This window comes from Thermodesulfobacteriota bacterium, assembly GCA_034189135.1.
GTDB lineage: Bacteria > Desulfobacterota > Desulfobacteria > Desulfobacterales > JAUWMJ01 > JAUWMJ01.
The window spans coordinates 32,501-82,307 of sequence record JAXHVO010000086.1 but is presented as its reverse complement, the minus strand read 5'-3'; the positions used below and the strand labels follow the sequence as shown (position 1 = coordinate 82,307).

Genomic DNA, 49,807 nt, shown 5'->3' with positions numbered 1-49,807 from the left:
GTTGGGTGACAGCCCTTACCGGATGGGTTTTGAACCCATTAGACTCCTTCAGCGAATTTCAAATGTGGCTCTTTCGCCACCTATTCCAACGCTCCAGACTTCGCCTGGCGCTACGATATTCGATATTCAAAACACCTTTCTCCCGCACCACGTACCCCGCAACCCGTACCTCGCAACCCGCAACGCGTAGCTTACCACTTAATTCCAAGCATCAGGCAGTTCAACCCACTGCCGATTCCTAAAAAACCGACCAGATCATTTTTAGCTAAAAATTCACGCTCTGAGGCAATGGCAGCGGTAATCGGAAGAGATACGGTTCCTATGTTTCCCAGATACTTAAAGGTGGTGAAATCCTTTTTTTTATCAATTCCAATAGACTCAAGGATGGTATTTTGATGGGTGGCGCCTACCTGATGGCAGATGATTTTATCCGGTTTGTTATTCGGCCATGAAAGCTCATTTCTAAAAGCGTTAAACGTTTCTATGCCCAGCTTAACGCCGTTTTGCAAAACACCCACAGAATCCGTCTCCATAATCTGGGGGCTGTTTGAAGGAATACCGGTATTCGGCCCCCAGCGACATAGCTTATAGTGCTCTGAAGCACTCCTTATCACCCCACCAAGTAGACGGTGTCCTTTATCGGAAAGCAGTTTATCGGTAAGCACCACCGCCACCGCACCTGACCCTCCTGTAAGTGTGGCCACGGTTTTTTTAAACATTTCCATATCTTTTGCGGCAAGGAGGCGATCAATGGTGATGTCCACGATTTGGCGGGCAGATTCACAGGATACAACCACCCCTGCTTTCATATGTCCGAGTTCAATGGCATTGGCAATCTGGACCATTCCGTTTAAAATACCCAGACAGGCATTGGAAACATCATAAACCTGGGTATCCGACCCCAGGCCCAGCCCGTGAGCTACTGAACAGGCAGTGGCAGGCTCCAGGTTGTCTCGGCATACCCCGCCATAGATAAGCATTCCGATAGATTCAGGGGCAATACCTGAATTCTCAATGGCTTTTTTCCCCGCTTTTACTGCACCTTCATACATCTTGTAGCCAGGATTCCAGAACCGGCGCTCTCGGATTCCGGTTAACGCCTCTAGTTGACCTTTTTGAAAATGAAGCGCCTCATAAAGTGGTTCAAGCCGCTTTTCAAGATCATCCGATGTGACCACGTTGGGGGCCAGTTCATAGCCGAAAGCATCAATATAAACTTTGGAGTAAAGCATAACACCTTAAAGCCGGAATATCTGAATTCGGCTCTTTAATATCAGTGAATAAAAATTGCTGGATCAATGGTTCCTGTTGCGGATTCCGTGTTGCGGGTTATAAAAAAAGATTGTTTTCGATTAGCAACTCGCAACTCGCAACTCGTGACATCATCTTTTAACTTAAAAACTGCCAGCTGAGAGCAACAACAAATTGTTTATATGATATCTCTAAACACCTACTTTACCGGAACCAGTCTAAAACCGAAGTTGTCCATCTTATATATATAAAGTCCATCAACTTTCAAGTATCCATTTGCAATAATTTCAGGATTCGGTTTGTCGGACATTTGAGTGACCACAGCTTCAACCTCAATTTTTTTATTTTGCGGAAGAATCTGGCCACGATAAATCCAGTTGTGAGGAGTTTGTGTTAACAGCTCCAAACGATGGCTGTTTTCAAGGTGTTTGAATCGATTTATGGCAATGAACCTGATCAGTTGCAGAAAAGATTCTATTCCGAGGGAACCGGGGCATACGGGGTCCTGGAAAAAGTGTGCCTGGAAAAACCATTCATCCGGGTTCACTTTTTTTATTCCGCGGATAAAGCCGAGGCCATATGGCCCGCCGTCAGGAACGTACATGTCTATTTGGTCGAGCATGAGAATAGCCTTGGCAGGCATTGAGAAAAAATGTGCTCGATCAATTTTATCATCGTCTTGATCGTCAGGAGTCAATGGCGGTTCGTGTTTAATAGCAAATGATTCGGCCTTTTCTATTTTTCCGGCTCCCGGTTCATAAGTCTGTTGGTCCTTACCATGAATGCCCTTTTGTACAGCCAGCGCTTCTCTGGTGAAGAAGCCGAAGCTGGTGTCACCCTGGTAGATTTTTAAGCCGGATTGAAAAACCTGAATATCAAACTCTTCAATAACCATATCGCCGGCCTTAGAAACCTGTGTCAATCTGGCACGAGAAGTCAGGGTATTTTTATCGGGCGGAATGTTTTGATATAAGGTCGTATTTCCTCCAAGGTTTCTGAATTTAAGGTCTTTTTGACTTTTAAGGGCTGATCCCATGTATGCGGCCAGCCATCCGCACGTTTGGAGCGCTATTTCGTTTATGATACAATAGGGCATAAAAGGGGCTCTGTTGGCTTTAAAGTACCAGGCATCAGGGCTTACGTCGTATTCCGCTTCGACCCATCCGTCGGGTTCCAGGAGCCACTGTTCAGGCTCGATGGATACAATTCGGTCGATAAAGGAATATGGGGGTGCGGGAAGTCTGGCGATGAATCTTTCACTGTCAAACGGCTGATACAAATCGCCGAATGCTTTTGACGGCTTTCCAGTGGTAAATTCTAAAATGTGGTTGCGATCAAATATGGCGGGTTGCGGGCTGCGGGTTGCGGGTTGCGGATCGCGGCTTACGGGCTGCGAGTTTAGAGTTGCCGGTCGCTTTTTAGATATTAAGTTTGATTTGTTTTCCCAGAATGATTCGATTTCTTCCCGTGTTATCCCTGTCATTTTCATGGACATGTCTTTAAATCTTACAATATGGTGGCCGTCTGCATACATGTCTGCATCGGCAATCACGTAAGGTTCGGGCGCGTACCCCAGCTCTTTGATATCCACTTGGTAAATAACCTGCTTGGTTTTCGGAGTCACAGGCCCGCGGCATTTAAGAACACTTTCAACGCCTGTGACCGGCTCGTAGCATACGTCCGGTTTGTCCGTTACCCAGCCGATCCGCTGGATAAATATTCTGAGGGTATGGGCGCAGCATTCATACATAAGGGTACCGGGCATGACCATGTCGTCTTTAAAATGGCAGGTCAAAAACCAGTCGTCCGGATGAATATCCGCCTGCCCCTTAATAGAACCGAGTCCGTATCGACCACCTGCAGGATCGAAAGAAAGAATACGGTCGATCAGTTTCATGCGGCCACCCGGGAGTCTCAGAGCCTCGGAAAGATTCATTCCGTTAAACAGCGGGCCGAAGCACTTTGACAGGTCACCCTTTCTAAGTGCTTCCACCGCATCATCGTCATAGCTTTCAGGATATAACCCAACCAGATTGTTCCAGTCATCCATTATTTTGCCCTTTAATGGCCGGGTATCTTCATCGGTAAGGATAATTCCCCCTGAACGTATCACCTCATCTTCGGTAAAAAAACCGGCACATCCGTTTGACATGCTGATTAGTAAATTGTGATTGATTCGTCCTTCAAAGTTGAAAAAGAAGAGATAGGTATCCCCTTGCCGCACAAATTTTTCTATTTCAATTTCATAGCGAATGATATCACCGGGCTGTGGCAATCCTGCGTGGAAGATGACATTTGCATCAAGAAGCCGGTATGTTCTTTTGCCCTTAACCACAAGGTCTATACCCAGATAGGCGCATAAAAAAAGATCTGCCTGCCCGGCTTCCACCGAGATACATACCGGAGCGTGACCACCGTCCAGATACCAGGCATCGGGAAGTACGTCATGCTCGGTCACCACTCGGCCATGACTCATGGAGCCTTTTTCACCTTCTACTGAAATGATCCTGTCAACCAGCATCAACGGCTCATCCGGAAGGCGCACTCTTGCCTTGTAGGTATCGACGACGGCGAATTCAGGGCCGAGTACTTTGGCAACAGAGCCGGTGGCAAATTCCATACACATCTCACGGGAAAAGGCCGGTTCCGGGAAAATGCGATGTGGTGAATCTTCGCCTTCAGGGGCGTATCCTTCGTCTTTGATAACAGTTTCAATCAGCTTTGTTTGAAGGGAAAATGTTTTTGCAAAATTTTTTGTTAAGTTGTTTGAAAAGTCCAAAAATTTTTGATGCGCTTTTGAGGTGGCTTCAATATTTTCAGACATGGTTTTGATAAGGTCTTGATGTCGGGTTCTCGTTTCCTTCTGCCCCGCTTTCAGCGGGATTTCCGCTTCGCTCCAACTGGCTTTGCTGTATGCTCCGCTTTTAGCAAGATTTTCTCTTTGCTCCAACTGGCTCTGTTGGTTGCTGGCTTGCCGGGCGTAGCCGAAAGCGAAGCCTGGTTTTTGTTTTCTACTTTTTAAAGGAGGTACGGCAAGGGAAGGAGATTTTCCTCCGACAATAATGCTTACCCGACCGGTAATTTTGTCCTTATCCTTTAAGGCAACTGTCGGAGGATAAAAATCATTTCCGTATAGTTTATCCAGGTTGACCGAAGCACGTTCCGCTGAAAGGGCGCTTAGCACATTTAATATCGTAATATAGTCGTCTTCACCATTCACACATGCGCTGGCAGCTAGATGTGGTTTGCTTTTAAGGATTTTATTGATCATTCTGGTGCAGGACGAGCCAGGTCCCATTTCCAGAAAGATGCGGATGCCGTCTCTATATGCCTGCTTTATGACAGCAGGAAAATCGAAGCCGGCAATGGCCTGCTGTAAAATTGAATCGGCCGTACTCTTACTGGTGAGATCGTATGATTTTCCTAGGGCACAGCTGTAAAATTTTAAATTGCCCGGCTGACTGGTGGGAAAAATATGCAGGGCCTTGTATGCCTCTGCCACAGGTATTGCCGCATCGCAGTGGACGGTAATCACACCGTCTAAAAAAAGTGCCGTACAACCCAGCATATTTATGGCGGCTTTTACATGGATCTCCCTGCCGCCAATCACACACTCATCCGGAGTATTGATGATCAGAAGCCGTGTGGTCGGCCATTTTTTAATCACTTTGCGAACAGTATCTGCAGAGCGATTAACCACGGCAACACACCAGTTAACCTCTTCATTAGCGGAAAGCCCCCAGGCTTTTCGAGCAGCGTGACACGGCCCGGCGAGTGAATTGGAAAAAAGGTCCGTGCGTTGCATGCGCTTCAGCATTTGACCGCGATCAGGCCATGCACCCATTGCAAAAAGCCCTGCCGACTCACCCAGACTGTATCCAATCACTGCGGAAGGTTTCAACTCAAAGTAATTCATGAGGCTGGAAACCACACCGCCATGTGCAACCTGGCCAAAAATCATATGAAGCGGATCGGATATAATTTTTTCCATGGCGTCTTTCTCCCATCCCGGCGACCACGAAATTCTCTGCGGAAGAAAGCAACCTGGGAGAAGCTGGGTTTTTAACTGAAGGGTCTTTGCATCCATCCCCCGTAAGATATCGGGCCACTGTACACCAATACCTCTGCCCATTGAGATATAATGGTTCCCGGAGCCGGGAAAGACGAGTGCGGTTTCACCTGTCAGACCCAGACGGTTTATAGAATAATGAATTCCACCCGACCCGTTTGCTCTTTGAGGTGTATCGGATAACACGGCACTTTTTGCCTGGGCAACTAAATTTTCAAGCCGGGAAATATTCTCTGCTGTAATTGAAACCGCATATTTTTGGTGTGGATGTGATTTGTTTTCCCGATACCAGCTGCGCGCCAGGTGCTCAATATTTTCCCGTGTGGACAAAGACTTTTTTTTGCTATGAATTAAAAGAGATTCCAGGCCTTGTATTAAAGAATTCTTGCTGTCTCCTTCAACGACAAACATTCCGTAAGGACTGACTCCCAATGGCCTTTTTCTTTCCTGTAAAACCTTTTTTTGTGTCTGCCCGGATAGATCTTCGGCCGATAAATACTCAAAACCTTCAAGAACGACATGCATGGTTGTTCCGTCGGGGGTCATGGATGCGACACATGCCCTGCGGGGGCCGTCTTGTCTATCTCTAAGCCAGAACTGTGGGAAAACAGGGATATGGAAAGCTGTGTTTTGCCGGAGGGTTTCAACCGGCTCAATAAAATTATTTAACGGGGGAATTATTTCCTGGTACAGGCTGAGACTTGTTTTAACCAGTGACGCAAGTCCTGCAACAGCACCGGTATGCCCGACATTTGGTTTCACGGAACCCAGTGCACAGGGTCTGTCATTACGGTTCGGATTTTTGGAAAAATAGTCGCAAAGTGCCTCTGATTCTACAGCGTCTTGCCGTCTGTCTCCGCTTCCGTGGGTTTCAACATAACTGACAGAAGATGGAGGTATATCGGCATCCTGAAAACAACGCCTTAATGAAAGCATATATGAGCTTTTTGACGGCACACTTTCTTTAATACCTCCCCCGCTTGCGCTTCCGATTCCTTTGATTACGGAATAAATTCTGTCACCGTCTTCAATAGCAGTATCCAGCCTCTTAAGTATAAGTGCGGCGGCTCCTTCCCCCGGCAGGGTACCGTCTGCAGATATGTCAAAGGGGCGAATGTGATCCTGTTTAGAAAATGGAATAATCATGTTAGAGGTAATGACGCTGCGTACGTCACCGAAAAGATCAATCGCACCCACCAGCATGCTGTTTGTTTCGCCCTGCTGAAGAAATCGGACGCCTGTTTCAAGCGCCCGCAACCCGGACGATTCTCCGCAGGAAACAATAAAACTGGGCCCGCCAAAACGAAATTCCCTGGCAATCCGGCTGGCAACAATTCCACCCAAAGCGCCAAGTGTTCGGGTATGAGAAAGGGGGTGACCGGATTCTTTCTTTAGCGATTGAAGCCAGGCTTGTGCCTGACTTTCATTCAACTCAAGCTGATATTTTTTTTCCCAGTTTTCAACCGAATTGGATAAATTCCAACGATGGTGAAAATTGGTTGCTTCAAAATCGAATTCAAGACCGATGATCACTCCCATTTGAGGGCGTTCTTTTCTTAATGGAAGATTTGCATCGGCCATGGCGCCTGCTGCAACCTTAAGCATTAGCAAATGCTGGGGGAGTATGTCATAAACTTCGATTGGCGGTATGCGGAAATCTCCCATGTCGATTGAAATTTCATCGATAAAGCCACCGTAAAAAGCCTGTCGGCCCAAGTGCCTGTTAGCGATATGGTCACAACCCACCCACCTGTCTTTTGGCTTTTTAATGATATTTGATTTGCCGCCTAAGACAACTTTCTGAAAATCTCTCAATGAATCTAAAGATCCGAAGATAGTTTCCATGCCGACAATGGCGATGGGGACATGTTGTTTGGTGGTGGGTACTGCAGGCGGGTCGGGACGAAGTGGAGATTCCTGTTTATGGGGAATACTGGCTGCTGGATGCCTTGTTTTTACCAGGGATTTACCGGTTTCTGAGACCCACTGTTCGAAAAGGAGATGACCGTTTATTCCGCCAAAGCCGAATGCACTGACCGCGGCGCGGCGGGGAAGATCGGCATTTCTTTTTTTCCATTTTTCGGCAGATGTCTGCACGCGAAAGGGGCTGTTTCGCAGAGGACTTTTCTCCGAAGCTTTTGAAAAATTTAGTGATGGTGGAAGGATCCTGTGTTTAAAGGCCAACAGGGTCTTAATCATGCCTGCTGCACCGGCACCTGTCAAAAGGTGACCGATCATCGACTTGATTGACCCGATTGGACATTGTTTGGAGGACCAGCCGGATTCGCCCCAGAGGCTTCTAAGGCTGTGCAACTCAGTGGTATCTCCCACCGGTGTGCCTGCGCCGTGGCATTCGATAAGATCAACATCGTGGGGTAACCAGCCGGCAGATCGATAAGCGTTTTTCATGGCACGAACCTGGCCTTTGCTTTCAGGAGCAAGAAGATTTCCCCTCATGTCATTGGAAAGACCGATGCCTTTTATGAGACCGTAGATTCTGTCTTTCTCGTGAATGGCATCTTCAAGTCTCTTTAACACAAGAATACCGGCACCTTCTCCCACCACAAGGCCGTCCGCACTTTCGTCAAAAGGAGCACAGCGACCTGAAGGAGATAAAGCCTGAAGCTGACTGAAACCGACCTGAGTATAAAGGCATTCCGGCCTTGATACGCCGCCGGCCAGCATTGCATCGGCACGGTGAGACAAAAGCTCATCACAGGCCAGTTTAACCGCATAAATAGATGAGGCGCAGGCAGCATCCAGGGTATAACTTCCGCCGCTAAGGCCAAAGCCTTTGGCAAGTACAGCTCCCGGAAGGCTTGTCACCCTGGAGGAAAGGGACTGATTCCTGGTAACAGGATGAATCGTGCGACTGCCAAACAGCTTTTCTTCCAGGGATGACCCCAATATCTCTCTGGTGATGGCCGAAGACGCATCTGTGGGCAGTGCAATTGCCGCCAGAACCACACCCGTGCGATTTTTTGAATGAAGTGGGACCTGGCAATCTGCAATGGCAGCCCTGCCTGTATGGAGAACTAGGTGGTACAAAGGATCGAGCTCTTTCAATATATCATGATCAATGTCAATTCCTTGCGGATCAAATTGAAAATCATTAATCAGGCAGCATCGACTGGAAAGCGCTTTATCGGGCATTGGGTCAGGATGAACCATCAGTTCAGGATCGACGATCCACCTGTTTTTGGGCACCTCACGGGATGCTTGTGCTTTATTTATGATATTCTGCCAGAATGTATCAAGGTCGGGGGCATCCGGGAATAACCCTGCCATCCCTACCACGGCAATAGATGAATTGTTATTCATTTTCTAAAATGTTGAACAAAGGTTTTCTATATGTTTTCTGCATTCAAGGGATGTGTTTATAGCTGAATCGTGCCTTTATAGCAAGCATCAATAGTCAAATTTTGTATTGCAATTTTTTCGGTAAAAATAGTATTAATATTTTCATATGGACGAATATCAAAAAGAGCAACTTGATGCCATACTGATGGTAAAGGAGTACCTTGCCGGTATTCCAACGCCTGAAAGGATGAAGCTCAGCAACGCTCTGACCGATTACCTCTTATTTCGCGATAAAGTAAACACTTTCCTTGCCAAGCACTTTACCCAGATTTGCAGCCAACAATGTTACCAGAGCAAACGAAGTGCCTGTTGTTCCAAAGAAGGCATTGTTACCTTTTTTGCTGATGTGGTTGTCAATATGATGACTTCGAAAACAAAAGAAATAGAGGATTTATGCACCATACTTCAGCAACCCAATAGCGGTTTCAAGTGCATCTATCTGGGCAAACATGGATGCATGTGGCGGGTGAAACCGATTGTATGTGAAATGTTTCTTTGTGACCAGGCAATAAAAGCTGTGTTTGATGGGAAACCGCGATTGCGCCAAGAATGGAAATCTCTTGAGCAGGAAAGAAAGCTTTTTACCTGGCCGGATCGTCCCGTTCTATTTGATAAACTGGAGCGCATTTTTATAGATGCCGGGTATCATTCATCCCTGATGTACATGCACAACAGCCCGGGTCTTTTGCGCGTAAAGAAACTGGCACAAAAACAAATGTACCACAGAGATCACGGAGCTCACGGAGGTAAATAATTAACTCAAGTTTGGCACCCCGGTTTGGCGGAAAGTAATACCCTGACGGCACGCAACATATAAAATCAGCTGTGAATCGAAACGGTTATATTTTTTTCTGTAAGGGGATATGTGGGTCATCTATTCCCCCTTTTCGCAGTGTCCGTATATTTGGGATAGACCGTCCCTGTTATATTGTTTAGCAACGGATAGACGTTATCCCAAATATCCGGACACGCTGCAACCGATTCAATTCATATCCCCTGGAAGAAAATCATATAACGGTCTCGATTCACACCTTCAAGGTGAATCGACGTTTTAAAAATTCCGCCTCCACCGTTGTAAATGGGTGCGAAACTTGAGTAATTAATAAAAAAGATATTCTCTGTGAGCTCAGTGGTGAACAAAGAACTTTCTTCGGCGCCATCAGAATAGCGCTTTGATATAAAAGAAAGCGACAATACCGGCAAAAGCAAGCTTAATTCCTATAGCTGCTATGTTTCCGATAAAGCTGCCCCAGCCTGCTCGCAGCGCTTTTTTACTGTCCTTTCCGGCAAATAATTCTCCGGCCAAGGCACCGAAAAATGCACCGATGAAAATTCCCAAAGGCGGGAAAAAAACAAACCCCACCAGCATGCCGATTATAGATCCCCAGACGCCGAATTTTGAAGCGCCGAATTTTTTTGCGCCAAATACTGGAACGGCATAGTCCAAAATCGACAGCAAAAGAGTCAGCACACCCATTGTTACCAGAAAAGCGGTGCTAAACGCCTGCCAGTTTTTGGCATACGATAAGATAATCAAAGACACAAAACTGAGCGCAGGTCCTGGAATCACCGGAAGGATGCAACCGACGATGCCGCCAATGGCACAAAGAATTCCAAGGGTAATTAAGGTGATCGTCAAAAGATATCTCCTATAAAGGTTGGTTATGGATAACTATTGCTAAGTTGAATTCTTGTCAAGAAAATACCAGTGTAAAAAAAGATCAAACATATCTGGAGATAAAATTCCAAATGGGTTTGCACTGAAGGCGAGGATTTAGCTGATTGACTATTAGGGTTAAAAAAGACTATAATAGAATCAAAAAAGATAGAGGAGCAATAATATTGCCATATATATAGGCCTCCAAAGTGGAGCCCATGGAGAATAACGCAGACTTGAACCCGTACGGTTACTAAATATGAAAGGAATTTTTGATGCATATCATACGTTTTATCGATGAAAACGATTCGGTTTGTTTTGGGCAACAATACGCAGATAATACTGCCGTTTTGCTTGATGGTCCTTTGTATGACGGTATTAAACCAACGAAACACAAGACAGGCGTAAAAAAATTGCTGGCACCGGTTGACCCGGCTGCCATTCTTTGCATTGGCCTGAACTATCACCAGCATGCACAGGAGACAGGCGCCAAGCTTCCCAGGCATCCCGTACTATTTATGAAAAATCCGGCAGCGCTCAACCATCCGGGCGATCCGATAATCATACCTTCTTTGTGTCTTGATCCTTTGGAGGTTGATTATGAGGTTGAGCTGGCTGTGGTTATGGGAAAGGTAGCCAAGAACGTTCCTGCAGATAAGGCCCTGGATTTTGTTCTGGGATACACAATTGCAAACGATGTTTCTGCCAGGCGATGGCAAAAAAAGGCCGGCGGAGGGCAATGGGTTTTAGGTAAAAGCTTTGATACCTTCTGTCCTTTGGGGCCTAAACTGGTTACCGCAGATGAAATTCCTGACCCCCAAACCCTGCAAATAAAATGTGTTTTAAATGGAAAGGTCATGCAGAATACAAACACTGCGGATATGATTTTTTCAGTGGCCGAAATTATTGAGTTTTTATCATCTGTCATGACACTTTTGCCGGGAACGGTGATATTGACCGGCACACCCAGCGGCGTCGGATTTGTTCGCAACCCCCCGGTTTTTCTAAAGCCCGGCGATACGGTTAAACTGACTATTGATAAAATAGGCACCCTATCCAATCCGGTAGCATGATCCTTGAACGTAATTTTTTATCATTTCAAAAAAAATTCTCGAGAATATAGGTCTTTATGATTACAGGTATAACCCGATTTAATTAAAGAAATATTTTTATTTTCTTTCGCTGTTACCCCCCTGTTTTTAAACCGCGTCATATTCTTTTAGAAAACACACCCTGTTAAGATCACTGGCAAACATTGGAACAAAACCCCTCAGCATTTTCATGTAAATCTTGATTGGCAATTAGAAACTAATCATCCCGTCTCAATAAAAAGTTAAGTTTTCCATTTTTATGCCGATAGTAACTACAGAACATTGTGATGGCGGTTAGATCTTCAAACCGTTGAATATTTATACTGCAAACCAATTACTATAAAAGGGAGGATTACCAGATGAAAGTAGCAATTTTAGTTCTATCAATTGTTGGTGTCGTTATGTCCTTTGCAGTTGGGGCGTGCACCGGAATGTGTATGAGTGGACTTGGCGAATTATCTTCCGAGCTGGGTGATGCGGCCACAGCAACAGAAGCCAATGAAATGGGCGCTTCTATGTTTTTATGGGCCATATTACAAGCTGCCATGGGTTTAGTTGGAGGCATTATCGGTTTCAGAAATTTTGAAATAAAGAAAAAAGCCAGGCTTTCCGGTATTCTTCTCATAATTGCTGCATTGATTTCTCTGCATAACACCATGCAATTTTTTACCAGTGGGCTGCTTTTTTTAATTCCTGCTATTATGGTACTCGTTTCCGGAGGAAAAGGTGACGCACCGGTAAATCAACCTGCTGAATAGACATCATATCGTTTATTCAAATTTTACACCCCTGATCTCCGTTGCTGTCAAGACGATAAGCGGTAAATTGAAAGGTGGAAAACTTGAGTTAATATTAAGGTGCAATTATGATTCAAGTTGCAATATAATTGCACCTTTTTAAAATGGTTGAATAAAAATAAATGTGCCCCATAGTATATATATCGGTTGTTTCTAATTATACCGTACAAATTCCAATATACAATTTATGGATAGGGATCGGATTGATTGCCGGTTTTTGGGGATTTGACCTGTACACAAAAAATGAAAACAAACACTATATTGATCATGTATTTTATTATTTAGCAGCTTCAATCCTTATCGGCTTTATTTTAAGTAACCGGGTGGATGAGATATTATTAACCAGAAAAATTTCCAGTGCTTTTGACTTTAGTCGATTTACCGGTATTACGGTAATGCCTGGATTAATGTTTGGAGTTATAACCTTACTTGCTTTATTGAAAATAAACAACTACCCGTTACTGTATACACTCAATCTGATCTGTCCTTTTGTATGTCTGGCACATGGTTTCGGTAGAATCGGTTGTTTTTTTGCAGGCTGTTGTTTCGGCACCCCTACAGCCTTGCCCATTGGTATCCTATTCCCCTCAGACAGCCCGGCATCATTAAAGCTCGGGCCGAATACCCCTGTACACCCGACACAAATATACTCTTCTATCTTCTTGTTTATCTTGTTTTTTATATTGATTATTTATATTCGAGTTAACTACAGATTATGTTTTTATTTATATGCGTATGGAATTTTCAGGTTTTTTATTGAATATCTTAGAGGTGATTACCGAGGAGAATTCTCGGGTTTAGATTATTTTTCACCTGCCCAAATATTTTCAGTTGTGTTTGTTATAATCGCAATCATTTTATATCTGAAAACAAAACAACCCTTTCAGTCAAATCTTAAAGAAACCCAATGCCTTGCTCAAGGTCACCCTGAGCAAAGGTGAGGTTAAATGTCCTGATGAAAATCCACCGCCATATCCATTCCCTGATTTAAATTGATTTTTTCGGTCATCCGTGTCATTTTCGTCCCGGTTTCTCCATGTGTTACAAAATCATATGAAAAATGATATGAAATGTGTGTGATTATAATCCAATGTAACGGAGATTCCACCTTTTTAGTTTAACTAATATGGTGTCCAACAGGGCGCTTCTCTTTGCTTGTGGCTTTATTACCTAAAAACCCTATTAAAAAACACTGAGGATTGGTGCGATGAAACAGGTTTCGACTGTATGCGCTCGGGACTGTTATGACACTTGTTCATTAAAAATCACCCTTGGAAAGGCAGAACAGATTTTATCCATAACAGGTGACCCGACGAATCCAATCACACAGGGTTTTACCTGCCCCAGGGGGGCCAAGGATCATATCCGGCTTCATCACAATAGAGTTGAAAATCCTTCCCTTCGTAACGGAGATCACTTTGAGAAGGATAGCTGGGAACAAGCTCTGGATGTAGTATCGCAGAAACTCCGTGAAACCATTGAAAGATATGGTTCGGAGTCTGTGTTATATCTGGATTACGCTGGAAACATGGGGTTGTTAACCACAATATTCCCTAAAAGACTGTGGAATAGTATTGGCGCTACGCAAACGAATTGGGCTTTATGCAGCAAATCCGGACATGATGCACTGTCTTTGCACTATGGCGACAGCTATGGCATAAAGCCTATCGAGATCCTCAACATGAATCTTGTCGTGTTCTGGGGCTTTAACGCCGCCGTGAGTTCACCGCACATGTGGGCCCTGGCAAAAAAGGCCCGCAAAGAACGGGGCGCTCAAATTATTGTTATTGATCCAAGAGAAAGCAAAACTGCCAAAAGCGCCGATCTTTGGATTCAACCGATGCCTGGAACTGACGTTGCCTTGGCCTATGGAGTCATGAATCATTTGATCCAAAACGGCTACATGGATCGAAAGTTTATTAAGGAATGGACTCATGGTTTTGAACATTTAACAGCGGAAGCCGGCAAGTGGACTCCGGACAGGGTACAACAAATCACTGGAGTTTCCTGGAGGTATATTGAGCAGTTGGGCGACGCATATGGCAGTTTGACACCCAGCACAACCATGATAGGTATCGGTTTGCAAAAATGCGACCAGGGCGCCGACCAAGTTCGGGCTGTATCATTCATTCCAGCGCTTCTCGGTTTACACCGGGGATTTTTTTACAGCAATGAAAGTTCCTTTTCAGTTGATGAACCACTCATTTCCGGTCAAGCTCTCGCCGCTAAAACCTCTAAAATTGTAAGCCAAGTCGCTCTTGCCGATCTGGTAAAAAGTGGCAAGTTCAAGTTTATATATATCAGTTGCATGAATCCAGCCATAACGCTTCCCAATCAGCATGCCTTCAGAGAAGGAATATCACGACCAGATATTTTTACTGTTGTTCACGAAACGCATTGGACAAAAACGACGCAATACGCAGACGTTGTTCTCCCCGCATCAACCTATTTAGAAAAAGAAGACCTGACCATTCCTTACGGACATAACTACGTCCAATATTCATCAAGAGTCGTCCGCCCGATCACCAACAGCCGAAGCGAAGTATGGGTCATGCGAAAAATTGCTGAGCGACTTGGTTTGAAGGAAGAATGGCTGTATGAAGAGCCCTGGGTTTCTGTGGAGTCGGCTCTTGAGAGTGCTTTGGAGGAAGGGACTTTCCAACCCCTAAAATCCGGAAAGATGCTAACACTCAAGACGAAACCAAAGAATAATTATTCGACTCCATCAGGAAAGATTGAGTTGTATTCTTCAATCGCTGCGGAAAATGGTTTGAATCCCCTGCCCATACAAACTCCGCTGTGTATTGAGAAGGGCAAGTTCATCATGCTGAACAGCGCCACAGCAAAATATACCAGTACACAGTTTCAAGAGGTTTATGGTGCAATCCCTGCCAGGGTGGTAATAAACTCCAAAGATGCGAAGCGGCAAGGTATAAAGGAGGGCCATATCGTTACCATCGCAAATGAACGGGGGCAAGTTCAGGCAAAAGCGACTGTTTCTGACACCCTTCCTGAGAGGGTGGTGTGGTGCCCGAGGCAATTAGAAGGATTGACGGGAAAGCCACTGAACGGTTTGATTGGCAGCACCCCTCAAGAAATTGGTGGCGGGCCAAGATTTAATTCAACAATTGTTACTGTTACCGGGCATTAACTTATGGGTTGCCCATTACCAACATTGGATTCTACCCGGTTACTCGCTCGAGCAGCATTAAGATTTTCAACTGAGAAAGGATAGCATTTTATTTATTTTTTACCACAGGAGGTAACATGGAACAAAAAACAAAAATTGGAATCATCATCTGTGACCGTTATCGCAGGTGTGCAGGGGGAAAATGTTTAAGATCATTGCGAAACAGAGAAGGTGCGTTTAGCAGGTATAAGGGTATAGAAGTTGAACTTGTGGGGTACACCACTTGCGACGGCTGCCCTGGCGGCAATGTTGAATATGCAGTGGAAGAGATGAAGGGAAACGGAGCCCAGGCGATACATCTTGCTACCGGACTGGTGGTGGGGTATCCCCCATGTCCCCATATCACCTATTTTAGTAACTTCATCATTAAAAAATACGGCCTCGAAGTGGTTTACGGTACCCATCCCATTCCTCAAAAATACCTCAATATGCATGATCAGCTGGGAACGTGGGATGATGCCGAATGGCAAAAAATTATTCAACCCACCTTAGGGGATAAAGAAACTCGATTGGCTTATAATTAAAATGTTCATGCAAAAGAAGTGCCAGAAGGTCTAATCAGGGGAGATGGCACAGGGCATGTGTGGTTATGTCATAATGATCCTAAATGCCCGGCAAAAAGCCACGACATTACGCAATGCGATTCCGTCATAAAAATTGAAAAACGTGCTTGGTAACTTTGTCAAGTCGGCTACCATGGAGTAAATTAGGGATATGGCATTCACCGAACCCGACCAGGGTCCCCTTGCGGCTTACCTCGACTGTGATGCGACAAGATAAAGGAAAAAATAATGCCCCATATCATTGTGAAACTCTATCCGGGGAGATCAGAGCAACAAAAAAAACAACTCACAGATGTAATCGTCAAGGATGTGGTCACCATCGCAAAGTGCGAGGAAAAATCGGTGTCTGTGGCTTTCGAGGAAATCGAACCCGACGACTGGACTGAAAAGGTTTATCAACCAGACATTCTTGATAACCATGACAGGTTATATAAGAAACCGGGTTATAACCCTTTCAAATGAATGCCGGTTTTTGCGAATGGCCTCCCGAGCTTCAACGGTGATTATTGCATAACCTTGAAAATACACTTGATGGTAAGGCTGCCAAATCATAAAAATCTGTGCGCGGTGTTGGGTACCGCGGACGAAGGAGACAACTCATGTTTCTTATCCATCCAATATTTGAATCTGTGGGTATTTTAATCGCCCTTTATGTGATGAAGCTTGGAATTTCACGATTCCGCATGGCCCACTTGAAAAAAAAGATTCGCTTTAATTGGAAACAGCATGTTCGTTTTGGCATAATAGCAACCACCATCATGCTGGTTGGATTTTTGGTTGGATTATACATTGTGAAAACAAACTGGTATGGCCTGTTCATTACCGGTGTCCATGCTAAAATAGGATTTTTGATGATCCCCCTTATTCTGTTTGCCATCTTCTCCGGTATTTATATGGACAGAAAGAAAAAAAAGCGAACCATTCTCCCTGTTATTCATGCGATATTCAATACAGTACTGCTATTCCTGGCTTTATGGCAGATTTATACGGGGGTGGGTGTTTACCGGACATATGTATTGGGCCTTTAGTTTAGTTAAATAGAGACCAACAGCTCTATGTTTCAGTATTATTCGCGCTTGATCTCAGGAAGCCTGGGGAAAACCATGAATGATGTGATAAACATTTTTGAAAATATACCTGATGATATTCCCCAAGAACTGTTTCATGAAATAGTGAAATCAAACAGCCTTAAAGTCGAACGCATTGTTTCCAGGGGACACTCGTCGCCCATTAATCAATGGTATGACCAGGAGGAAAATGAATGGGTCATTTTGCTTAAAGGAAGCGCCGGATTGCTATTTGAAGGGGATGATAAAGCGATTGTTTTAACACCCGGGGATTATATTCTTATTCCATCACATACAAAACACCGGGTGGAATGGACCGATCCGGGCATGGTAACGGTATGGTTGGCAATTTCTTACAAAGGTTGCCAATAGTATTTAAGGGAAAGCGACACAAATGATAGGCGCTATAGCGGGTGATATCATTGGTTCTGTTTACGAGGTCCATCCCATAAAAAGCACCTCCTTTCCACTGTTCAGCCCCCATTCGAGATTTACCGACGATACCGTCCTGACCGTTGCAGTGGCCTTTTCGATTTTAAATAATGTCAATTATGCAACTTCTATAAAAAATTTTGGATTAAAATATCCATATGCGGGTTATGGAGGATCATTTTACCGCTGGCTGCATTCTGCTGACAGCAAACCCTATCACAGCTGGGGAAACGGTTCTGCCATGCGGGTGAGCCCGGTCGGTTTTGCATTCCATTCAATTGAAGATGTGCTGGCTGAAGCAAAAAAAAGTGCTGAAGTGACACACAATCACCCTGAAGGCATCAAGGGTGCCCAGGCAACGGCACTGGCCATTTTTTTAGCCCGCCAAGGAAAACCCAAGGCCGAAATTCGCCGGGAAATCAGCGAGCACTTTAACTATGATTTAAATCGCACCATTGATGAAATCAGGCCGGGTTATCATTTTGATGTGTCCTGTCAGGGCTCGGTGCCCGAAGCGATGATTGCTTTTTTCGACTCAACAGATTATGAAGACACGATTCGAAAAGGGATATCATTAGGAGGGGACAGCGATACCATCGCATGCATTGCCGGAGGAATTGCCCAGGCTTTCTATACAGAGATACCATCTGAGATTATTTCAAATGCAAAGAAGAGACTGCCGGAAGAGTTTTTGACAATTATTGATCAATTTAATCTAAAAATTATCAATTTTGACTAACAATATCATAAAATTGTGGATATCTACCATTTAAGTTTTTCCAATAGAATGTAAATGATCGGCTATTGCTGGAGAACATAATAAATTATATTTATCCAGTAACAAGATAAATAAAATATCAAAGAAACCATATAATCATTAGTTCTCATCGCCTGTAACGGCGCAAACAACTCAATGGAGCATAAGCTGTTTTACACGGCGAACTAATTTATCCTTTAAGGCGATTAAGAATTTAAATACATCTCTCAGTTCAGGAATAATTAATTCCACAAAATCAAAACAATAAGAGAATATACAGAATGTGGGGACAGATGCATATATAAAAATCATAGACCAGGGGTCATGGATAAATACGGTCTGAAGATAATAAGCCACCAACATTGATAGAGGCAGCGCCCAGAAAAGTAATTTCCCAATCATACCTCTAGATTTGTAAAGGTACTGGTGAATATATAAAAACCGACTGATTATACCGACAAGCATACAAATTACTAATGCTGATACGGAAATGCGAAAACTGAAAATTAAAAAATTTCGGCCCAACAGTCGGTTTATGGGCTCAGTTTTTTCAACATAATGCACCACGTAATAACTCCCAACAGGAGTCATCTGGTACATAAGCCAAAGTAACTTGCAAAAATACAACAGAATTGTACATAATAAAATTGTCAATCCTAAAATGATTATGATTCTATGGATGTTTGTGCCGATCCTTTTACTCTTCCTGAACAGTTTTTTAAAAAAGGCTCTTTTAGGTTCCTGAGCGGGATGGATGTATTGTTTAAGTTCTTCTCGAGTAAAAGTTGATAAATTGGAAATCGCCGGAGATTGATGGGCATTACACTGAGATGGCTTTGATTTTTTTAGTTTAGTCTGCTGGTTTTTTATTTTATCAACACCTTCTTTTATTAGAAAGCCGCAGTAGATGCATTCACGGGTCTCTGGTTGCTCTTTGTTACATTTTGTACAGAATACTGTTTTAATAGCATTTAACGCCATATGATCGGCGTGGGTAATGGCCACCGGATTTTTCATATCATAATCGTTCAATATATTCCTGGTTATATTACATTTGATCCCCAATCTGTCTAAAATGTTTTTATAGTGGATCGCAGTTTTATAGTCTATTAGATTTTTAATTAGCTTTGAATGACTGGCAAGCAGTCGTTTTTTCTCTTGATCATTCAAGTTTAGGCTTGAAATAATTTTCTTCTTTTTTTCAATTAAATCCATTCCCTGAAGATCAAAGTCAGCTAGTTCTAATTTATACAGAAATTTGTCCATGATTTATTTTCTTCAATTAAACAGTAATTCTTTTGAATAGTATTGGTAAAAGGCTATTAATCCTTATTTCTGTTCATTTTATTTGTCAATTGTTACTTTTTCCCGCATTCCAAAAATAATCATTTATAATTATAACCCCCCTTCACTCTCAATCAAAGATAGCGAACTTAATTTTCCTTAGGTATTTAGAAGAGACACTGAATATGGAATTATTTTAGATTTATCGCACGCAAAGATATAAAAAATGAGAATAAATTGCATCGTAAGATAGCTTTGTTAAGGATAAAAACAAGAGCCAGGTGAAATGAAAATTTTAATAACCCTAAAAAGACAGTTTTAGAAAATCTTCCGCAATTTTAATTGATTACTTCCGGAAAACTTGGTTCATAATATAGATTTTATATGGAATACGATATATCTGAAACGACCTTTGACAATGTTCGGGCTATTGATTTTCTCTGGGCATATAAAATCACTCAGATACTCTCTATGAAATAAGATGCTGCAAAGAGGAGATTAAAAAGTGTCAGAATCAATAATCAAGATATTTGTTCAGATAAATGACTATCGCATCAAATAAGGGTGAATCGGTTTATACAGTTTATAAGTTGATAGAGTGTTTGAGCTATGCTATCCTGCTATTATGCTACAACAATCGGGAATAGATACGACAGGTGGGCTTAACCATATTATTGCCAAATTGTTAGAATGTAAAACTCTACTTTTTAAGGAAGAAAAATGACTATGGCAAAATATATCGAAATCGTAGAATGCAGTGAAAAAGAAGCCACACCTCTGTTATCGAACGATATGTAATAAAAACACCGATCCAAATGCGTTTGTCAAATTCTTTTAGGTAAAGAATCTTTTAAACTTATTTCACATGACTCTATTCGTCGGACCCTGTCACTGAAGGATTTGATACTGTTTAATGAACCCGACTTCCACTTCAAGCCGCTCATCGCACCCGCGCTTTTGGGGGATCATTTGTATACTGATTTCTGCTGCCGGATTCGGTGCCATGCCGATATTTGCCAATTATGCCTATGCGTATGGAACCGAACCGATCACCCTCCTGTTTCTGAGATTCACACTGGCCAGCGCAATGATGCTCATCTACAGTATGTTTCGCCATGCCCGGTTTCCCAAAGGACGGGTCCTGATCATATCGATTCTAATGGGTGGGATCGGATACGCAGGCCAATCTTTTACCTATTTTACCGCACTGCTTTATGCCCCGTCCGGAACCGTGGCCATCCTGCTTTATTTGTACCCGGCTTTGGTCACCGGATTCTCCGTCCTGTTTTTAAAACAGAAAATCACCGGTGCTGAAATCATTGCCCTGATTCTGGCGTTAACCGGCACGGTCTGCGTGATCGGTCTTGAAACCGGGGGGAAGCCATTGGGGATTATTCTGGGGGTAGCCGCCGCCTTCATCTATTCGACATATATCATCACCGGTTCCCGGATTATGCCAAACACTGACGTTATCACCACCTCCACGATCATCACGATGTCTGCCGGTGCGGTATATACCATAGGAATTCTGATTCGCGGCGCCCAATTTCCCGCACAGGTGGCAGGATGGAGCGCGGTGGGCGGCATTGTGGTGTTTTCCACCGTGATTGCCATTGTAACTTTTTTTGAAGGACTCAAGCGGATCGGACCGGTCCACTCATCCATGCTTTCGACTCTTGAACCACCGGTTACGGTTGCTTTGGCTTGGATCGCTTTTAATGAAGGTATGACTGTGACCACATTCATTGGCGGTGCGATGATTTTAGCGGCGGGAATCATATTGGCGAGGAAACCATCAAGACCTCCATTAGAATAAAGGTAATATTCGGAAAAGTACATATGAAATCCTGCCATCTGGTTGGATGAAAAATTCACTTTTAAATACCATTGAATAATTGAATAGAAAACGGTATTAAGAGTCAAGTGAAGGAAAACCGGTACGACTGGTGCCGGTTATGCTGTTATATTATAAAAACGGACTAAATGTCGAAATCCCTGTCTTTACCAATGGAAAAGCATAGCAGAGAGACGCTTGAGGAAAAAAGGATAAGGTAATGTTTATTCTGACTGAAATTCATATCATTTCCTTAGCGAGAACAGCTCAAGCTATTTTATGCGTCATGACACTGCTGCTTCTTTCAGGATGTTTTAACAGCAGTTTTTATAAACCCAACCAAACCCTGTATGAAACGCCTGATCAATACTGCCTTAAATACGAAGAGGTGCTTTTCCCAAGCAAAGACGGCATTATGTTATACGGCTGGTTTGTTCCGGCCGTGGGAGATGCGGCCGGGACAGTCATCCATTTTAACGGCAATTTTGGAAATCTGAGCTACTATTTCAAACAGATTTACTGGCTCCCGTTTGAAAGGTTTAATGTGTTTACCTTCGATTATCGAGGGTATGGCCGCTCTATGGGTATTCCTTCCCGCCGAGGTATTTATAAAGACTCTGTGGCAGCGATTGAGTATATCATGTCAAAACCGGATATTGATCATCGCAATGTCTTTGTTTTCGGCCAAAGCATTGGTGGGGTTAATGCCATTGTAGCCATTGCGAAAAATGATTTTCCGCAAATACGCGCAATGGCGATTGAAGGCGCTTTTTTTTCTTACAGGCAGGAGGCGCAGGATATGATGATCTCAGCTGTTCGGAAAAAAATGGGGAATGTACCCTGCCTCCCCCTGCAGATTCGGCTAATATCTTTTTTAGCAGTTACAGATCGTTACAGCCCTGGTGAATTTATAGATCGAATTTCGCCGATTCCGCTGCTATTGATTCATTGCACCCAGGATGCTTATGTGGCATACCACCACAGCGAGCTCCTGTATGAAAAGGCAAAGACGCCCAAAACCGCATGGATCATCAAAGGATGTAAACATTTACAATTATTTACCGACGAACAACATAAATACGAATATCGGCAAAAATTGGTACGGTTCTTTAATCATTACCGGCGGAGTATGAAATGAAATACACCAAATATCATGCGCTGGGTAACGATTACATCGTCATTCATCCTGCAGACCTTACCAATGAAATCAGTCAGGATATGATTCGTTTAATCTGCCACCGAAATTACGGTATCGGTTCTGATGGAATCCTGTTTGGCCCTCCGGAAAGCCCAGCGTGTGACTTTGGGCTTAGAATTTTTAACCCTGACGGTAGCGAAGCAGAGAAAAGCGGCAACGGCCTGCGCATCTTTGCCCGGTCGATCATCGACAAATCTCTAAGCAGTGAATTCATATTTACTGTGGAGACTATCGGTGGTACTGCCTTATGTGAGGCTAGCCCTGATGGCAGGAACGTGAAGGTGGGCATGGGAAAGGTCAGTTTTGACAGCACCATTATTCCGGTTAAAGGTTCACCAAGGGAGGTGTTGAACGAAACAATTGAAATCGATGGACATTCGCTTGAGTTTTGCGCCGCTACGGTCGGCAACCCTCACTGTGTGGTGCTCTCGAGCCAACCAACGCCGGAGGAAGCCCGGCAATACGGCCCGTTGATTGAGGCAGATCCTCGCTTTCCCAATCGTACCAATGTTCAGTTCATGAAAATCATGAATCGCAACAACATCCGCATTGAGATTTGGGAACGTGGAGCAGGTTACACATTGGCTTCCGGAAGCAGTAGTACAGCTGCAGCGGCAGTTGCCCGCAAACTTGGCCTGTGCAATTCTGATATTACCGTACATATGCCGGGTGGACAAATCCACATCCATGTTGACGATAATTTTGAAGCCACCATGACCGGACCGGTCACCAAAGTTTGTGATGGGAACATCTCAGATGAAATGTTTTAAACATCCGCTTAATGGCGACACTCGAAAACCGGTAGCTCGGATCCTGTTGGAGACGTTTGGTTTATGAATAAAAATATTATAAAACCAACACCTTTCGGACCCGTGGGTCTAATCTGGACCGAATTCAATGACCATCCCAGGATCATACGAATTTTGCTCTCCAAACCTAGGCTTTCCGCTGAAGATCAGATACTCAAACTTTTTCCCAATTCGAAAACATCGTCCTGTAAAAAAATCGACGATGTCGCTGCTGAAATCAAAGGTTTCCTTGAAGGGGAAGAGATCAAATTTTCGCTGAAAATAGCAGCTCTAAACCTGTGCACTGATTTTCAACAAAAAGTTCTACGCGCAGAGCACCGAATTCCCAGGGGGAGCATCAGTACCTATCAACTCATCGCAAAATATCTGGGAAAAAGAAACGGAGCACGCGCGGTGGGAAATGCCCTGGCGAACAACCCCTTTCCCCTGATCATTCCTTGTCACCGAGCCATTCGCTCAGATCGAAAGCTTGGCGGTTATCAGGGAGGGCTTGAAATGAAACGGATTTTGCTGGAACAGGAAGGCATTTCCTTCGACGATAGGGGAAAGGTCGTCTGTACACAGTTTCATTACGGAAAGATTATGTCGAACCAAGGAACCCGGTAGAACTACTGATTCATATATTTTAATGCTTGTGTAAATTTGGGTTGGAAGATAAAAATAAAGTTCACAATATTCATCAAATGTAATAGGTACTTTTGTTCATTTTATGGTTAACAGATATAAATCATTTTACGCTGAAGTGATATAAATTAAGCAAATACGAAAGTGAGCTAAAATGGGCTTATTATCAAAAACAGTTTCCATGGCACAGTATAAAGTCGATGGTAAGTTTGAGGGACAGATTATTGAGACCGTTACGGATGGATTAAAAAAAAACATCATCTCTGAGATAGACGGAAATCCGGTTGAAAAAACGGTCGGATGGACATCTTTTGAAAATCCTTTTAAACCGGATTTTAGAGGGTCTTCCTTTTCCATCGGTACCTATATGGTTTTTTCCATGCGAATTGACCGGAAAGTTTTACCAGCGAAAGTAATAAAAAAACAGATCGCAATTGAGGAGGCCAAATTGCTAACTGTTAGCGGGCGAAGATATTTTTCCAAAGATGAAAAAAAGGCGATTAAGGACCGGGTAATAAATGCCCTTGTTCTCCGCATCCCTGCAACACCGAATGTGTATGACATCCTGTGGAACTATGAAGATGCCCACATATGGTTTTTTTCCAGCCTGAAATCCGCCAATGAGGAATTTGAAACTCTTTTTGCCAAATCTTTCAATATGACGCCAATCCGGCTTTTTCCATACACCATGGCTGATTCGACGGCAAATCTTAATCATGGGGAGAGGGATATCCTGTCAAATATTGCTACCACAAAATTCACCAAGTGAGGCCTTTGAAAATGCTTGATATTGCTTTTGCTTATAGTCGCTACAAGTTTTTAGGTAACGAGTTCTTAACCTGGTTGTGGTTCATAGTAGAAAATGATCCGCAAAAACTGAAAAAAATTGAAAAGGATCTTGTATTTTTAAATATCGGCAACCGTATTGTACTGGAAAATAAAATCAATGATGCCGTTGAAACAATTACCATACTGGGGGATGACGCCGGTCTTGAAGAAGGTATCCTGTCACTGGGCAAAGGTGCAGTGGTCACCGAGATGAATCTCTTATTTAAATCCGGTGACCATCAGTGGCGTTTTACCATAAAAGGCGAAAGTATGAATATCAGCAATTTGAAACTCCCGGAAACAGCCATGGTGGAATCAGGTGAAGATATTGAAGGCAGGGTGCTGGAAAAGACTTATCTTTACGAAAAAGTAACCCGGCTGATTGATAAGCTTTTTAATGAATTCATAAAATTGAGAGTTTCACCCAAGTGGGGTGAGAGCGTGGTGCCGGAAATCAGAAAATGGATTTATTCCGAAGAAAAATAATTTAAATCAAGAGGTTGCCATTGATTCAGCAAAAAATTCAGGTTTTGTGGAATAAGAAAATCGGGCCGGGATATTTCAAAATCGGCTTGAGTTGTCTTGGAGAATATTCCGAGGCAAAACCAGGTCAATTTGTCATGTTGCGTCTTTGCGGTGGTACTGAGCCTCTGCTTCGCAGACCTTTTTCAATACACAGGCTTATTGTCGGGAGTGAATCATTCATGGGTATTGAAATTCTTTACAAAGTGGTTGGAAAGTTTACCAAAAAATTATCGATGCTGCATAAAAATGATTGGATAGACATTCTCGGTCCCCTGGGCAACGGATTCAGTATTCCGAAGACTATGACACGCATTTTTATGGTGGCGGGTGGAATAGGGGTGGCCCCCATGGTTTTTCTGGCCTCCCAATTAAAAAATAATGAGCTGGATATTTCATTATGTCGAATGTTTTTAGGCGGAAGATCAAAAAATGATATTTTGTGTGTGGATGATTTTGCTCAGCTTAAAATGGGTGTTCAACCGACCACAGATGATGGCAGTGCTGGAAGCAAATGTATGGTCACCCATGTTCTGGAAATGGCGCTGGCTGAAAAACCGCCGGATATTCTTTATGCATGCGGACCGCCTGAAATGCTAAAAGCTGTAATCGCTCTTGCACGAAAGTTTGCCGTTAAGTGCGAAGTTTCGGTGGAAACCGTGATGGCTTGCGGTATGGGAGCATGTCTTGGATGTGCGGTTGAGTCGGTAGGAACCTCAAAAAAGTATCTGCATGCGTGTGTTGACGGACCGGTTTTTAATGCAAGTGACATTAAATTGTAATAGAGAAAATTGTCAATTTAGCATTGACTTGCCAATGAACATATGTTACTTGGTCTCCCGTCAAAAAAGTACGGTTTGGGCTTTTTTACCCAAAAAGGTATCCTTTTTTACATGAAAAGAGAAACCAGACGTTATATACGGGAACTTGCTTATTATAGCAGTCTGGGTTTTTCCATATCCCTTTCCATAGTGATTGGCCTTGCCGTTGGAGTATATCTTGACAGATACGTTTTTCATACAACTCCATGGTTGACGCTCATCGGACTTGGGCTTGGAATTGCGGCAGGATACAGAAATATAGGGCTCGCCATAAAAAAAAGCAGAAAATTATAACCCATGCAAATACAGCAGCGACTGGTTAAATTCGTCACATGCACCAACTGGATTTTGTTTTTTATTGCAGCCATTTTAGGCGTAATAACGACACCTGCTGATTTTGCCAGAGGGATAATCTTCGGAGGCCTGATCGTTACGGTGAATTTCCACCTGCTGTCGAGGACATTGAAAAATGCTTTAACCCCCCCGAAACTTTCGTCTCACAATGTAATTTTAGCCAAATACTATATTCGTTTTATAGCCAGCGGATTTATTATTTTTGTGCTTATATCAAAAAAACTCGTTCATCCACTGGGGCTTATTGTGGGCCTTTCAGTGGTGGTGGCCAGCATTACCCTAGCCACCATGTATGAACTAACAAAACTAATATTCAAGGAGGCGGTTTAAGGATGGAACATCCATATCTCTTTTTTGTCAAGCTGTTTGAGTGGATCGGTCTGAGTCACTTTGCCCATGCGTATCCCCATGTGATTTATTCCTGGGTGGTGATAATTATTCTTATCGTTCTTGGTGCCATTGCGGTCAAAGGTATAAGCATGATTCCAGGAAAGGGACAGAATTTTTTTGAAGTCGTTGTTTCAGGTATCGAAGAGTTTATGGTGGATACTGCCGGAGAGGAAAGCAGGTGGCTGTTTCCCATTGTTGCGACTGTATTTATCTATATTTTAACCTGCAATCTGCTTGGCCTTATTCCCGGATTCTTTCCTCCGACCGCTAGCATAAACACCACCCTTTCATGTGCTTTAACAGTTGTTATCTTCACCCACATTATCGGTATTAAATACCATGGGGTAAAATATATTAAGCATTTTCTGGGACCCGTATGGTGGATGAGTCCATTAATATTTATCATTGAAGTCATTGGCCACCTTGCCCGAATACTCTCTTTGACCTTTCGTCTTTTCGGCAATATGATGGGGCATGAAATTGTTTTAAGCATTCTTTTCGGTTTGGCAGGCGTATTTTTTGCCCCACTTCCGATTATGGCGCTCGGCATCTTTGTGGCCCTTGTTCAGGCATTTGTATTCTTTTTACTTTCGATCATTTATTTTTCAGGCGCCATGGAACATGCACACTAGTTCTGTGTATGCTTAAACGACTGAATAATATTGATCATTGGTGTTTAAATCAATTTGTTAATGGGTTAATGGAAGAAGCCCAACAAATCTAACAAAGGAGGTAGGATAGAGTTATGGAATTAAAAGCTTTGGAGTTTTTTATTGCATGTGTGACTGCGGCTGGTTTTGGCATTGCAATTGCAGCCTTTGGTTGTGGTATTGGCCAGGGTATTGGTCTTAAATCCGCCGTTGAGGGTATTGCCAGAAACCCCGAGTCGTCAGGTAAGGTGACGGTGACCATGCTGATCGGTCTTGCCATGATCGAATCACTTTGTATTTATGCACTGGTTGTTTCACTGATCCTTATATACGCGCATCCGCAGGCAGCTTCGATTGCAGGGCTGTTTGCTCGCTAAAAAAGATTTTTCTATTTAAAACAAAACAGGGCTTTGTTTGTTAAACAAAGCCCTGTTTTATTTACAGTGAGCGTCCACGGAACACCGAAATCTGAAAATAGAAATTGGTAATTTGGTTTTCCTTATGTTGTACTTCTGATAGACAATGGTTTCCTGAACCTTTAGGTTCCTTTTGTCAGTATCATACCAGACCATATCTAATAAGGCATCTGCCAGTTTGTATGGTTCCAGCTCGTAAACTCGTTTTTTTTCATTCCAATATCTGCTTTCTAATTTCAAGTCTCAACTCTTGAACGGCTATTATTTATAAAACCTTTTGCAAAAAATGTCCGGTATAAGATGTTTTAACTTTAGTTATTTCCTCCGGAGTGCCGCATCCGACTATATATCCCCCCTCATCCCCCCCTTCGGGGCCAAGATCGATAATATAATCGGCTGTCTTTATAACATCAAGATTATGTTCTATGACAATGACCGTATTTCCTTTTTCCACCAGGGTGTTTAATACATTAAGAAGTTTTTTTATGTCATCCGTGTGCAGCCCGGTGGTCGGTTCGTCAAGGATATACACCGTTTGACCTGTCCCCCGTTTGCTAAGCTCCCTGGAAAGCTTTACCCGCTGGGCTTCTCCTCCTGACAGAGTAGTCGCCTGTTGACCAATATGGATGTAGCCCAAACCAACATCAACCAGAGTCTGGAGCTTTGCCCTGATATTTCCAATTTTTTCAAAAAAAGCATAGGCCTGATTGACCGTCATATCAAGAATGTCCGCAATATTTTTTCCCTTGTATTTGATTTCAAGGGTTTCGCGGTTATATCTTTTTCCGTGGCACACATCACACGAAACAAACACGTCCGGCAGAAAATGCATTTCAATTTTAATAATTCCGTCACCCCTGCAGGCCTCACATCTTCCCCCTTTTACATTGAAACTGAACCGTCCGGGTTTATATCCACGGATGCGGGCTTCAGGGGTTCTGGAAAAAAGTTCTCTGATAAATGTAAAAACGCCGGTATAGGTGCCCGGATTTGAGCGAGGGGTTCTCCCGATGGGAGATTGATCGATATTCACCACCTTATCAATATACTCAAGTCCGAGAAAGTCCCCATGGTCACCGGCAGGTATCCTGGCATGGTAAAGCTTTTGTGCCAGAAGACGGTACAGTGTTTCCAGAACAAGGGTTGATTTTCCCGAACCTGACACCCCTGTCACACATATCAAACGGCCAAGAGGGAAGCCGACATCTATATTTTTAAGATTATTTTTTGAAGCTCCCTTTATGATGAGGTTTTTTCCATTTCCTGAGCGACGTTTGGAGGGAACTACAATGCGTTTTCTACCTGAAATATACTGTCCGGTGAGTGAATTTTTATCTTTAACAAGCGCTTGGGGCGTGCCGGCGAATACCACCTGACCGCCGTTCATTCCGGCCATGGGGCCCATGTCTACTACATAATCCGAAGCAAGGATTGTCTCTTCATCATGTTCTACAACCAGCACGGTGTTGCCAAGGTCACGCATTTTTAAAAGGGTCCCAAGAAGCCGCTGATTATCCCGGTGGTGAAGTCCGATGCTGGGCTCATCAAGAACATAGAGAACACCGGTTAGTTTCGATCCGATCTGTGTTGCCAGACGGATTCTCTGACTTTCACCGCCGGACAGCGTGTAAGCCGACCGGTCAAGAGTAAGATAGGACAATCCTACGTTCTCAAGAAAGCCAAGCCTTTCGATGATTTCTTTAAGAATTCTTTCGGCTATTATTCCCTTTTTTCCCGTCAGTTTGAGCTGCCTGAAGAATAAGTGCGCTTTGGCAACTGAAAGTGCGGTTATATCAGATATGGTAAAGTTTCCCACCTTTACAGATCTGCTTGCTTGATTTAATTTTTCACCTTTACACTCAGGGCATGGCTTAAAATTCATATAGCGCCTTATTTCATCTCTGGCCCAGGACGAATCAGTCTCCATATAACGCCGCTTAAGTTTATTAATAACGCCTTCAAAGGTTTTTTTATACTTAAAACGACGACCATTCTGTTCAAAATAAAAGGTGATTTCTTCTTTTCCGGAACCGTATAAAAGGGCATTTTTAAAATGATCCGGAAGCTCTCTATATGGTGTGTAGATATCTACGCCGTAATGCGCGGTAAGTGCATCCAGAAAGTCGGTGAAGTGCACCGAATTTCTGTTGGCCCACATGGCCACCGCCCCTTCCCTTAATGAAAGTTCATGATTGGGGATGATAAGGTTAGGATCGAATTCCGTTGTTGAGCCAAGTCCGTCACATTTTGGACATGCGCCCTGGGGTGAATTAAAAGAAAAACTGGCAGGGGTAAATTGAGGGTAACTGATGCCACAATGGATACATGCTGCCTTTTCGCTGAATAAAATCGGCTCTTTGTCAAGAACATCCACTTCAACAAGTCCGCCTGACTGTGCCAGGGCCAGTTCCAGGGAATCGGCCAGTCGATTTTTAATCTTTTGTTTTACCACCAGCCTGTCCACAATGACATCGATGGTATGCTTGATATTTTTTTTCAGCACAGAAACTTCCTCTATATCAAAGGTGTTTCCATCTACACGGACACGGGCAAAGCCTTCCTTTTTCAGCCATTTAAATAGTTTTTCATGGGTGCCTTTCTGATTTGAAACCACTGGGGACAGGATGATAATTCTACTTCCTTCAGGAAGAGACAAAACCTGGCTGACAATCTGATCGATGGTTTGCGAGGTAATCGGTTTCCCGCATTTATGGCAGTGGGGTGTTCCAACCCTGGCAAACAGAAGTCTGAGATAATCATATATTTCCGTAACGGTTCCTACGGTTGATCGTGGGTTGTGACTGGCTGTTTTTTGTTCAATTGCAATGGCCGGGGAAAGGCCTTCAATCATATCAACATCCGGCTTTTCCATCCGCTCTAAAAACTGGCGGGCATAGGTGGAAAGAGACTCGACATACCTTCGTTGTCCTTCGGCATAAAGCGTATCAAAAGCCAATGTCGATTTCCCGGATCCGGAAAGGCCGGTAATCACAATCAGCTTATTTCGCGGCAGCTCAACGTTGATATTCTTCAAATTGTGCTGTCTGGCACCCCGTATAATGATTTTATTGGATTGCATCGTTTTTATATTATTCAACATCGCCAATTCTCCAATTAAAGGGGTCGGGGAGTTTTTCAATCTCTACTCAGTTCGTCCGGAGAAGCGCCCATTTGCCCGTATCAGCCTTAACAATTAAGTCCAGCACTCTGTACACGCCCCCTATCTTCTCAGTTAAATCCATACAGACAGAAACGATCAATGCTGCCGTGGGGTTCTGTCCCTTGGGGCTGGTACAAATCGAATCTCAGTCCACCTCAGGCGGACCGTACGCCAGTTTCTCGAAATGATTGTTAAGGCTGATACGGGCAAATGGGCGCTTCTCCGGACGAAAAACTAACAATCATTAAAGCTCAAACGGTTTACAAAAAAGGCCATTGATAAGAAACTTCCCGATCCCTCGAGTAAATTGGAGCAAAGTTAAAATTTTTTACCTGCGAATGCCGCCTGGGCAGCTGCCATTTTTATCGCGGCGGTCAAACTGCCCGGATCGGCTTTACCTTTGCCTGCAATATCATAGGCTGTCCCATGATCAACAGAAGTTCTGATTATGGGAAGACCAAGGGTTGTATTTACGCCATCGGTGAAATGAATTATTTTAAAAGGAATAAGTCCCTGATCATGATACATGCAAATCACCGCATCATAAAGACCTTTTTGCGCATGATAAAATATTGTGTCCGGTGGATAAGGTCCGTGGACATCAAGCGCCTGACCTTTTGCAAGGTTAACCGCCGGAAGTATGAAGCGCTGCTCTTCATCTCCAAACATACCTCCTTCGCCTGCATGGGGATTAAGTCCGGCAACAGCGATTTTCGGATTTTCCACTCCCATGCGTGTACGCAGAAAAGAGTCTGTCAGGGTGATGGTTTGCAGTATCTTTTCTTGGGAAAGCGCGTGGGGGACATCTTTTAAAGGAATATGTATGGTGACCAGAACCACCCGGAGTTTCTCTCCTGCAAGCATCATGGCAAAACCGGCGCTTTTTGTCTTTTCCGCCAGAATTTCGGTGTGTCCGTTATAAAAGAAACCTGCCATATGCATGGCCTGCTTGTTTATGGGGCATGTAACCATTGCATCAATTCTTCCCTGTAACGCTATGTCTATGGCCGAGGTCACATAGTTTATCATCGCCTTTCCTGTTAATGCCGTGGGCTGGGCCCAAAATATTTGATCCGTGTCGAGTTTAAAGGTGCTGACAACATCCACCCAACCACATTGATATACCCCGCTCCTTGGCTCTTCTACCGCATTAAAACCAAGCTTGCTTTTTAATACCTTTAACCTTTCCATATCCCCGATCACAAGCGGCCTGCACAACTTATAAATCAAAGGATCGGCCAGAGCTAAAAGTATGATCTCAGGGCCTATGCCGACGGGATCGCCCATGGTGATCCCCACTAGTGGACGATATTTTTTCATATTAAAATCCTTTTTCTACCGGTCTTTAGTCGATCCACTTGGACATCTAAGATGATGAAAAATATTAAACCCCAGACTTTTTTTCCAGATCACTCGATTTATTTTACAGAGCAAATAAATTTTTATCAACAAATTCCGACCGATAGTTTGCTATAAAAAAATAAATTTTTCTGGCGATAAATTATTCATAAATGGAAGAAAATAAAAGCTATTGTTAGATTTTAGAAGGTTTATCTTTTTGTATCATTTTGTTAACACTGATGGATATGTCTAAAATGCTTAAAAAAAATACCAATAATTAAAAGGTTGGATTTAAGAGACCTTGTCTGTTTTATATTGGATAATAATAATAATAACAGAATGTTAAAAAATGTTCATAACTTGGTTTCAATGAGAGAATAAACCCTGTTTACCGGGTTTGACATGCCTTCTAAGATGTCTTAAACATTCAAGCACAATTTGAGCGGCTTTTAAGAAATCTGGAAAAAAACCTGCCAAACCGTTTGACTTCGTTATTATTTACATATTTTTCATTTAAAAACAACGCGTTAATTTCTTTCTTAAGCAAAATCAAAGCAAAAAATACTATGGAAGCTGCATGGAATGAAATAAAAGCTGTGGTAAAAGAGAATATTCCCGGCCATAGTTTTAGAATGTGGATTGAACCTTTAAAATATATTAAAAATGACAAAGATTGTCTGGTGGTATCATCTCCCAATCCTTTCTCCCGGAAACGGGTACAGGACCACTATAGCTCTATTATTGATTCAGAGGTAAAAAAGGTTTTTGGCAAAGACTGCCGGTTTTCAATTACTGTTCTCAATGGAAACGGGAAAGGCAATCACCGCCAAAAAGCAAATAAAAAACTTCAACTATCCCTTCCCAATATGAATGTTTGCCAGAGCAAGGGGTGCTTTTTACGAAAGGAATTTACCTTTGACCAGTTTGTCGTTGGAAATAATAACGATTTTGCTTATTCAGCGTCATTGTCACTGGCTTCAAAAAAAGATACCTACCAGAATTCCCTGTTTTTATTGTCGCATACTGGAATGGGCAAAAGCCATCTGTCCCAAGCCATCGGGCATCAAATTTTGGCCAAATACCCGAAAGATCGTGTCTATTATGTGACTGCAGAAGACTTCAGTAACGAGATGATTCAAGCTTTTAGAAATAATTGTATTGAAAAATTCAAAAGCAAGTACCGAAACAATTGTGACGTATTGCTTTTAGAAGATGTACATTATCTGACCGGAAAAGAACGCACCCAGATAGAGCTTGCATTAACGCTGGACAGTCTGTTTGAATCAAATAAGAAAGTTATTTTTTCCAGTTGTTATCTGCCGGCCGATATCCCCAAATTAAATGATAAATTACGATCACGTCTGTCAAGCGGTCTTATTTCAACCATTGACCCTCCGGATTTTAAAACAAGGGTAAGGATTATAAAGAAAAAATCAAAGGCAAAAGGGTATCATATACCCGAAGACGTCACCGGTTATTTGGCTTCGGAACTTACCGATGACGTTAGACAACTTGAAAGCGGGCTGTTTGGCGTTGCCGCCAAATCTTCCCTGTTGAGTGTGCCTCTTGACTTAAGCCTTGCCGCAAGTGTGGTTAAAAACATCGTTCGCAATCGCAAAACGATTACCTTAAGTGGTATTAAAAAACTCGTATGCAAGAATTATCGGATTTCAGTCAGCGATATTGAATCACGTTCACGCAAACAAACCATAGTTCAGCCCAGGCAGATCGCTATCTATCTGTCACGAAGGTACACAGATTTATCCCTCCAAACTATAGGGAAAAGTTTCAACCGGTACCATGCCACTGCCCTTCATTCAATCGGCGCAGTTGAAAGGGGCTTAAGAGAAGATGCTACCATTCAAAAAAAGGTTGATTTCTTTTGTAAGAAACTTGAATCCGGTAAATTTTGATGACATCGTAGAAAACTCCACTCCCCCTTTCCAGGTTAAAGCCATAAATGACAATATCCATTCATACCTTTAAAGATTTGAGAGATATAGTTGGCAAGGCATATTGCAGCAATGCCAAAGAAGATCTTGTCTGCTATGGCTATGATGCCACCGCCATAAACTTCCTGCCGGACGCAATTGTTTTCCCCCAAAAAGCAAGTCAAGTGGCATCCATATTGCGCCTGGCCAATAGAAATCATTTTAATGTCATTCCCCGTGGATCCGGATCTGGAATGAGCGGAGGATCCCTTCCCATCAACGGCGGAGTTGTCATTATCATGACCCGTTTTAACCGTATCCATAAAATAGATACCGATAATCTTGTTGCCCACGTCGAACCGGGAGTGATAACCGGTCATTTCCATCGGGTGGTTGAAAAAGAGGGTTTGTTTTATCCTCCCGATCCTGCAAGTTCTGCATTTTGTACCCTGGGTGGAAACATGGCTGAGTGCGCCGGGGGACCCCGCGCTGTAAAATACGGGGTCACACGGGATTATGTGCTAGGACTTGAAGTGGTGCTTCCAACAGGAGAAATAATAAAAACCGGAGTCAAAACCGCCAAGGGGGTGGTGGGGTATGATTTAACAAGACTTTTCATCGGTTCCGAAGGCACCCTTGGAATCATTACCCGCATGACACTAAAGCTTTTGCCCCTGCCAAAGGAAATAAGAACCATGACCGCTGTTTTTGAGGTAATCGATCAAGCGGCGGAAACGGTTTCAGAAATAATAAGACGCTCAATCATACCGCGAACCATTGAGTTTATAGACAATGCATCGATACAATGCGCTGAGGACCATCTTAACATAGGTTTACCGGTTGAGGCCCAGGCAATGCTGCTGATTGATGTGGATGGTACTGCAGAAGAGGCGGACAGAGCAGTTACCGATTTAAAAAAGTTGTGTATCTCCCAGGGGGCAACAAGGGTTAAAGTGGCAGAAAACAAAGAAGAGGCTGCAAATCTATGGAAAGCACGTAAAGCGATCTCACCTGCGCTGTTCAAGTATGCCCCTGATAAAATCAATGAAGACATTGTTGTTCCACGAAGCAAAATCCCTCAAATGGTCAAAAAGATAGACGCATTACGGACAAAAACCGGGCTTATAATGGCAAGTTTCGGTCATGCAGGTGACGGAAATATCCATTTTAATATTATGCTTGATAAAAAAGATAAAGACCAGCTTAAAAAGGCTGAAGATGCTGTTGATGAGCTGTTCGACTACACCCTTAAACTGGGTGGAACCATTTCCGGTGAACATGGTATAGGGATTACCAAGGCGCCCTATTTGGAAAAAGAAATCGGTTCCGTAGAGCTTGCCCTCATGAAAAGAATCAAACAGGTTTTTGACCCAAAAGGAATATTAAATCCGGGTAAGATTTTTCAAGGCTGATCCCACCTCACTGTTCTATATTTTACCCCCCTTTCTGCTCCTTATAGTAATTGCCATAAATATGTTCCGTTTTAAATGAGGAAACTGTCTGAGTGTATTAGAGATCGTTAAGAAAGAGCTAAAATAGAATAAGCTCATTTTATGGCAATCGTTCTGATAACAAAACAAATTATAATATAGCTAGTCTGTTCTTTCTTTACGATCTCTTATATACGAGTTTTTCATCGTTTAAAACGGAATATATTAATGGCAAACAGTATAAGTGATTGTTTTATATCATTGCGGTAAAAGGAGTTATATGAGACATTTCACTGAATTTTCAGAAAAATTTCATCGGATGATACCAGGTCTTCAAGAAACTCCATGAGGTTATTTTGATTGCTATCTATGGCGCACTTTATATTCAAAGCACAAAACTTCTTGCAGATTGGGTCGTTGCTGTTGAATTCGCCATAACATCCCAGATGCTCATCAAGTAAATTTCTGCCTTTTGACTTGTTTTTCATATTTTATCTTTCAACTCCAGTAATGAAAGCATGGCATTATGTATGCGGCCGTTGGTGGCAAGAATTTCCTTTTGGTAGATATCAAAGGGCCTGTTTGAAAAATCGGTGACAACCGCTCCGGCTTCCTGGGCAATTAATGTGCCTGCTGCAGTATCCCATGGATTTAAATTCTGCTCCCAAAATCCTTCAAACCTTCCACAAGCAACAAAACAAAGGTCCAGAGCTGCAGAACCAAGGCGTCTGACCCCCTGTGATGCTTTTAGGCAAACGGTAAAGCGGGTCATAAGGGCTTTGAGAATTTTCTGGTGATTATAAGGAAAACCGGTGACCAGCAAACTTTCAGAGATCTGATCAACAGCCGAAACTTTTACGGGCCTACCGTTCAATGTCGCACCGTTATCCTTTATGGCGGTATAAAGCTCTCCCGACACAGGATTTAAAACCACACCGACAACGATTTTACCTTTTAAAGCAAAAGCGATTGAAATTGAAAAAAGATCCAGCTTATGGGTAAAATTTGTTGTTCCGTCAAGAGGATCAATGATCCATTGGTTTTCAGAATTTCCCTTATTAAGACCGCTCTCTTCCGCCAGTATGGAATGTCCGGGAAATTTGGTTCGGATTGTCTTGATGATTGCTTTTTCTGAACCGGTGTCGGCTTCAGTGACCAGGTCAATGGCGCCTTTTTTATTAATCTTTAACAGCCGGCCATAAAAGGGCATGATTGCCCGGGCACCTTTATATGCAGCGGCAACGGCCACTCTTTTTACTGTTTCAAAGTTCATAAGGATGAGCTTTTTATATATATTTTCAAAAGGATGTCAACCTATTTATTTGCTCTATCTTTTTTTCCATTTTTTCAATCAAAGGCATGAGTGTTTTTTTGGATTTGGCTGAAATAGCTGTTCCTCCAATTATTTTTATCAAGTGGTGAACGGTTTCTTTGTCAACCAGATCCTTCTTGTTAAGCACACGAATAGAAGGTATGTGGTTTAGATTTAAATCACCTAGGATTTTCTCTACAGATTCGATCTGCTCCTTAAATCTGGGATTGCTGATATCAATGATATGAAGCAAAAGATCAGCACCTTCGAGTTCTTCTAAAGTTGCACGAAAGGCAACTTTAAGGTCTTCGGGGAGGTCTTTTATAAAACCGACCGTATCGGTGATAATGACTTCAATATCTTGGGGAAATCTGAGGCGTTTGCTTGATGGATCGAGTGTGGCAAACAATCGTTTTTCGGCCAACACACTGCTTTGGGTAAGGGTGTTCAAAAGCGTAGATTTTCCTGCATTTGTATAACCGATGATTGAAATAACGGGAAGTTCTTTTTTCTTTCTCTTTGCTTTTTGCTGTTTCCGCTGTTTTATTACCAGAGATAGCGCTTTTTCAAGTCGTGCAATTCTGTTGCGAACAAGGCGACGGTTTATTTCGAGCTTGGTTTCTCCTGGCCCACGCCCTCCGATGCCACCGGTTAATCTCGACATGGCCGTATTTTTTGCAATCAAACGGGGAAGTAGATATTTCAATTGGGCCAACTCAACCTGAAGTTTACCTTCTCTTGTTTGGGCGCGCTGGGCAAAAATATCGAGAATCAACTGGGTTCGGTCAATCACCTTTAAATCTGTCCGGTCTGTAATGGAACGTATTTGAGAAGGGTTTAATTCCTGGTCGAAAATAATAAGAGTGGCCCCCTTTGTAAGGGCAAGCAGTGTGAGTTCTTCCAGTTTTCCTGTGCCCATAAGGAATTTAGAATTAACTTTTTTTCGTTGCTGCAGGATGGTTTCCGTCACGTCAATACCGCATGATACAGCAAGCTCGGTAAGCTCAGCCATAGAATCTCTCGCTGATGCCGGAGATTGAGTTGTTACGCTGACCAGAAGGGCCCTTTCCTTTCCCGTGTCTGATTTATGTAGGGAAATGACATGAGATAGTTCGGCTTCAAGTGCCTTGATTAAATCCAGGCACCCGATGTCAAGCTGACCGGGATTTAAAGCATCCAGTATCTGAAAAGGCATATCGGATGTAGAATTCGGCATGATATGACTGATATGCACCAGTTGGGGGTTGCCCTCTTCTCCAACGCTAATTGCCCCCATGATATCAAGTCTTAAAAGGACAAGGTCGGTAAGGTCATCCCTTGTCAGGACTTCATTGCCAAGATGGGTATGTATACAGCGAAGCCCGTTAAGACGACCGGGTGCGGCGCGATATTGAGTGATTTGAGGAATAACAATTCCTTTATAATCACCGACAATGACACAGGCAATTTTTCCCCTGCGATTGATAAGAAGACCGATCTGACGACGTATTTCATGGGAAAGTCTGCTGATATCACGCGCGAGTTCAAAGGTGATAATAAATTCAGGCGGGATACGTCGACGGTAAAATTTTTCTAGCCTGCGGATCTGGTTTGTCTTTAACCCGTTTGTGTTTCCATAAATTTTTTTCATCCGGTATTGAATTGACGGTCTAACAAAAAACCTCCCGCATCAAAACGGGAGGTGGTGCCATATTTCGCAAGCATTCAACGTATGTTGCGCATTTCATATGATGACTAAATTTGAAGGACTTGTTTTCCCGCTGATAGTTGCGGACAGGTATACCCACTTTTTTATCGTTTAAAACGGAATATATTTTTGAGAAACTATATAATATCTTACACGTCCCCTATCTTCTCAGTTACACCCATACGGGCAAAGACGATCAACGCCGCCGTTGAATTCTGCCCCTTGGGGCTGGTTCAAATCTAATCTCCTCGAGATCGCTGCCGTACGTTCATTTCCAGATAAGATGGTAACGTCTGATACCGGGCAAACAGGCGATTCTCCGTGTAAACCTTTGGTTTTATGCTTCGTTGTCCCCAGCCGGGCAGGAAAATTTATGAAAAACAGTATGGTAGAAGAGAATGAACTTTTTAGACGTCCATCAGAATTCACTGTTTCCATTTATATTTTTTTTTGCCGGATTTTCAAAGCGGGTATATGTATCCAGAAATATCAAAGGCACCGTTCCCACAGGTCCATTTCTCTGCTTAGCAATGATTAACTCCGCTTTTCCCTTGTTAGGATTATTTTCATCTTTATTATAGACTTCATCCCTGTAAATAAAAGCAACCACATCCGCATCCTGCTCAAGGGCGCCAGATTCCCTAAGGTCCGAAAGCTGAGGCCGTTTATCACTTCTTTGTTCCAGCATCCTGTTTAGCTGAGAGAGAGCGACCACCGGCAGATCGAGTTCTTTGGCAAGGGCTTTTAGAGATCGTGATATATCTGAAATTTCGAGATCTCTGCGTTCCGCTGTACTTCTGGTTCTCATTAGCTGGAGATAGTCGATAATAACCAGTCCTATTTTCTTATCCATTTTTAACCTGCGAGCTTTGGCTCTTATTTCCATGGCAGAAATATCAGGTGAATCATCAATATAAATAGGGGCAGTGGATAGGTTTCCCGCAGCTTCAGTAATCTTATTCCAGTCATCCTGGCTGATGAAACCGCTTCTCAAGCGGGAGGAATTGAGCCTTGCCTCGCTGCTCAGCATTCGCATAGACAACTGTTCTTTTGACATTTCCAGAGAAAACAGCGCTACCGGAATGTTCTCATTAATTGCCACATTTCTTGCTATATTAAGCGCCAGGGCTGTTTTTCCCATGCTCGGGCGAGCGGCTAAGATAATGAGATCAGATTTCTGGAGCCCGGATGTCATTTGGTCAAGGAGGACAAAATCTGTAGGAACACCGGTTACCAGTGCTTTATTGCCCTGCCGTTCTTCAAGTGTATCAATATTGACTTCAATTAATTTGTTAATGGAATAAAAGGACTGATAGGTTTTGTTTTGTGAAATCTCAAAAATTGAGCTTTCGGCAAAATCAATCACTTCATCAACGTTTCCCCGGTCTTCAAAACATCGACTGGAAATGATATTCGCTTTTTCGATAAGACGTCTTAAAGATGCTTTGTCATGAACAATCCTTGCATAGTGTTGTGCATTTACGGCAAGGGGGACCACATCAACAAGACGTGCCAGGTACGTGGCTCCTCCGACCTTTTCAAGCCGACCTTGCTCCTTGAGTATGTTGGAAAGGGTTACAAGATCAACGGGTTCATTTCTTGCAAACAGATCAGTTATGGCTGAAAAGATTATTTTATGGGCGGTCTTGTAAAAATCCTCGGATGTAAGAATATCAAAAACATCAAGCAACGTGTTGTTATCAAGAAGCATTGCGCTTAAAATTGATTCTTCCGCCTCAATACTATGGGGCGGAAGGTTATAAAGAGAAGGATCTTTTTGATTTTGAGGCTGTCTTTGGGGCATAAGATGGGCTTTGAGTATTTAACTAGGCTAAGCGTTCACCGAACGCTGAAATTAGAAAATAAAAATCGAACATTTGGCCTTCATATTTTTACCACGGATCTACCCGGAAATTTCTCCGATATTAAAATACAAATTCAGTGTCTCTCCACGAATCTGAGTGGTCATTCTGGTTAATTAAAAGTTTCAAACAGCAAACAGCTGCGAAATAGTTTTATCCAATTCACCGAACCACGTCCTCCGGACCGGATCAGAGATCTTGGATTTTATTCGGGTACGATTTCAACGGTAATTTCCGGTTCAACTTCCTTGTAAACACGGATAGGAACTTTAAATGTACCGATCGTTTTAATGGGTTCTTTAAGTAACACCATTCTTTTTTCAATGGAAATATCCTGTTTCTGAAGGACATCTATAATGTTACGTACGGTTACAGAGCCGTAAAGACGTTCCTCTTCACTGACCTTTGCCGTTATGGTGCAGGTTACGCCTTCGAGCTTTTCAGCCATCTCTTCAGCAATTTTGCGCTCTTTGGCAATTTGCAGGTCGAATTTGACCTTATCCTGCTCAAGCTTTTTTCGGTTCTGGGGTGTGGCCGGCACTGCTTTGTTTTGCGGGAAGAGATAGTTACGTGCATACCCTTTGGCCACTGTGGCCTCACTGCCGATAACACCGAGGGAGTTGATTGTTTCTTTCAAGATTATTTTCATTATAACCTCCGCGAATTTTTATACGATTAACTTTTTTTTTCCACTTTTCTGAAATTAAACCATATATCAAAAAAACCAAGCATCACCACAATAAGAAGGATTATTTGCTGTATGGCAATCAGGCTGTAAAGAAAAAACTTTATCAGCCGTGGAAACTGTCTTTTTTCAAAATAAAAGGATACAATTGCCATACCTTGAAAAAAGTAAATTGCCATCAGGATTAAAATTCCATTTATTCCCATCAGCCTGATGCCTTGATCCGGTATCAGGATCACAATACCGCAAGCGATAGCCACCCAGACAAGATATTCAGGTGCTTTCCACAATTTAAGCCGCCCAAAGTCCGGATAAAAAAGATTTTTTGTTTTAAACATCGGTTTTGCAATCATCAAACTGGTCCAGATAATAAAAAGAATTAAAGCGATTGCAAGAGCCGGGATAATGCGAATCAAAACATACTGAAAACTTTCCATGGAGCTGGAAATCAGATGGATATTTTCTTCCGGCATACCCATGCTGCGGTAAAACTCAAGTGTGAGTTCCAGATTCTTCACAATATAGGCAGATACAAGAGATTCGACCTGTATGCCGGTTATATTGCTATAAAAAAGAACCACCAATACCGAGGAAGAAAGCACCACAATGCATACATAAATAAACGTTTTTTCAATCGAAAGTTTTAACTCAATCAGCTCACTTAACACAAAACCAATGATCAGCAGTTCCATAAAGAAGAATACATCTAAAGAGAATCTTCCCAGTATGATAATCAGGGCAATGATGGTAAAACACGGGACAACTAAACCGATTTTTCTTCCTAATTTTGAGCGATAGAAAAGTGTGGGCAAGGGAACCAGGAACGTGCAAAAAAAACCCAAAACAGGCGATTTAATCGATACTGCGAATAAAATACTGGTGATTGCAATACCAATTGCAATGTCCTTTAATACTTCTTGCCGGACGGCTTGAGACACCACCCTTTTCTCCCTTGAAGATTTTCACCTATTATCCATCGTACCCACATATGGCAACAGTGCAATGGTTCGAGCTCTCTTGATCATATGGGTCAAGGCACGTTGGTGTTTGGCACAGGTTCCTGAAATCCGCCTCGGGAGGATCTTACCACGTTCGGTTATAAAATATTTAAGTGATTTCGGATCCTTGTAATCTATCACCAGACTGCTGTCTGCACAGAATCGACAAACTTTACGACGATGAAATACTCGTTTTTTTCTTCCGGTATCATTTTGTTTTCGTGGATGGAAAGCTGCAGCCATTTTATTGCTCCTCTTTATTGATTTCGGTTTCTGTTGTTTCGGTTTTGCTCTCTTCAGCTTCTACTTTTTCTGTTCCAGCAGAGTCCAAATTGCTATTGTCGGTATCAGACTCATCGTTTTCTCCAGCGACCTCATCGGCAACCTCTGCTTCTTTTTCGGCTTCCTCAGCTTTCTTCCTGGCTGCTTCATCAGCTTCAGCTTTCGATTTAGCCTCAGCCTTCGATTTAGCCTCAGCTTCAGATTTGGCTATGGCCATTTCTTCCTTGATACTTTCAACGTCAGCATTTTTATCAAGCAGAACCGTCATAAATTTAAGAACCTTATCATCAATCCGGAAAAGCCTTTCCATTTCGTCTACAAGGGATCCCATACCGCAGTAGTCGATACGGGCATAGTAGCCTCGGGCCTTTTTCTTGATTTCATAGGCAAGTCTCCTATTCCCCCATTCGTCCAGCATTACCAGAAACCCGCCCTCTTTGGGGATAAGATCTGTTGTTCTTTTTAAAACACCCGTCCGTTCTTCATCAGAAAGATCGGGATCAATAATAGCGATGGTTTCGTATCTTCTCATAAAGCCTCCTTTTGGATATAAAAGCCCTGATCGAAATAAATCAAAGCAAGGAAAAATAAAAATGTAGCATAGAAATTAAAATTTTTTTTAGTATCACCTTTAAAGACGGCCTGTCAAGATATAAAATCATTCATCAGCCATTCTCAACGATTCAATATATTCTATGAAAATGGAAAAATGAAATGGCCAGCAGAACAGGAAAAATTACATCATAATATCATAAGACTTAATCTTACTGAGCAAAGATGGATGGCTGATTTCAAGTAGGCGGGCGGCCCGGGTGCGGTTGTTCCCGGTCTCCTTCAGCGCTTTAATAATCAGTTTTTTTTCTAAAATTTTTTGGGCTGCCTTTATGGAAAACCCTTCAAACATGCCGCTTGCCTCATCTGCTTCTGCGGCCATGCCGATTCCCGGCGGAAAATTTTCCGGCAGCAGAATATCATCCTCTGCAAGTACCACTGCTCTCTCGATGACGTTTTCCAGTTCCCGTACATTCCCCGGCCAGGAATGGGAGACCAGAAGAGACATGGCAGCAGGAGCGATGCTTTTTATCTCCTTGCCCAGTCTTTTGTTAAATTTATCAATAAAAAATTGACACAAAAGGGGCACGTCCCCTTCCCTTTCCTTGAGAGGAGGAAGTTTTATCGGCAGCACATTCAGCCGGTAAAACAAATCTTCACGGAATTTTCCCTTTTTGGTTTCATCTTCCAGGTTTTTTGCGGTGGCAGCAATCACCCGTACGTTAATTTTTTGTGTTTTGGAGCTGCCCACCGGCCTTATTTCATTTTCCTGTAAAACTCGCAGAAGTTTTACCTGCAAAGAAAGCGGTAACTCCCCAATTTCATCCAGAAAAATGGTTCCGCCCTCTGCCTCGACAAAAAGCCCTTTCTTATCCCTGTCCGCACCGGTAAAAGCTCCCTTTAGATATCCAAACAGCTCGCTTTCCAGTAAGTTTTCAGGAATACCACCGCAGTTCACCGGAACCAAAGGCATGGATGATCTGACCCCGCTGTAGTGAACACCCTTGGCAATTAATTCTTTTCCCGTACCGCTTTCACCGGAAATTAGCACGGTGGTATTGTATTGGGCCACTTTTTCCGCCAGTTGGAAAACAGACTGCATAGCCTTGCTGTGACCAATTATATTCCCGAAAGTATTTTCATTGCCAATCTCACGGATTCTCTCCTTCAGCCACTGGTTCTCTTTTTTTAAACTTTCTCTTTCTTCGGCTTTTTTTAGCGTCATATAGACTTCATCACTTTTAAATGGTTTTGATATATAGTCATATGCACCGAGCTTCATCGCTTCAATCGCCGTATCGATAGAACCATAAGCCGACATCATGATCACAGTAGTGGCTTCGATTTTTTCTCTTGCGGAGTCTAAAAATTCCATGCCTCCCATATTGGGCATCTTAAGATCGCAAAGAATAAAATCGTATTGAGTCTGCTCCACCATTTTAATCCCTTTGGACCCATCCGATGCCGTATCCACAATATAGCCGGACCTTTTAAGCATCGCCGACAACATATGTCGCATATTCTCTTCATCATCAATAACCAAAAGGCGCTTTGGCTGAGACGATCTTTCCTTTGACATTAAATTTTTCATATTATTATCCGAGTATGTATGCCCTGAATCCTGTATGAAATTGATAAGGAACTTTTTCTATTTTTTCTACTCTCTCCCACCAAATTAAAAGACAGTACAATCTGCGTTCTGCATGCATCCACAACCGGTGCAGAGGTACGCCACCAGGGTAAGCAGCTATAATCTGTGATGCAGGTTGCCCTGATCACGTGCAGACACAGTGCCTGCGAACATTTCCTATTATTTTTCCACATGCAGCGGCAGCAATACCGTAATGGTGGTTCCTTCACCTTCTATGCTTGTTGCTTCAATTTTTCCACCAAAATTTTCAATGATCATGAAACTGACGGAAAGACCGAGACCGGTACCCTTCCCCGGTTCTTTGGTGGTATAAAAGGGGTCAAAAATATTTTCCAGATTCTCTGGGGAAATCCCCGGACCGTTATCCATATATATTAGTTGCAGCATAGGATTACCATCCGAATCCGACCCCGGGATAACCGCGCTTTTGATCACCAGCTTCCCGGTTATCTTCTTGGTACTGAAAGAAATCGCATCTGCTGCATTCAGGATTAAATTCAAAAAAACCTGTCTCAGTTGATTGGGATCGGCAAAAACAGTATCCATTTGCGCTTCAAGTTCAAGCTCCAACTTTATGTTGGCCATCATGGGCTGGGGTTCAATGACGTTTGAAATATCATTGATAACCTCATGCACCGAAACCACCTTTGAACCTGCATCGGAGGGCCTTGAAAGATCAAGGAGTTGACGGATAATCGTATTTATCCGGTTTACCTCATTTTCGGTGCGGATAATATATTCGGTCCGTTCATTGTCCGTGATATCTTTTTGTTTAAGCAGTTCAAGGTAACCGATAATAATACCGATGGGATTACCTATTTCGTGAGCAATTCCTGAAGATAAACGCCCAACCGAAGCCAGCTTTTCAGCTCGTATTATTTTCTGTTGGGCCTGCTTTAAATCAAAATTTGCCTTTTCCAGGGATATCACCATTGCCCGCAATTTTTCCCTGTCGGCTGAAATGCGTTCCAACATGCGGTTCAAGGCTTTGGACAGTTGGTTAAGCTCATTGTCTTCTTTCCGTACGGCAAAAAATATCTCGTCATCTTCTCTATACTCATCAGCTCTCTTTACCAGCCTGTACATGGGTTCCAGATATACCTTAGACAGCCGGTAAAGACCGATAAATGTCAGTATAGCGGTATTTACGAAAATATAAATAAACAATATTTTTTGACTGCGTCTTAAAGTCTCATAAATCCTGTCAAGGGGCAAAGCAATGCTTATGGCACCGATGATGCGCCCGTTATGCTTTACAGGAGATGAAAGGACCACATCTTTGTTTTGCATCCAGAAAACTCCCCACACCGTTCCAAAAAAACGGGTGGTTTTCTCTCCGGTGACAACCGCCTGATGGGTAAGCTCAATGAGCTCATCTTTCAGGTTGCAACCGCTTACGCCAAAATAGACCTGCTTTTTATGACCATCCATTATTAAAGCACAGGTAAAACCGGCCTCATCCATCATGCGGTCAAAACGATTCTTTAAATTGAAATGATGGGTCGGATTATTTTGTGCTGAAAAATTGACAAGGCTTTGTTTGAATGAAGATATAAGAAGATTTCCCCGGGAGATTTCAAAGCGGATCATATCTCTTTGAGCGGTTATTATCGTTACAAATTCGATCAGCAGCATCCCCACCAATAAGATAACCGCAATATTTATTGCTATGTTAGGCTTCAATCCGCGAAGAGGCATAATAAACCTGCTTAGGAGCATTCCATTTGATGTGACGGTACAAGCAATTTTGTACTTTGCCTCCAGACCTGATGGAATGCGCCTTAATTCACCTGGTGACGATCCTTGGGGCGAAAACATGGCACCAGTTGGCAAATATTATACCGTGTGTCCTTTTGCCGTAATGGCACCCACCGGACAAATACCTATACAGCTATTACAGGCGCCGCAGGGGATTTCTGATAAATCACCCGGGGCATAAAAACTGACCCGGGTATCAAACCCTCTTTTAGCAAAAGTGATGAAGGCTTTTTCATTCTGCTTTTGGCAGACATAAATACACTTTCCGCATAACACACATCTATTGGGAAAAAAATTAAGATAAGGATGGCCTTCGTCGATAGCAGTGCTGCCAAGGATCTTTTCTAAAGTCTTCTGTTTTAAGCCGACCTTTAAAAATTTAGCGATTTGCTGCAACCCGCATTTTTTATTCGCCGGACAATTGCGACAATCTACATGGTGTGTGGACAGCAGAAGCCGAAAGGCGGATCGTTGCAATCTGCGCACAGCCGGTGTGTCTGTTCTGACCCTCATGTGATCGGCCACCTTAACCGTACATGAAGCCACCGGTTTTTGCTCGCCTTGGATTTCAACAAAACACATCCGGCATGATGCAACACCGTTGTCCATATCCGTCATATAACACAGGTTGGGGATGAAAATGTCGTTATCCAAGCAGGCTTTAAGCAGAATTGTCCCTTCCTTTGCTTCAATCTCTTTATCATCCACCCGCAGCTTTACCATGGTTTTGTCTCTTAGGTTCTAAACTTTATTTTTATGATAAGTAGTTACGATTAAAAGCTTAAAACTAATGTATCCTTTGGCTTATAAAAAAAACATGCCCAAATGAGCATTTATATTATCATTTGCCCTCTTCAGCAGACTCTTTCGGTCTTTCAATAACAGGTGCAAGCTCAGGAGGAGAAACTTTCATCACCGCATCATATTCCGGAGGACACGCCACCATGCACTCACCACATTTTACGCATAAAACCTGGTCAATCCCTTTTTTTCTATTGCTGGTGGTAAATACAGCTTCAACCGGACAACATCCAACACATGCATCACAACCACGGGCACATTTTTCCAGGTCAATATAATATGCGGTGAGTTTCCGGCAGGTCATACCCGGACAACGTTTTTGGTTTACATGCGCTTCATATTCATCCAGAAAGTATCTCAAGGATGTCAGTACAGGATTTGGCGCTGTTTTGCCCAATCCACACAGAGAGCCTGCTTTTATATCTTCACTCAGGCTTTGCAGTATAGCCAAATCATCCGGATGACCTTCGCCGATGGTAATTCGGTCTAATATGTTAAGCAAATGCTTGGTCCCAATTCGGCAAAAAGTGCATTTCCCGCAAGATTCTTTTTGGGTAAAATCAAGAAAGTATCTGGCAACATCCACCATACAGTTATCTTCATCCATTACCACCATGCCGCCCGAACCCATCATTGCACCGGCTTCTGTAAGGGAGTCAAAATCAATGGGGGTATCTAGGAAATCATCTGAGAGACATCCACCGGAGGGTCCTCCGATTTGAACAGCTTTAAAATTCTTTTTATTTGGAATTCCGCCGCAAATATCAAAAATAAGCGTTCTCAGCGATACACCCATGGGAATTTCAACCAAGCCGGGATGAGTCACATTTCCCACAATGGAAAAAATTGCGGTTCCGGGGCTCTTTTCGGTGCCAATTTTTCGATACCAGGCGGCCCCTTTTTTTGTAATTGGCGGAATGGATGCCAGGGTTTTAACATTATTGATAACTGTTGGCTTACCCCATAATCCTTTATGCACCGGATAAGGCGGACGGTGTTGCGGCATACCGCGGTACCCTTCAATGGATTGGATCAAAGCCGTTTCCTCGCCACACACAAAGGCTCCAGACCCTTGGAACACTTCAATGTCCAGATTAAATGAAGTCCCTAAAATGCCTTTGCCAAGCAGCCCCAGCTCTTTCGCCTGCTTTATCGCCCGGGTAATGATTTTTACCGCCAGGGGATACTCTGACCTTACATAGACCAGAGCTTTTTCAGCTCCCACGGCATATGCACAGATAGCCATACCTTCCAGTACTTGATGGGGATTGCTCTCTAAAATGGTTCGGTCCATGTAGGCACCCGGATCCCCCTCATCTGCATTGCAAATAACTATTTTTTCCTTTACTTCGGCATTCCTGGCAAAATCCCATTTTTGGCCGGTGGGAAACCCTGCACCACCCCGACCCCGCAAACCCGATTTTTGTATTTCAGTGATAATTTCAACGGGATCCTTTTCCAAGGCCTTCTCCAGTGCCGCATATCCATCTTCGGCAATGTAATCATAGATATCTTCAGGGTCAATATGCCCGCACTTTTCCATAACCACTCGTTTTTCCTGGTTAAACCGAGCAAATTCCATGACCGAAGGAATCATCTCATTCTCCTGGGTCGCTCCGAGGATATGCTCCAGTCTCGGATCTCCCTCAGTTAAAAAGAACTTTACCAGCATTTTGGCTTTACCGGGGTTGACCTCAGGATAAAAAATGGGGGGAAATCCTGATTCCTTGTAGTCGATCACCACAACGGGCTCTGCGTAACAATGGCCGATGCAGCCTACCGTATGAATCCGGGCTTTAATATTTTGCTCGTCAAGCGCTTCTTCGAAGGCCTTTTTAGTATCCAAAGCACCGGAAGCGATGCCGCAGGTTGCCATACAAATGTGAATTTTGGGGACCGGATCTTCATCGAATTCCTTCCTTCTTCTTTGCGCTTCTTCACGAATTGCACCAAACGACTGATGCAACTTCTCATAGCTACCTGGATTCATTCTTTTTGTTTTTCTCTTTCTTTTTTTTCTTTTTCGACCTGAATTCGAAGGATAAGTCCTTCCACTTTACTTGGCGCCATGTTTCCATGAACGGTCTCGCCCACAAGGGCAACAGGCGCTATGGCACAACACCCCACACATGCCACCCTTTCGATACTGAATTCTCTGTCAGCCGTGGTTTCGCCTTCATTAATTTCAAGCTTTCGTTCAAAATTTTCTAAAATGATATCTCCACCCTTAACATGGCAGGCGGTTCCCAGACAAACCTTGATTGGATTTTTGCCCGGTGGATTAAAGCGGAATTGGTTATAAAAGGTGGCCACTCCATAGACATCTGATTGAGAAAGATTTAGGTAATCCGCCACTATTGCAATGGCTTCCGGTGGAAGGTATCCAAGAGTAT

General features: G+C 43.1%; 42 protein-coding genes (1 of these 42 only partly in view). 23 read left to right on the top strand and 19 right to left on the bottom strand.

Annotation, left to right across the window (positions count from 1 at the left end):
- Positions 1-191: 191 nt before the first annotated feature.
- Together SWH54_13205 and SWH54_13200 are read right to left on the bottom strand one after the other, a co-directional pair.
- On the bottom strand, positions 192-1,232 hold the full coding sequence (locus SWH54_13205) for a 3-oxoacyl-ACP synthase III (protein ID MDY6792213.1): 1,041 nt from the start codon (positions 1,230-1,232) through the stop codon (positions 192-194).
- 218 nt (positions 1,233-1,450) lie between these two features.
- A complete protein-coding gene (locus tag SWH54_13200) occupies positions 1,451-8,641 on the bottom strand; it encodes a beta-ketoacyl synthase N-terminal-like domain-containing protein (protein ID MDY6792212.1) in 7,191 nt (2,396 codons plus the stop codon).
- A 145-nt stretch (positions 8,642-8,786) separates the two neighbouring features.
- On the opposite strand from SWH54_13200, the gene SWH54_13195 reads away from it, so the two are divergent.
- Positions 8,787-9,434, top strand: coding sequence for a hypothetical protein (locus SWH54_13195; GenBank protein MDY6792211.1), 648 nt, complete (start codon positions 8,787-8,789; stop codon positions 9,432-9,434).
- A gap of 405 nt (positions 9,435-9,839) precedes the next feature.
- On the opposite strand, the gene SWH54_13190 is transcribed toward SWH54_13195, so the two are convergent.
- Positions 9,840-10,319 carry a DUF456 domain-containing protein gene (locus SWH54_13190; GenBank protein MDY6792210.1) on the bottom strand — a complete coding sequence of 160 codons (480 nt, stop codon included), beginning with the start codon at positions 10,317-10,319 and terminating at the stop codon, positions 9,840-9,842.
- 293 nt (positions 10,320-10,612) lie between these two features.
- On the opposite strand from SWH54_13190, the gene SWH54_13185 reads away from it, so the two are divergent.
- The 9 genes from SWH54_13185 to SWH54_13145 all read left to right on the top strand — a co-directional run bounded on the left by SWH54_13185 (position 10,613) and on the right by SWH54_13145 (position 18,216).
- Positions 10,613-11,410 carry a fumarylacetoacetate hydrolase family protein gene (locus SWH54_13185; protein ID MDY6792209.1) on the top strand — a complete coding sequence of 266 codons (798 nt, stop codon included), beginning with the start codon at positions 10,613-10,615 and terminating at the stop codon, positions 11,408-11,410.
- A gap of 377 nt (positions 11,411-11,787) precedes the next feature.
- Positions 11,788-12,186 carry a hypothetical protein gene (locus SWH54_13180; protein ID MDY6792208.1) on the top strand — a complete coding sequence of 133 codons (399 nt, stop codon included), beginning with the start codon at positions 11,788-11,790 and terminating at the stop codon, positions 12,184-12,186.
- A 161-nt stretch (positions 12,187-12,347) separates the two neighbouring features.
- Positions 12,348-13,166, top strand: a complete 819-nt coding sequence (locus SWH54_13175) for a prolipoprotein diacylglyceryl transferase (protein MDY6792207.1) — start codon at positions 12,348-12,350, stop codon at positions 13,164-13,166.
- A 266-nt stretch (positions 13,167-13,432) separates the two neighbouring features.
- Positions 13,433-15,376 (top strand): molybdopterin-dependent oxidoreductase, encoded by a 1,944-nt coding sequence (locus tag SWH54_13170; GenBank protein MDY6792206.1) that lies wholly within the window; start codon positions 13,433-13,435, stop codon positions 15,374-15,376.
- Between the two features lie 116 nt (positions 15,377-15,492).
- Positions 15,493-15,939 carry a CGGC domain-containing protein gene (locus tag SWH54_13165; protein ID MDY6792205.1) on the top strand — a complete coding sequence of 149 codons (447 nt, stop codon included), beginning with the start codon at positions 15,493-15,495 and terminating at the stop codon, positions 15,937-15,939.
- 267 nt (positions 15,940-16,206) lie between these two features.
- Positions 16,207-16,440: a tautomerase family protein gene (locus SWH54_13160; protein MDY6792204.1), complete on the top strand. Its 234-nt coding sequence runs from the start codon at positions 16,207-16,209 to the stop codon at positions 16,438-16,440.
- Positions 16,441-16,577: 137 nt separating this feature from the next.
- Entirely contained in the window at positions 16,578-17,006 is a 429-nt protein-coding gene (locus SWH54_13155) for a DUF4079 family protein (GenBank protein ID MDY6792203.1), read from the top strand.
- 75 nt (positions 17,007-17,081) lie between these two features.
- On the top strand, positions 17,082-17,417 hold the full coding sequence (locus tag SWH54_13150) for a cupin domain-containing protein (GenBank protein ID MDY6792202.1): 336 nt from the start codon (positions 17,082-17,084) through the stop codon (positions 17,415-17,417).
- Positions 17,418-17,439: 22 nt separating this feature from the next.
- Positions 17,440-18,216, top strand: a complete 777-nt coding sequence (locus tag SWH54_13145) for an ADP-ribosylglycohydrolase family protein (GenBank protein ID MDY6792201.1) — start codon at positions 17,440-17,442, stop codon at positions 18,214-18,216.
- Positions 18,217-18,387: 171 nt separating this feature from the next.
- Here the strand turns inward: SWH54_13145 and SWH54_13140 are convergent, their stop codons facing one another.
- Complete coding sequence (locus tag SWH54_13140; GenBank protein ID MDY6792200.1) at positions 18,388-19,500, bottom strand: hypothetical protein; 1,113 nt, start codon at positions 19,498-19,500, stop codon at positions 18,388-18,390.
- Between the two features lie 931 nt (positions 19,501-20,431).
- Between SWH54_13140 and SWH54_13135 the strand changes: the two genes are divergently transcribed.
- From SWH54_13135 to atpE, 11 genes are all read left to right on the top strand, one after another.
- Positions 20,432-21,334 (top strand): DMT family transporter, encoded by a 903-nt coding sequence (locus SWH54_13135; GenBank protein MDY6792199.1) that lies wholly within the window; start codon positions 20,432-20,434, stop codon positions 21,332-21,334.
- A gap of 238 nt (positions 21,335-21,572) precedes the next feature.
- On the top strand, positions 21,573-22,490 hold the full coding sequence (locus tag SWH54_13130) for an alpha/beta hydrolase (protein ID MDY6792198.1): 918 nt from the start codon (positions 21,573-21,575) through the stop codon (positions 22,488-22,490).
- Positions 22,487-23,320: a diaminopimelate epimerase gene (gene dapF, locus SWH54_13125; GenBank protein ID MDY6792197.1), complete on the top strand. Its 834-nt coding sequence runs from the start codon at positions 22,487-22,489 to the stop codon at positions 23,318-23,320. Before SWH54_13130 ends, dapF begins: the two co-directional genes overlap by 4 nt.
- A 63-nt stretch (positions 23,321-23,383) precedes the next feature.
- On the top strand, positions 23,384-23,965 hold the full coding sequence (locus SWH54_13120) for a methylated-DNA--[protein]-cysteine S-methyltransferase (GenBank protein ID MDY6792196.1): 582 nt from the start codon (positions 23,384-23,386) through the stop codon (positions 23,963-23,965).
- Between the two features lie 172 nt (positions 23,966-24,137).
- Positions 24,138-24,752, top strand: coding sequence for a recombination-associated protein RdgC (rdgC, locus tag SWH54_13115; protein MDY6792195.1), 615 nt, complete (start codon positions 24,138-24,140; stop codon positions 24,750-24,752).
- Between the two features lie 11 nt (positions 24,753-24,763).
- Positions 24,764-25,297 carry a hypothetical protein gene (locus SWH54_13110; GenBank protein MDY6792194.1) on the top strand — a complete coding sequence of 178 codons (534 nt, stop codon included), beginning with the start codon at positions 24,764-24,766 and terminating at the stop codon, positions 25,295-25,297.
- A 20-nt stretch (positions 25,298-25,317) separates the two neighbouring features.
- Complete coding sequence (locus SWH54_13105) at positions 25,318-26,115, top strand: dihydroorotate dehydrogenase electron transfer subunit (protein MDY6792193.1); 798 nt, start codon at positions 25,318-25,320, stop codon at positions 26,113-26,115.
- Between the two features lie 111 nt (positions 26,116-26,226).
- The gene (locus SWH54_13100) at positions 26,227-26,448 is read left to right on the top strand and encodes an AtpZ/AtpI family protein (GenBank protein MDY6792192.1); all 222 of its coding nucleotides are present in this window, start codon (positions 26,227-26,229) and stop codon (positions 26,446-26,448) included.
- Between the two features lie 3 nt (positions 26,449-26,451).
- Positions 26,452-26,838, top strand: a complete 387-nt coding sequence (locus tag SWH54_13095) for an ATP synthase subunit I (GenBank protein ID MDY6792191.1) — start codon at positions 26,452-26,454, stop codon at positions 26,836-26,838.
- Positions 26,839-26,840: 2 nt separating this feature from the next.
- Positions 26,841-27,530 carry a F0F1 ATP synthase subunit A gene (gene atpB, locus SWH54_13090; GenBank protein ID MDY6792190.1) on the top strand — a complete coding sequence of 230 codons (690 nt, stop codon included), beginning with the start codon at positions 26,841-26,843 and terminating at the stop codon, positions 27,528-27,530.
- 113 nt (positions 27,531-27,643) lie between these two features.
- Complete coding sequence (gene atpE, locus SWH54_13085) at positions 27,644-27,925, top strand: ATP synthase F0 subunit C (GenBank protein MDY6792189.1); 282 nt, start codon at positions 27,644-27,646, stop codon at positions 27,923-27,925.
- 304 nt (positions 27,926-28,229) lie between these two features.
- Here the strand turns inward: atpE and uvrA are convergent, their stop codons facing one another.
- Both uvrA and pdxA read right to left on the bottom strand, forming a co-directional pair.
- Entirely contained in the window at positions 28,230-31,043 is a 2,814-nt protein-coding gene (gene uvrA, locus SWH54_13080; GenBank protein MDY6792188.1) for an excinuclease ABC subunit UvrA, read from the bottom strand.
- Positions 31,044-31,442: 399 nt separating this feature from the next.
- Positions 31,443-32,444 (bottom strand): 4-hydroxythreonine-4-phosphate dehydrogenase PdxA, encoded by a 1,002-nt coding sequence (pdxA, locus tag SWH54_13075; GenBank protein ID MDY6792187.1) that lies wholly within the window; start codon positions 32,442-32,444, stop codon positions 31,443-31,445.
- Positions 32,445-33,031: 587 nt separating this feature from the next.
- Here pdxA and dnaA point away from each other — a divergent pair.
- Positions 33,032-34,378 (top strand): chromosomal replication initiator protein DnaA, encoded by a 1,347-nt coding sequence (gene dnaA / locus SWH54_13070; protein ID MDY6792186.1) that lies wholly within the window; start codon positions 33,032-33,034, stop codon positions 34,376-34,378.
- A 47-nt stretch (positions 34,379-34,425) separates the two neighbouring features.
- Entirely contained in the window at positions 34,426-35,808 is a 1,383-nt protein-coding gene (locus tag SWH54_13065; protein ID MDY6792185.1) for an FAD-linked oxidase C-terminal domain-containing protein, read from the top strand.
- Positions 35,809-36,116: 308 nt separating this feature from the next.
- Here the strand turns inward: SWH54_13065 and SWH54_13060 are convergent, their stop codons facing one another.
- The 13 genes from SWH54_13060 to nuoE form a co-directional block, all read right to left on the bottom strand.
- Complete coding sequence (locus tag SWH54_13060) at positions 36,117-36,314, bottom strand: hypothetical protein (GenBank protein ID MDY6792184.1); 198 nt, start codon at positions 36,312-36,314, stop codon at positions 36,117-36,119.
- The gene (locus SWH54_13055; protein MDY6792183.1) at positions 36,311-37,099 is read right to left on the bottom strand and encodes an inositol monophosphatase family protein; all 789 of its coding nucleotides are present in this window, start codon (positions 37,097-37,099) and stop codon (positions 36,311-36,313) included. The genes SWH54_13060 and SWH54_13055 overlap by 4 nt, the downstream gene beginning before the upstream one ends.
- 25 nt (positions 37,100-37,124) lie before the next feature.
- On the bottom strand, positions 37,125-38,768 hold the full coding sequence (hflX, locus tag SWH54_13050) for a GTPase HflX (protein ID MDY6792182.1): 1,644 nt from the start codon (positions 38,766-38,768) through the stop codon (positions 37,125-37,127).
- Between the two features lie 475 nt (positions 38,769-39,243).
- Entirely contained in the window at positions 39,244-40,629 is a 1,386-nt protein-coding gene (gene dnaB / locus SWH54_13045; GenBank protein MDY6792181.1) for a replicative DNA helicase, read from the bottom strand.
- 263 nt (positions 40,630-40,892) lie between these two features.
- On the bottom strand, positions 40,893-41,336 hold the full coding sequence (gene rplI / locus SWH54_13040; protein MDY6792180.1) for a 50S ribosomal protein L9: 444 nt from the start codon (positions 41,334-41,336) through the stop codon (positions 40,893-40,895).
- A 26-nt stretch (positions 41,337-41,362) separates the two neighbouring features.
- The gene (locus tag SWH54_13035; GenBank protein MDY6792179.1) at positions 41,363-42,310 is read right to left on the bottom strand and encodes a DUF2232 domain-containing protein; all 948 of its coding nucleotides are present in this window, start codon (positions 42,308-42,310) and stop codon (positions 41,363-41,365) included.
- 24 nt (positions 42,311-42,334) lie between these two features.
- Positions 42,335-42,613 carry a 30S ribosomal protein S18 gene (gene rpsR, locus SWH54_13030; GenBank protein ID MDY6792178.1) on the bottom strand — a complete coding sequence of 93 codons (279 nt, stop codon included), beginning with the start codon at positions 42,611-42,613 and terminating at the stop codon, positions 42,335-42,337.
- A 1-nt stretch (position 42,614) separates the two neighbouring features.
- The gene (gene rpsF / locus SWH54_13025) at positions 42,615-43,184 is read right to left on the bottom strand and encodes a 30S ribosomal protein S6 (protein ID MDY6792177.1); all 570 of its coding nucleotides are present in this window, start codon (positions 43,182-43,184) and stop codon (positions 42,615-42,617) included.
- A 204-nt stretch (positions 43,185-43,388) separates the two neighbouring features.
- A complete protein-coding gene (locus tag SWH54_13020) occupies positions 43,389-44,795 on the bottom strand; it encodes a sigma-54 dependent transcriptional regulator (GenBank protein MDY6792176.1) in 1,407 nt (468 codons plus the stop codon).
- Positions 44,796-45,014: 219 nt separating this feature from the next.
- Positions 45,015-46,553, bottom strand: coding sequence for an ATP-binding protein (locus SWH54_13015; protein MDY6792175.1), 1,539 nt, complete (start codon positions 46,551-46,553; stop codon positions 45,015-45,017).
- Between the two features lie 138 nt (positions 46,554-46,691).
- On the bottom strand, positions 46,692-47,336 hold the full coding sequence (locus tag SWH54_13010) for a 2Fe-2S iron-sulfur cluster-binding protein (protein ID MDY6792174.1): 645 nt from the start codon (positions 47,334-47,336) through the stop codon (positions 46,692-46,694).
- A gap of 118 nt (positions 47,337-47,454) precedes the next feature.
- Complete coding sequence (locus tag SWH54_13005; GenBank protein ID MDY6792173.1) at positions 47,455-49,404, bottom strand: NADH-ubiquinone oxidoreductase-F iron-sulfur binding region domain-containing protein; 1,950 nt, start codon at positions 49,402-49,404, stop codon at positions 47,455-47,457.
- A protein-coding gene (nuoE, locus tag SWH54_13000) for an NADH-quinone oxidoreductase subunit NuoE (protein MDY6792172.1) crosses the window boundary here: on the bottom strand, positions 49,401-49,807 show its 3' portion. The gene runs 115 nt beyond the window's last position; 407 of the gene's 522 nt are visible here — the last part of the coding sequence; its start codon lies off the right edge, out of view; the stop codon is at positions 49,401-49,403. Before nuoE ends, SWH54_13005 begins: the two co-directional genes overlap by 4 nt.

Coding starts and splice junctions, on each gene's coding strand:
- SWH54_13145 (MDY6792201.1), top strand. CDS start 17,440: ATGATAGGCGCTATAGCGGGTGATATCATTGGTTCTGTTTACGAGGTC.
- SWH54_13120 (MDY6792196.1), top strand. CDS start 23,384: ATGAATAAAAATATTATAAAACCAACACCTTTCGGACCCGTGGGTCTA.
- rdgC (MDY6792195.1), top strand. CDS start 24,138: ATGGGCTTATTATCAAAAACAGTTTCCATGGCACAGTATAAAGTCGAT.
- SWH54_13165 (MDY6792205.1), top strand. CDS start 15,493: ATGGAACAAAAAACAAAAATTGGAATCATCATCTGTGACCGTTATCGC.
- SWH54_13065 (MDY6792185.1), top strand. CDS start 34,426: ATGACAATATCCATTCATACCTTTAAAGATTTGAGAGATATAGTTGGC.
- dnaB (MDY6792181.1), bottom strand. CDS start 40,629: ATGCCCCAAAGACAGCCTCAAAATCAAAAAGATCCTTCTCTTTATAAC.
- dapF (MDY6792197.1), top strand. CDS start 22,487: ATGAAATACACCAAATATCATGCGCTGGGTAACGATTACATCGTCATT.
- SWH54_13005 (MDY6792173.1), bottom strand. CDS start 49,404: ATGAATCCAGGTAGCTATGAGAAGTTGCATCAGTCGTTTGGTGCAATT.
- SWH54_13170 (MDY6792206.1), top strand. CDS start 13,433: ATGAAACAGGTTTCGACTGTATGCGCTCGGGACTGTTATGACACTTGT.
- SWH54_13060 (MDY6792184.1), bottom strand. CDS start 36,314: ATGAAAAACAAGTCAAAAGGCAGAAATTTACTTGATGAGCATCTGGGA.
- SWH54_13015 (MDY6792175.1), bottom strand. CDS start 46,553: ATGCCTCTTCGCGGATTGAAGCCTAACATAGCAATAAATATTGCGGTT.
- dnaA (MDY6792186.1), top strand. CDS start 33,032: ATGGAAGCTGCATGGAATGAAATAAAAGCTGTGGTAAAAGAGAATATT.
- pdxA (MDY6792187.1), bottom strand. CDS start 32,444: ATGAAAAAATATCGTCCACTAGTGGGGATCACCATGGGCGATCCCGTC.
- SWH54_13010 (MDY6792174.1), bottom strand. CDS start 47,336: ATGGTAAAGCTGCGGGTGGATGATAAAGAGATTGAAGCAAAGGAAGGG.
- SWH54_13130 (MDY6792198.1), top strand. CDS start 21,573: ATGTTTATTCTGACTGAAATTCATATCATTTCCTTAGCGAGAACAGCT.
- SWH54_13095 (MDY6792191.1), top strand. CDS start 26,452: ATGCAAATACAGCAGCGACTGGTTAAATTCGTCACATGCACCAACTGG.
- rpsR (MDY6792178.1), bottom strand. CDS start 42,613: ATGGCTGCAGCTTTCCATCCACGAAAACAAAATGATACCGGAAGAAAA.
- SWH54_13180 (MDY6792208.1), top strand. CDS start 11,788: ATGAAAGTAGCAATTTTAGTTCTATCAATTGTTGGTGTCGTTATGTCC.
- uvrA (MDY6792188.1), bottom strand. CDS start 31,043: ATGCAATCCAATAAAATCATTATACGGGGTGCCAGACAGCACAATTTG.
- atpB (MDY6792190.1), top strand. CDS start 26,841: ATGGAACATCCATATCTCTTTTTTGTCAAGCTGTTTGAGTGGATCGGT.
- SWH54_13150 (MDY6792202.1), top strand. CDS start 17,082: ATGAATGATGTGATAAACATTTTTGAAAATATACCTGATGATATTCCC.
- rpsF (MDY6792177.1), bottom strand. CDS start 43,184: ATGAGAAGATACGAAACCATCGCTATTATTGATCCCGATCTTTCTGAT.
- SWH54_13100 (MDY6792192.1), top strand. CDS start 26,227: ATGAAAAGAGAAACCAGACGTTATATACGGGAACTTGCTTATTATAGC.
- SWH54_13135 (MDY6792199.1), top strand. CDS start 20,432: ATGAACCCGACTTCCACTTCAAGCCGCTCATCGCACCCGCGCTTTTGG.
- SWH54_13140 (MDY6792200.1), bottom strand. CDS start 19,500: ATGGACAAATTTCTGTATAAATTAGAACTAGCTGACTTTGATCTTCAG.
- SWH54_13055 (MDY6792183.1), bottom strand. CDS start 37,099: ATGAACTTTGAAACAGTAAAAAGAGTGGCCGTTGCCGCTGCATATAAA.
- SWH54_13020 (MDY6792176.1), bottom strand. CDS start 44,795: ATGAAAAATTTAATGTCAAAGGAAAGATCGTCTCAGCCAAAGCGCCTT.
- atpE (MDY6792189.1), top strand. CDS start 27,644: ATGGAATTAAAAGCTTTGGAGTTTTTTATTGCATGTGTGACTGCGGCT.
- rplI (MDY6792180.1), bottom strand. CDS start 41,336: ATGAAAATAATCTTGAAAGAAACAATCAACTCCCTCGGTGTTATCGGC.
- SWH54_13205 (MDY6792213.1), bottom strand. CDS start 1,232: ATGCTTTACTCCAAAGTTTATATTGATGCTTTCGGCTATGAACTGGCC.
- SWH54_13200 (MDY6792212.1), bottom strand. CDS start 8,641: ATGAATAACAATTCATCTATTGCCGTGGTAGGGATGGCAGGGTTATTC.
- SWH54_13185 (MDY6792209.1), top strand. CDS start 10,613: ATGCATATCATACGTTTTATCGATGAAAACGATTCGGTTTGTTTTGGG.
- SWH54_13160 (MDY6792204.1), top strand. CDS start 16,207: ATGCCCCATATCATTGTGAAACTCTATCCGGGGAGATCAGAGCAACAA.
- SWH54_13155 (MDY6792203.1), top strand. CDS start 16,578: ATGTTTCTTATCCATCCAATATTTGAATCTGTGGGTATTTTAATCGCC.
- hflX (MDY6792182.1), bottom strand. CDS start 38,768: ATGAAAAAAATTTATGGAAACACAAACGGGTTAAAGACAAACCAGATC.
- SWH54_13110 (MDY6792194.1), top strand. CDS start 24,764: ATGCTTGATATTGCTTTTGCTTATAGTCGCTACAAGTTTTTAGGTAAC.
- SWH54_13175 (MDY6792207.1), top strand. CDS start 12,348: ATGTGCCCCATAGTATATATATCGGTTGTTTCTAATTATACCGTACAA.
- SWH54_13195 (MDY6792211.1), top strand. CDS start 8,787: ATGGACGAATATCAAAAAGAGCAACTTGATGCCATACTGATGGTAAAG.